The 57,671-nt window shown below is 38.6% G+C and carries 38 protein-coding genes and 2 pseudogenes (1 of these 40 cut by a window edge); 18 read left to right on the forward strand and 22 right to left on the reverse strand.

Going from position 1 to position 57,671, the window contains the following annotated elements; translation table 11 throughout:
- Positions 1-202: 202 nt before the first annotated feature.
- Together RT761_RS05425 and istB (RT761_RS05430) are read left to right on the forward strand one after the other, a co-directional pair.
- A pseudogene (locus RT761_RS05425) lies at positions 203-1,402 on the forward strand (IS256 family transposase).
- A gap of 305 nt (positions 1,403-1,707) precedes the next feature.
- Positions 1,708-2,208: pseudogene (gene istB, locus RT761_RS05430) on the forward strand (IS21-like element helper ATPase IstB); the annotation flags it as partial.
- A gap of 866 nt (positions 2,209-3,074) precedes the next feature.
- Here the strand turns inward: istB (RT761_RS05430) and RT761_RS05435 are convergent.
- Positions 3,075-4,286, reverse strand: coding sequence for an Eco57I restriction-modification methylase domain-containing protein (locus tag RT761_RS05435; protein WP_218113057.1), 1,212 nt, complete (start codon positions 4,284-4,286; stop codon positions 3,075-3,077).
- Between the two features lie 255 nt (positions 4,287-4,541).
- Here RT761_RS05435 and istA point away from each other — a divergent pair, with 255 nt between their 5' ends.
- Together istA and istB (RT761_RS05445) are read left to right on the forward strand one after the other, a co-directional pair.
- Positions 4,542-6,095: an IS21 family transposase gene (gene istA / locus RT761_RS05440; protein ID WP_218110944.1), complete on the forward strand. Its 1,554-nt coding sequence runs from the start codon at positions 4,542-4,544 to the stop codon at positions 6,093-6,095.
- Positions 6,088-6,831 carry an IS21-like element helper ATPase IstB gene (gene istB, locus RT761_RS05445; protein WP_218110943.1) on the forward strand — a complete coding sequence of 248 codons (744 nt, stop codon included), beginning with the start codon at positions 6,088-6,090 and terminating at the stop codon, positions 6,829-6,831. The genes istA and istB (RT761_RS05445) overlap by 8 nt, the downstream gene beginning before the upstream one ends.
- Before the next feature lie 349 nt (positions 6,832-7,180).
- Here istB (RT761_RS05445) and RT761_RS05450 read toward each other — a convergent pair whose 3' ends face one another.
- The 3 genes from RT761_RS05450 to RT761_RS05460 form a co-directional block, all read right to left on the reverse strand.
- Complete coding sequence (locus RT761_RS05450; protein ID WP_218113058.1) at positions 7,181-9,388, reverse strand: DNA methyltransferase; 2,208 nt, start codon at positions 9,386-9,388, stop codon at positions 7,181-7,183.
- A gap of 1 nt (position 9,389) precedes the next feature.
- Positions 9,390-12,578, reverse strand: coding sequence for a helicase-related protein (locus RT761_RS05455; RefSeq protein WP_218113059.1), 3,189 nt, complete (start codon positions 12,576-12,578; stop codon positions 9,390-9,392).
- Between the two features lie 1,565 nt (positions 12,579-14,143).
- The gene (locus RT761_RS05460) at positions 14,144-16,264 is read right to left on the reverse strand and encodes an oxidoreductase (protein WP_218113060.1); all 2,121 of its coding nucleotides are present in this window, start codon (positions 16,262-16,264) and stop codon (positions 14,144-14,146) included.
- Positions 16,265-16,483: 219 nt separating this feature from the next.
- On the opposite strand from RT761_RS05460, the gene RT761_RS05465 reads away from it, so the two are divergent.
- A complete protein-coding gene (locus RT761_RS05465; protein ID WP_218113061.1) occupies positions 16,484-17,722 on the forward strand; it encodes an integrase catalytic domain-containing protein in 1,239 nt (412 codons plus the stop codon).
- Between the two features lie 554 nt (positions 17,723-18,276).
- Positions 18,277-18,564: a nickel-binding protein gene (locus RT761_RS05470; RefSeq protein WP_218113062.1), complete on the forward strand. Its 288-nt coding sequence runs from the start codon at positions 18,277-18,279 to the stop codon at positions 18,562-18,564.
- Positions 18,565-18,886: 322 nt separating this feature from the next.
- Here RT761_RS05470 and RT761_RS05475 read toward each other — a convergent pair whose 3' ends face one another.
- On the reverse strand, positions 18,887-19,111 hold the full coding sequence (locus RT761_RS05475) for a DUF1659 domain-containing protein (RefSeq protein ID WP_218113063.1): 225 nt from the start codon (positions 19,109-19,111) through the stop codon (positions 18,887-18,889).
- A 313-nt stretch (positions 19,112-19,424) separates the two neighbouring features.
- On the opposite strand from RT761_RS05475, the gene RT761_RS05480 reads away from it, so the two are divergent.
- A complete protein-coding gene (locus RT761_RS05480; RefSeq protein WP_218113064.1) occupies positions 19,425-20,174 on the forward strand; it encodes a glycoside hydrolase 64/thaumatin family protein in 750 nt (249 codons plus the stop codon).
- A 182-nt stretch (positions 20,175-20,356) separates the two neighbouring features.
- Complete coding sequence (locus RT761_RS05485; RefSeq protein WP_218113065.1) at positions 20,357-20,905, forward strand: hemerythrin domain-containing protein; 549 nt, start codon at positions 20,357-20,359, stop codon at positions 20,903-20,905.
- A gap of 157 nt (positions 20,906-21,062) precedes the next feature.
- Here the strand turns inward: RT761_RS05485 and RT761_RS05490 are convergent, their stop codons facing one another.
- Positions 21,063-21,653 carry a hypothetical protein gene (locus RT761_RS05490; RefSeq protein ID WP_218113066.1) on the reverse strand — a complete coding sequence of 197 codons (591 nt, stop codon included), beginning with the start codon at positions 21,651-21,653 and terminating at the stop codon, positions 21,063-21,065.
- Between the two features lie 321 nt (positions 21,654-21,974).
- Here RT761_RS05490 and RT761_RS05495 point away from each other — a divergent pair, with 321 nt between their 5' ends.
- Complete coding sequence (locus tag RT761_RS05495; RefSeq protein WP_218113067.1) at positions 21,975-22,439, forward strand: flavodoxin family protein; 465 nt, start codon at positions 21,975-21,977, stop codon at positions 22,437-22,439.
- A 33-nt stretch (positions 22,440-22,472) separates the two neighbouring features.
- Here the strand turns inward: RT761_RS05495 and RT761_RS05500 are convergent, their stop codons facing one another.
- Positions 22,473-23,255, reverse strand: a complete 783-nt coding sequence (locus RT761_RS05500; RefSeq protein WP_218113068.1) for a CPBP family glutamic-type intramembrane protease — start codon at positions 23,253-23,255, stop codon at positions 22,473-22,475.
- Between the two features lie 1,057 nt (positions 23,256-24,312).
- Between RT761_RS05500 and RT761_RS05505 the strand changes: the two genes are divergently transcribed.
- The gene (locus RT761_RS05505; RefSeq protein ID WP_218113069.1) at positions 24,313-24,594 is read left to right on the forward strand and encodes an ankyrin repeat domain-containing protein; all 282 of its coding nucleotides are present in this window, start codon (positions 24,313-24,315) and stop codon (positions 24,592-24,594) included.
- Between the two features lie 199 nt (positions 24,595-24,793).
- Here the strand turns inward: RT761_RS05505 and RT761_RS05510 are convergent, their stop codons facing one another.
- From RT761_RS05510 to RT761_RS05525, 4 genes are all read right to left on the reverse strand, one after another.
- Complete coding sequence (locus RT761_RS05510) at positions 24,794-26,143, reverse strand: alpha/beta hydrolase family protein (protein WP_218113070.1); 1,350 nt, start codon at positions 26,141-26,143, stop codon at positions 24,794-24,796.
- A 1,015-nt stretch (positions 26,144-27,158) separates the two neighbouring features.
- The gene (locus RT761_RS05515; protein WP_218113071.1) at positions 27,159-27,674 is read right to left on the reverse strand and encodes a hypothetical protein; all 516 of its coding nucleotides are present in this window, start codon (positions 27,672-27,674) and stop codon (positions 27,159-27,161) included.
- A 182-nt stretch (positions 27,675-27,856) separates the two neighbouring features.
- The gene (locus tag RT761_RS05520) at positions 27,857-29,695 is read right to left on the reverse strand and encodes a DUF2207 domain-containing protein (RefSeq protein ID WP_218113072.1); all 1,839 of its coding nucleotides are present in this window, start codon (positions 29,693-29,695) and stop codon (positions 27,857-27,859) included.
- A 542-nt stretch (positions 29,696-30,237) separates the two neighbouring features.
- Positions 30,238-31,710 carry an IS1182 family transposase gene (locus RT761_RS05525; protein ID WP_218113073.1) on the reverse strand — a complete coding sequence of 491 codons (1,473 nt, stop codon included), beginning with the start codon at positions 31,708-31,710 and terminating at the stop codon, positions 30,238-30,240.
- Between the two features lie 830 nt (positions 31,711-32,540).
- Here RT761_RS05525 and RT761_RS05530 point away from each other — a divergent pair.
- Positions 32,541-33,683, forward strand: coding sequence for a glycerate kinase family protein (locus RT761_RS05530; RefSeq protein ID WP_218113074.1), 1,143 nt, complete (start codon positions 32,541-32,543; stop codon positions 33,681-33,683).
- Between the two features lie 70 nt (positions 33,684-33,753).
- Here RT761_RS05530 and RT761_RS05535 read toward each other — a convergent pair whose 3' ends face one another.
- The 5 genes from RT761_RS05535 to RT761_RS05555 form a co-directional block, all read right to left on the reverse strand.
- Positions 33,754-35,478: an S-layer homology domain-containing protein gene (locus RT761_RS05535; RefSeq protein ID WP_218113075.1), complete on the reverse strand. Its 1,725-nt coding sequence runs from the start codon at positions 35,476-35,478 to the stop codon at positions 33,754-33,756.
- 748 nt (positions 35,479-36,226) lie between these two features.
- Positions 36,227-37,351 (reverse strand): uroporphyrinogen decarboxylase family protein, encoded by a 1,125-nt coding sequence (locus RT761_RS05540; protein ID WP_218113076.1) that lies wholly within the window; start codon positions 37,349-37,351, stop codon positions 36,227-36,229.
- A 487-nt stretch (positions 37,352-37,838) separates the two neighbouring features.
- Entirely contained in the window at positions 37,839-39,005 is a 1,167-nt protein-coding gene (locus RT761_RS05545) for an IS481 family transposase (protein ID WP_218110800.1), read from the reverse strand.
- A gap of 264 nt (positions 39,006-39,269) precedes the next feature.
- On the reverse strand, positions 39,270-40,700 hold the full coding sequence (locus tag RT761_RS05550; RefSeq protein WP_218113077.1) for a B12-binding domain-containing radical SAM protein: 1,431 nt from the start codon (positions 40,698-40,700) through the stop codon (positions 39,270-39,272).
- Between the two features lie 39 nt (positions 40,701-40,739).
- The gene (locus tag RT761_RS05555; protein ID WP_218113078.1) at positions 40,740-41,315 is read right to left on the reverse strand and encodes a TetR/AcrR family transcriptional regulator; all 576 of its coding nucleotides are present in this window, start codon (positions 41,313-41,315) and stop codon (positions 40,740-40,742) included.
- Between the two features lie 813 nt (positions 41,316-42,128).
- On the opposite strand from RT761_RS05555, the gene RT761_RS05560 reads away from it, so the two are divergent.
- Entirely contained in the window at positions 42,129-42,554 is a 426-nt protein-coding gene (locus tag RT761_RS05560; RefSeq protein ID WP_218113079.1) for a hypothetical protein, read from the forward strand.
- Here the strand turns inward: RT761_RS05560 and RT761_RS05565 are convergent, their stop codons facing one another.
- Positions 42,555-44,855, reverse strand: a complete 2,301-nt coding sequence (locus RT761_RS05565) for a mechanosensitive ion channel domain-containing protein (protein WP_218113080.1) — start codon at positions 44,853-44,855, stop codon at positions 42,555-42,557. It lies immediately after the preceding gene.
- Positions 44,856-45,129: 274 nt separating this feature from the next.
- On the opposite strand from RT761_RS05565, the gene RT761_RS05570 reads away from it, so the two are divergent.
- Positions 45,130-46,353, forward strand: coding sequence for an SIS domain-containing protein (locus RT761_RS05570; RefSeq protein WP_218113081.1), 1,224 nt, complete (start codon positions 45,130-45,132; stop codon positions 46,351-46,353).
- 355 nt (positions 46,354-46,708) lie between these two features.
- Here RT761_RS05570 and RT761_RS05575 read toward each other — a convergent pair whose 3' ends face one another.
- Positions 46,709-48,457: a bifunctional metallophosphatase/5'-nucleotidase gene (locus RT761_RS05575; RefSeq protein ID WP_218113082.1), complete on the reverse strand. Its 1,749-nt coding sequence runs from the start codon at positions 48,455-48,457 to the stop codon at positions 46,709-46,711.
- 100 nt (positions 48,458-48,557) lie between these two features.
- A complete protein-coding gene (locus tag RT761_RS05580) occupies positions 48,558-49,562 on the reverse strand; it encodes a uroporphyrinogen decarboxylase family protein (RefSeq protein ID WP_218113083.1) in 1,005 nt (334 codons plus the stop codon).
- Positions 49,563-49,762: 200 nt separating this feature from the next.
- Here RT761_RS05580 and RT761_RS05585 point away from each other — a divergent pair, with 200 nt between their 5' ends.
- A complete protein-coding gene (locus RT761_RS05585) occupies positions 49,763-50,575 on the forward strand; it encodes a 4Fe-4S binding protein (protein WP_218113084.1) in 813 nt (270 codons plus the stop codon).
- Between the two features lies 1 nt (position 50,576).
- Here RT761_RS05585 and RT761_RS05590 read toward each other — a convergent pair whose 3' ends face one another.
- Complete coding sequence (locus RT761_RS05590; protein ID WP_218113085.1) at positions 50,577-50,960, reverse strand: PadR family transcriptional regulator; 384 nt, start codon at positions 50,958-50,960, stop codon at positions 50,577-50,579.
- Positions 50,961-51,062: 102 nt separating this feature from the next.
- Here RT761_RS05590 and RT761_RS05595 point away from each other — a divergent pair, with 102 nt between their 5' ends.
- Both RT761_RS05595 and RT761_RS05600 read left to right on the forward strand, forming a co-directional pair.
- Complete coding sequence (locus tag RT761_RS05595) at positions 51,063-51,788, forward strand: AzlC family ABC transporter permease (RefSeq protein WP_218113086.1); 726 nt, start codon at positions 51,063-51,065, stop codon at positions 51,786-51,788.
- On the forward strand, positions 51,785-52,093 hold the full coding sequence (locus RT761_RS05600) for an AzlD domain-containing protein (RefSeq protein ID WP_218113087.1): 309 nt from the start codon (positions 51,785-51,787) through the stop codon (positions 52,091-52,093). Before RT761_RS05595 ends, RT761_RS05600 begins: the two co-directional genes overlap by 4 nt.
- A 23-nt stretch (positions 52,094-52,116) precedes the next feature.
- Here the strand turns inward: RT761_RS05600 and RT761_RS05605 are convergent, their stop codons facing one another.
- Complete coding sequence (locus RT761_RS05605) at positions 52,117-52,956, reverse strand: glutaminyl-peptide cyclotransferase (protein ID WP_218113088.1); 840 nt, start codon at positions 52,954-52,956, stop codon at positions 52,117-52,119.
- A gap of 518 nt (positions 52,957-53,474) precedes the next feature.
- On the opposite strand from RT761_RS05605, the gene RT761_RS05610 reads away from it, so the two are divergent.
- Positions 53,475-54,056, forward strand: a complete 582-nt coding sequence (locus RT761_RS05610) for a hypothetical protein (RefSeq protein WP_218113089.1) — start codon at positions 53,475-53,477, stop codon at positions 54,054-54,056.
- Between the two features lie 525 nt (positions 54,057-54,581).
- Here RT761_RS05610 and recD2 read toward each other — a convergent pair.
- Positions 54,582-56,753: an SF1B family DNA helicase RecD2 gene (recD2, locus tag RT761_RS05615; RefSeq protein WP_218113090.1), complete on the reverse strand. Its 2,172-nt coding sequence runs from the start codon at positions 56,751-56,753 to the stop codon at positions 54,582-54,584.
- Positions 56,754-57,149: 396 nt separating this feature from the next.
- On the opposite strand from recD2, the gene RT761_RS05620 reads away from it, so the two are divergent.
- A protein-coding gene (locus RT761_RS05620; protein WP_218113091.1) for a hypothetical protein crosses the window boundary here: on the forward strand, positions 57,150-57,671 show its 5' end (the start). Its footprint extends 921 nt past the window's final position; only the first 522 of its 1,443 coding nucleotides appear in the window; it begins with the start codon at positions 57,150-57,152; the stop codon falls past the right edge of the window.

Genomic DNA, 57,671 nt, shown 5'->3' on the forward strand with positions numbered 1-57,671 from the left:
CTTTAAAGGCGGGGTAATTATAGAGATTTAAGCTGTGCTTGCTTCTTTCTTTTTTACAATTCATTATATTTAACTATAAAGGTCTTTTTAATTCCAAGATAATGTGTACTAAAGTTCGCAATTTCGCACCTTGAAAAAAGCCACCGGAGACTCCAAAATGAAGGTTGTACGAAACAAAAACTTCATCGAGGAGGAATATCCGATGGCTCAAAATAATCATACACCATATCTTTTAAAAATGCTCCTTGCATTCATGACTCAAACCTGATCCTCTCTATGCTAGGCTCGAGTGGTTAACCAATGAACTTATGAAACTAAAACTGAAAACAAAGTAGGGGCTCACCAAGGAGAGCATTGTTCAATCCGAATTACCTATTTCTCTGGAACCCAAGCAAGACGATTTGATGCCCGATTCGGTACGATCTCCCTTCTGGTTCCAAAGCTGAGAAAAGGAGGCTCTATTCCTTTTTTTGTGACCGAAAGGAAACGCTCGGAACAAGCCCTCCTGAAAGGTGGTTCAAGAAGCCTTTATCAATGGTGTTTCCACCCGAAAGATGGAGCGCCTTGCTCAAAGCTTAGGGATTGAGTCCCTCTCTGCTGGTCAAGTATCAGAAATCACCAAAGACCTGAGTGATCAAGTGGAATGGTTCCGTACCCGTCCTTTAGAAAAAGAATATCCAGTCATTTGGGTTGATGCCCTCTACGAGAAAGTTCGCTGTGAAAGACACGTCATCAGCATGGCGGTAGCTCTCGTTCAGGGTCTGACCAGCGAGGGAAATCGAGAGATCCTGGCGGTCGAACCCCTGATAGCTTGAATCAGAAGACACTTATACTCATCTCTTTGAACAGCTTAAAAGACGAGGAGTGGAAACCGTCTGGCTGTGTGCATCCATTGCTCATGCAGGGCTTAAAAATGCCATTCAGAAATCTTTCTGAGGATCAAGTTGGCAACGGTGTAAAGTACACTTTATGCGCAACCTCCTTGTCCATATTCCCCATAAAGAAAAAGAATCTTTTGCTGCGAAACTGAAGCAAATCTGGAATCAACCGAACCAAGAGTGTGCAAAGCAATATGCCCATTTACTCATCCAGGAATACCGAGATCGCTTTCTTCAAGCCATTGCTCTTTTAGAGGAAGGGCTAGAAGACTCGTTACAATTCCTGGCTTTTCCTCACCTTGACCAACGAAAGATCTCTTCGACCAACTCACTCGAGCAAGTTCATAAAGAGATTCGTCGCCGCACCCGAGTGGTAGAGGGATCTTTCCTACCACTGATTCCTATCTCCGGTTGGTCACCAGTTATCTCATTGAGTATACGAAAAGATTTGGATGAAGAGTAAAAAATATATCAACTCTGAGGCGATTACCAAGCAACAAGTAGAGCTTCTAAAGATAGCCTAAGGAAAAAAAGAAAGTCAAAAGAAAAAAAGAGGCTGTGGATAGATGGACAACCCTGTGGGTTGACCACAGATCCACAGCCCGACGACTCATGAATAGTTATTCACTAAAATACCAGAAAGAATTGACCAAATAGAAAGATTGTATTCTTCTCTTTGTTTATTTTCCATATTCATAAAAAGGAGGTGAATCAATCGAGTTATTACTCAAAGAGAGATGACTTTTCATTCAAGTAAGGTCATCTCTGTGTTTAAAAAGAGTCTCCGGTGTTTGCTAAGAGTAAATTGCGAACATTATTTGACACATACCTAACGAGGGCTTCTTTTGTTAAAGAAAAAGAAAACCTCATCTGCTTTGGACCAGTTGGGACTGGTAAGACTCACTGTGCGACAGCAGTGGGTGTGGAAGTCTGTCACCAGGGGAAAAGAGTCCGCTATGAGCGAACCGCTCATCTGGTGAATCAACTGGTTGATGCCAAAGCCCGAGGAACGCTCACTCATTTTTTTAAAAAGCTCTCACGACTTGATCTTTTAATTTGTGATGAATGGGGATATATCCCTTTGGATCGGGAAGGAGTGAAACTCCTCTTTCAAGTCATCTCTGATTGTTATGAGAAAAGGAGCGTGATCATCACTACCAATTTAGAATTCAGCAAATGGAATGGAATTTTCTTTGATGATGTGATCACCAGTGCTATTCTTGACCGGTTGATCCATCATTGTCATCTTGTGGTATTTACTGGAAAGAGTTATCGTTTTAAAACATTCAAGTTTAAATCATTAATCTCAACTGGGGTGCTGGAATTTTAATTTGCCAAATGTTGGATATTTGAGTTGCCAAATACAGTTAGTTATTTAAGCAATATAATTAAATTTATGCTAAATGTATTAATTTGTTATGATTTTAATTTATTTTCTAAAATAATTACCAACTACAAATGAGACTTTGATGATTAAGGAAAAATAATTATGTTTATAATTGCTATATGGTTTTTGTTTAACCATCTTTATTATGTTTATGAATTCATATAACTAATTGGTATGGAGTGGTTAAAAACAATGGACAAGAATACCTTATGAATACTATTTGAGCAATTTGTCATAAGTTTTCACTGGTTTTGAGAGGGATCTCATAAGATGTTACTTAATAATTTTACCAGGTTTTTGAACACACAAAAAATATTTCTCCTTTCTGGGTTCTGTCATGAAATCTTTGAAAGCGAAAACTGGAGCAGATTGTGATTCAACTTTGGCAATCTTTGGTGTCTGGATTTTTCTTCGTGAATAAATTGTTCATTTTTCTTTAAATATAGGTATTTTCTTTTCTAATAATCTTTTCTCTAACAATCAATAATTATATGGATAAATCTTTTTGACTTTTAACGACAGGAATATTTAGTTGGATAATATTGTTCTACAGGACCGATGGTTAGTGTTGCAATTTTTTTCGCTAAATAACTGTTAAAAAGATTTGCTAAACAAATTAATAAGTATTTAAGTTGTATCCATGAAGCGACTCTTAATCTGATTTGCTTAATTCATAATTTTTTTTAACATCCAGATAAGTAGGTATTGGTTATTTATGTTTCACTTTTCTATCAATTATTATGAGAAAAATAAGAATATAAAAAATATGTTTAGAAAAGGTTTCTTTTTGTTAGAATTATAAATTTGATTTAGATTTCCTGAATTATTTTAATCTCATCATTAGATAGATTAAATAAATGAAAAGTTAAGTTGTCTATTTCTCTTTCATAATATATTATATTCGCATCTAATTTTTTTTGCTTTTCAACTAATATTTGATTTACTAGGTTTATAATTTTAACTGATATTTTCGAGTCAAAAAAAGGCATAGGTAGCTTTTCCAGGAAGTTAGTTCTATAACGCAGATAACCACCTCCCATATGCATACCACCAAAAAGAATTTTATACAATTCAGAAAATAATTTTGAATTTAGTAAACCTAAAATATATTTTATATCAATATCATTCGAAATTAATGTTCCAAAATATACTCCTCCTTGTGGAATAAACTTCATTTCATCATAGGTAGCTGTAATAAAAAGTGAATCTTCAGCAATCAATATTTTTGGTTTAAATAATTTCGTGTATCTAACGGAATTTTTAGAAATTACTTTATCAAGGTTGATTTCTGAGATATATGAATCTTCAGTTATAAGTGTCCATCTCTTAAACTGGTATTGTTTAACAATTCCAAAATCTGATTTTATTTTATCTTCGTATTTAGTTGGAATTCTCAACCCCTCTGAAATACTCAGATAATTACCTAAACATGGTTCATTCTTTAATAAACTGAGAAGTATTTTTAATTTTTTTTGATTTATATTAATTGGGACAACAGATTCTGGAAATTGCATAAAGGTATTAATAGATAAGCAATATTTAGAATCATTTGAATTACTAAGGTTTCCAATGGATTGAGCTTCACGAACAATCATATTTAACTTTTGTTGGTTTTTTATAAAAAGGGAAATTATTGGATAATTCGATACATCATCAAATACTTCTAATTTTGATGTGCTTACAATTTCTCCCTGACTAATATTTTTAAAAATTAGATTTCTTAATATTTTTGCAGATGATGCTGCACAATATTTATTTGGGGTTATATAAGACAATATTCCTCTATTTTTTAAAATTTTAAAGCATAATTCAAAGAAAAGATAATATAGATCATATTTGCCGACAGCTGCATTGAAATTTTCCTTAAAATAAGTTTTCTCATCTAAGGGTATATTATCAACCCTTACATATGGTGGATTCCCAATAACTACATCAAAACCACCTTTCTTATGAAATACCTCAGAAAAATATAGTTTCCAAAGGAAAAAGGGTTTTATATTTTTACCAGAAGTGAATTCCAATAACTGCTTTTCTGTTGTTTCCAGGTTAAATCCAAATACCTTATATACTTTTTCTTTTTCTCTAAATATATGTATGTCACGTTCTTTTTCGTTTGGTAATCTGAGTAATATTTTGGGATAGACCCACTCGTATACTCAAAAAGGTCCACCATGAGTATCAAATAGGCCCACCTTGGTCATGGAGAGATCCACCTGACATATAATGAGGAAATACACTGTAAAGTGTAAATCTTCATTAGGAGGCTGATCAAATAAATGATCAAGTATCGAGAAATTCTTCGGCTTCACAGCCAAGGTGTGAGTCAACGTGGCATTGCTGCCAGTTGCCAGTGCTCACGGACCACAATCCGTAATGTGGTTGAACGGGCAGAAAGGCATGAGATTTCATGGCCTTTCGATAAAAACATGTCGGATGCAGATCTTCAGGAACTCCTTTTTCCGGAAAAAAGGAGTCAGTCCAATCGAAAAATACCGGATTGCGAATATGTTCATAAAGAAATGGCCAAAAGTGGTGTCACCTTAAGTTTGTTGTGGCATGAGTACCATGAACAATGCCGCTTCAATGGTGAAATCCCACTCATGTACAGCCAATTCTGTCGGTATTATCATAAGTATGCCAATACCACCAAAGCCACTATGCGCATTAAGCGCAAACCCGGTGAAATGCTGGAAGTGGACTGGGCTGGAAAGACTGGTTTTATTGTTGATAATCTAACCGGTGAACTTATTCCAGCCTATATCTTCGTAGCGAGCCTATCTTGCAGCCAGTATGCCTATGTAGAAGCCTTCCTGTCAATGGATATGGAAAGCTGGGTCAATGCTCATGTTCATGCGTTCAAATACTTTGGTGGAGTGGCCAGAATCCTCGTGCCAGACAATTTAAAAACCAGTGTAGATAAAGCCTCTCGACCAGATCCCAAGATTAATAGAACCTATCAAGAAATGGCCGAGCATTACGGGACAGCAGTCATTCCAGCCCGAGTCAGGCGCCCCAAAGACAAGCCCCATGCCGAAAGTACGGTGGGTATTATTTCCACCTGGATCATTGCCTCTTTGCGAAACCAACAGTTCTTTTCATTACACGAACTGAATAGCGCCATCCGTCTTAAGCTGGAAGAATTCAACCAGAAACCTTTTCAAAAGAAGCCGGGAAGCAGGAAAAGCGCCTTCCTAGAAGAGGAAAAAGCACTGCTTTTGCCTTTGCCTACTTCCCCATACGAGCTTGCCACCTGGTCAACGGCGTCCGTACAGTACGATTATCACATAATTGTGGATAAAAATCACTACTCAGTGCCCTATGAGTACATCCGGCATCAAGTGGAGGTACGTATAACCAGCAAAACTGTTGAAGTTTTTTACCACAATCATCGCATTGCTTCCCATATTCGGATTCGCGGTCAGGAAGGCCAGATTGTCACGGTACCGGATCACATGCCAGAGAAACATAAACAGTACCTGGCTGTAAATGCTGATCATTTTAGGAATTGGGCTGCTTCCATTGGACCTCATGCCGTCATTGTGGTGAATGCTCTTTTGTCAGCATCAAGAGTTGAGAAACAAGGTTACCGTTCTTGTACATCGCTTATGAAACTCGCTGACAAGTATTCTTTATCCCGCTTTGAAGAAGCGTGCCAGCGGGCACTTTGTTACACGCCCAGTCCGAGTTTCAAAATCATCCAGACCATCCTCAAAACCGGTCAGGATAGAATATCAGTCCAATCAGATCGACAAAAAGCGACAAAAGACAATCCCAACATCTACGGATTTGTCCGGGGTGCCGGCTACTATGGAGGAAAAGACAATGATTAATTCTACGACCATGAACAAGCTGCATGACATGCGACTCTCCGCTATGGCGGATGCTTTCAAACGCCAACTGTCTGATGAGAAATATCAGGAGCTATCGTTTGAAGAACGGGTTGGTATTCTTGTTGATGTGGAATGGGCTAAACGCAGAAGCAATAAACTGCTCCATCTCATTAAAAAAGCAGATTTCCGCTATCCTCAGGCTAGCATTGAAGATATTGAATACCATGCCGACAGGAAACTAGATAAGGCACAAATCCTACGGCTATCTGGGTGCGCTTACATCCAGGAGAAACGCAACCTCATCATCATGGGTGCCTCTGGAAACGGGAAATCTTATGTTGCCTGTGCTTTTGGTATGGCGGCTTGTCGCAACTATTATACCGTTAAGTATATCCGACTACCGGATCTTCTGGATGAACTGGCAGTGGCTCGAGGTGAAGGTGTCTATCAGATGGTGATGAAGAAGTACAAAAAGGTTGGCTTACTCATTTTGGATGAATGGCTCTTAACTCCACTTAAAGACACCCAGGCAATGGATCTCCTTGAGATCGTTGAAGCAAGACATCAGAATGCTTCTACTATTTTTTGCACCCAATTTGCTCCACGTGGGTGGCATGAAAAGATCGGCGAAGATACACTAGCAGATGCCATTCTTGATCGTATTGTCCATGATTCCTATACCATCCTTATTGACGGCAAAGTGTCAATGAGGGAACGACATGGGATTAAAAATTGAGCCAGAACTAAGTAATTAAGAGTGTATTTATGTCTGCCGGTTAAAGAGGCTGATGGATAGTACCGACCTCTTGTGGACAACCCTCCGCTTCGTGGACGACCAAAACACGTTGTTCACGCTCTCCACAGCCTCGGCATCTGGTGTTCTATAGAAATCTTAATCTTGTTCCTTCAAACTACCCATCAAAGAGTACTATTCTCAGAACAGTAAAACTCATGATTCGGAAAAGTGGGCTTATAGCTATTGTGGTTCATTTAAACCGTCATATATAGCTATGGAGTTAACGTATGCACCTAGTGGATTTATTTGGTGCACTCGATGGGTCTAAAACATCATACTACTGGGTTTATCATAAGACAATAAACAGTAATCTTGAATAAGTATCTTCTATATTTTTCAATTTTTTAAAATAATCAGATTTTTGAATCTTTAGTTTCAATTCAAATATTTTTATTAACAAATCTTCAATTTCTTTTTTCAAAAATATTTTTCTTGTAATATTAGATTCATTTATGAACTCATATTTTTTAATTTGAAACTGAGTAATAATTTCATCAAATTCATTTTTAAATAATTTATTATTCTTTTCCTTAGATTCATCAAAATTAATCCCCATAAATTCAGAAATTAAACTATTCCCTTGCATAATGCGATAATCCAAATTTGGTAATGGCTTTATGTTTCTAATATTTTCTTCATCCACAACTAATGAGAGCCACAACCTCAATTTTGCTATTTCCACAGCTCCCGGATCAATGTCTACACCATAAAGAGAGTGTTCGATACAATGTCGCTTAAATTCATAAGGAGACCGTTGGTTATCCTTGATGAAATCAGAGAGCACATTTCTAGTTTTGACAATTTCATTCATCATTCCAACCAGAAAGGCACCCGAACCCACTGCTGGATCGCAAACAGTAATATCAGCAAGAGCTTGATCTATTTGAGAAGCATTTTTTCTAATACTTTCAGGGAGAAGATAGGTGTATCTTTCTGTTTCTTTTCCATTTCTTTCAATCCAGGCTTCATTTTCTTTAATTCGCTCACCATAAATAATTAAGGTTTCGATATCTTTTTTTGGGATTTCTGGTTTTTCCCTATGTTCTAAGACTAAATCTAATTGTCCCTTTTTAAATCTGTTTCCAAATAAATCAAGATTTTTATCTCCAAGTTTTTGATAATATGTCTTATCGGGATTTAACTCGGTATATAAATAATTAATCAAGCTTTGTTGACACATATAATGCACAATCTCACGGGGAGTATAATAAACACCATATTGTTTATTAAACTTATTTTCCTCTCCTTTTTTACCACTCTTTAAGGCTTTTTTATAATCTTCAAAGTTATCTGGACGAATCGCATTAAATTTCTCATAAGCTTTTCCAAGTAATTCTGGATCAATAGCTACTTCCTTTTCCAAGGGTTCATCTTCTTTTACAGTAAAATTATAGCGATCGAAAATATCAAGAATACCATCCCCAGTATCTCCTTCTTTGGTAGGATTTGAATTGGAAAAGAGCTCATTGGGTAATAATATATCGGTATGTACCCAATCATATCCACCAATCGGATCAAAAAGTCCGCCATTGAGGAAGGGAATTCGACAATTGAATTTGCTAAAGTAATCATCATAAGAGCTGTGATCGGTTGAGAGAGCTTCGTAAAATAAAGGCTCTAAAATATCATTGAAAAAGTTATGATAATTTGCATGTTTTTTTTCAAACAATTCACGTAAAAAATGCTTGGATCCACTTCCCCAATCATCATCACGACCTACTCCAAACCAACCTTTTTTTTGCAAAAAGTAGAGAAATACAATCTGACCCAAAAGCTTTTTTGAGAAATTTACTGTATCAATATTTTTAGATTCAAAATCAGCCGCTATTTTCGGATCTTTTTTTATAATTTTGTCGAGTTCCTCTTTTGTACGGATGAAAAGTTCGCGATATTTAATAAAGAATTCTCTGGTAACAGTTTCAATATCAAATGCTTTCTCAATTTCATCAAGAGTCGGTGACTGTTCATCGTTCTCCAAAATTCCGATCAGGCGACTTTTAGCAGTGTGGCATTTTTCATTCTCACCCACTAAAAAAGACCATCGGCGGACAGGAGTAAATACCTCCTTGACTTTTGTTTTTCCTGATTCAGTTTGGTGTGTTGTATAATCCATCTTCACTAAGGAAAAGCGCCAATCTTTTTTATCCGGGGGAACAAAGGCGACTAAAGCGGCATCTTTCAGATCGCCTCCTCGGCTTCCATTTAAATACCTCGCTACAAAATTCCGTTGCATGGTTCGAGCACGTTCGAGAGATGTTTCTTTTTGAAGGGTAATGATAAGAATATCAAGCGTTTTTTCGCTATTTTTATATTTTCCAATTCGTTCTAAAGATTTAATATATTGTTTATAAGCATCAGGGATATAATTTCCCTGGTAAATGAAGCGAGCTTCATCAAAAAAGTTCAAAAGATTTTTAATAAATTTGTTAAAAGTGGCTTTATCAAAAGGATTTTCAAACGTATCTTTAATAAGCTGTAAAGCTTGTTTCCTATCCATTTCAATCACCCGTTAAATACATTGAAAGAATAATTTCTCGTTTTCCGATAACAGAAGAATTTTGTTCAGCATAATGACTTTGTAATAAACGTTCTGGAATGATAGTTTGGAGAACAGCTAACACTTTGTAAGGATTCATCAATTCATTGTTTAGTTTTTCTAAAGATTTTAAGGTTTTTTTGATCGTTTGTTTGGGTAATCCCCCTTCCTCAAGCTGAATCATAACATTTTTGAGATATAACTCTTGAATATCGGTTAATTTTTGTGAATTCTTTAAAGTTAATTTGAGGATGCGCAATAAATCACTGGAACTATCGCGACCTCTTCGTTTTTGGGAATTTATTATTTCTTCAGTTGTTGCAAATATAAAAGCCTCTTTGTTTTTATCTAAGAGATCATAAAACTGTTCTGAAAGATTTTTCTTTTTTTCTTCTGGCTTACTTTCAAGTAATTGAGCTGCGGTCATAAAATCCAATTCTTCAGTTTTATCATTAATAGAGCTTATAAAGAATTTTTGTAGTTTTCCTCGACGGAAATAGGTGAGAAGTGAATTAGCATGCGAAAATTTTTGTTTGGCAGTTCTTGCTTTTTTAGGAAGCTGTTTTATTTTTTCAAATAGATCGGGATTATTTTCACGGATATCACGGATAATCTGGAGATATTTCAAATCACTTTCTTCTTCATCCTCACCTTCAATTGTTTTCTTTGATATTAAGCGGTCAAAAAGCTCATGTGATCCAATTGGTTCACCTTCGGTTAATAGTTCGGCATCTCCACCAAGTAAGGTTAAAAATGAATTTATTTTCCCTTCAGCCGCTTCTCTTAATTTTATCTGATCATTTGATTGTTTGGTTGGAAAGAAATTAAAGGTGTAGATTGTATCGTGGGGTGTATCAACACGATTAATTCGTCCCACCCGTTGCATCATCCGGGTTGGATTCCAAGGAATATCATAGTTAATTACTACATTTGCGCGGTGTAGGTTAACTCCTTCGGAAAGCACTTCAGTGGATATAAGTATACGGAAATCATTTTTTTTGTAGCGAGCCCGAGCATCAAAATTTTCAATAACTTTGTCGCGAATAGACTCACCTGAATCACCAGTGTAAAGAAGGACCTTATTGGCATATTCTTGGTTTAAATGAGTATAAAGATAATGGGCAGTTTCTTTGGATTCAGTAAAAATAATAAGATGATTCTTTTTTAGAACTTCATTGTTTGATAATTCAGTTTTGAATTTTTGCAACTTTGGATCACGGGTAATATTTTGCCATAATTTCTCTATTTCCAAGAGAATCTCAAAATCACTTTGCAAATCATTTTTGAATTCTTCTCGAAAATCTTCGCTTTTATATTTATCAGCCTTTCCTTCATCTATTAATTGTTGGATGGCTGCGTCATCATCGTTTTCAAGGAGATCAAAAATTTTATTGATATGTTTTTTGCTAATATACACAGAGCCATTTTCATATTCTTTAATATACATTCTATAAGATTGAATAAATCTTTGTATTGATTTCCGGAAAGCAAAAAAACTACTTTCTAATCTTTTAACCAACAAAATTTTCATAAAACGTCCCATGTTAATTTGCGACTGAGCTTCAAGTTGGTCAATTTTACCTTTAAAGTATAGTAAGGGTGTATATCGTGAATATCGAAAATGATTGGTAATCAATTCGATCGTTTTATTAAAAATTTCATCTTCTTTATCATTAAGTTCATAAAATAAGGGTTCTGGTTTTTTGACTTCAGGAAATTTAAGACCTCGTTCTTGGATGTCCTTTTTAAAATACTTTTCAATTTCGGTTCTCGTGCGCCGAACCATTAGATATTTCAAAACCTTTTCTCGAATTTCTCGAGCATTTGATTTGACTATTTTAATAAATTCTTCATAATTGCCTTTTCGGTCTAAACCTTTCAGTTTTTTATCCAACTGTTGAAAGAAAGATTCTAGATCAGGTAGATTGGGTATTGTACTTTTTTTAGCTTTCTGAAAGAGTTTTAGTAAACTAAGAATGTCTTTTGGAGAATTATTGTATGGAGTAGCAGTAACGAGAATAACTCTTTTCCCCCGGCAGATTTCTGCTAATTTCTCGTAAGAAATGGTACTCTCAGTTCGGAATCGATGAGCCTCGTCTATTATTATATTGGAATATTTTTCCAGATTTCTGCTTAAAAGGTCATCTAATTTTCCAATTGATTCATAATCTGCATGGACCCGAAAGTCAGAGAAAACATTTTTCCAAGAACCAGGATTAGATTCATTCAGCAATACAGGTGGAGCAATGACCAGAGATCGTCCATCCAACTGACCAGCCAGCATGGCAGATATATAGGTTTTTCCTAAACCAACAACATCGGAAATAAAAACTCCACCGTATTCAAGAAGAATTTTTTTAGCATTTAATACTGCTTGTTCCTGATACTCAAGCTTTATAAAATTCTCCGGTAAATAGTGAATAAAAATATCATCAGTTTGACTCAACTCATCTTTAAAATATTCATATAGAAATTTTAAATATAATTCATAAGGGGTTATATTTTGAGTTAACCAGGTTTTTTCTTGAATTGTCTGAGTATATTTTTCACTTACATCTACTGCTTCAGCCCATAATTCTTCAAATTTAGCTTTAGCAAAATCGTAATCACTTCTATTTTTGAGTTCCACATTAAATTCTAAATTATCGATTAACCCAGCTTGAGTAAAATTACTTGAACCGGTAATAACTCGTCCAGTATCTCTATCGCCTTCTTTAAAAGTCATAATATATAATTTGGCATGAATATTCTTTGATGGATAGGCTCTAAGCGCTAATTTGCCGCTTTTAATCCACTCAATAAATTTATTGGTTCCCTCTTCAACGAGATGAGTGTCTTCTGATTCTTCCATTTCACATTGTGCTAATTTTTCTATTTTCTTTTTAGTTTCAGCATGAGAAAAATCTAGGACTTGCTGTTCGGTTTTATTCGCTGTTTCTACCATATCAAGGGTTTCTTGGCAGGTATTAATGCCTATGAGAATTCGTATTTTTTTTGTTGAATCAAGAGAAGGATAGATTGCGTGAAAACCACTTGAATAGAAATAACCAACCAGACAGTCAAAAAAATCTGTGCTTTTAATAAGAACTTTAAATCTCTCTTTTAAGTTTTGATTTGCTTCATTGGTAATAAAAGATAAATCAGTATTCATTTAACCCTTATTCATACTATAGAAAGATGTTTTTCGATTTTTAACATAGGTTTAAGTATAAGATTATATTACTAAATTTTAACAAACTTTGAAAGATAAAAGTATTTAATTTTGGATTTATGAAAAATTCTTTACATTATTTATTTTTTACTTAGTTTTATTTGAAGAAGCCTGGATTGGGAAAGTGGTAAAGATTTAAGATGAGATCCTCACGGCTTCGAAAACCGAAGCCTCAGGATGACACCTTCATTGTCTGATGAGTGCAAAAATTTGGGGTCAGGTCTTGATTCTTGAATTTATAATAAAGGCTGTGGTTTAGAGGAATTAAGAATAAAGCTTAAAGATGAGATCCTCACGCCCTCAAAAAGCGAGGGCTCAGGATGACTGATTAAAGGCACACCCCCCTAACCCCCCTCAATGGGGGAATTTATAAGATGGTGTTTTCAGGATAGAGTATTACTTAAAAAAACCTCACGATCTATTTTTTATTAACCTTTTCTAAAAAAGAGATGGGCGCTGTTAAAAGTAAAAAAAGAAATCATGAGGAATGTTTTAAATCACTCTTAATGAAAATTTTTTAAACCTAATTTTATTAAGCTACATTTAGCTTCCATTATTTCTTTAATTACTCTCAGCACAACTCAGGGATCAGGCCTTGATTCTTGAATTTATAAAAAAGGCTGTGGTTTAGAGAAATTAAGAGTAAAGCTAAAAGATGAGATCCTCACGCCCTTAGGTACTGAGGGTGCGAGGGTGTGCGATGGGGAGAAAAAAGAAAAAACAAAAGGGCTCAGGATGATGGCTTTATTAAATCTCTTGTAGGGGCTTGATTTAACGTGCCCGCTGTTTTTCAAATCCGGTTCAATATTAGATTATTTTTGACCGTTTACAGTATTACCTAGATAAGAATCAACCTCCCCTCTTTAATAAGAAGGGTAAGAGGGGTTTTTTTATTCTGCTCACGATTCACTGCTCACAACTCGCTGTTTTTGGGAATGAGATTGCCACGTCGTCTAACCATAAGATGGTTAGTCTCCTTGCAATAACGGATTTAAATTCCTTCTCCCTTGATGGGAGAAGGTCAGGATGAGGGTGAAAGTTCAGATTGAGATCCAGGTTAGGTGTTTTTTAATTAAGCCTGGATGAGGTGCTCAGGTTCCCCCCTCACCTTAATCCTCTCCCACCAGGGGCGAGGAAAGAAAAGAAAAAGATGAGATCCTCAGGGTCAAAGAATAGGGTCGTTCTTCAAGATTTTATTTGATTCAATTCGGTATATAGCCGATTTAATGTAAAAAAGGGTATACTATTTTCACGCTTAGCATGAACAGGGAAATAGCTCCTCGATAATCTTATTTCTTACATCTCACACTTATAGCAATAAAATAGGAGGGTTAGCATGAAATATAATATTTTGGAATCAGTTCTTGTTTCTTGAATTGTAGTAAAAATTATAGGCTTGGTTTGAGGAAAGCGATCTTGATACTCCTGATTCATCCCAAGAGTTTCCTCTTAAAATTGTATAATAGACTCCTTCGTGAACGGTTAATGAAAATTCAGTCTGACCATCAAGGCTTTAAAATTTGACCAACTACATCAATTGGGAGGTCATTAATTGGATTGCCATTGGGATTAAAGAGGTTATGTTCCTCGATAGTTAAACCGATAGTAGTACCGTCTTTAACTGCCGCATGCAGATTTCGTGGTTTCACCGAGTCCCCTATATTCACTACATCAATCCCGGCTGCTTTAATTTGTTGATATAAGTCGATATTAGGCTTGGTCCAGCAAGTAACCACATGATCATAAGGTATATTTACCTGGTTAGAACTTTTATCGGCTAAAAAAAGTTCGTTTTCCTTTATTTCATTGATTTTGCTGTTGGTATAGATTTTCACCGGATATTTGAAAGGTTTCGAAGTTAAGGCTTCAGCATCAGTTTGTTGAAATCTCTTGAAAAGAACATATTTATGAATAACTTCAATTTTTGAGCCGAATTCTTTCTGATCGGTTATGATAGTCACTTCTTTCCCAATGGAAGCTAAATAAGCAGCGGTATCGGCTGCAGCATAATGGTCACCCCATATGATAATCTTGGTGCCCTTCAATGGTAGGGATTTGCGATCTTGAGGATGAAATTCACAAGCTACTTTCGGACAGGTCATCACTTTCTCAAAAGGGATGACAACCTCTTTTAAACCATGAACTTCTGGTACATATGATTGTGCTCCAGTGGCATTAATGACCAGATCAAAGGAACTGAGCTCTTCAATGCTAGGCGATGTTCTGAGTTGAACTTCAATGCCCAAAACAGCAATCTGGTACCTGATCCAATCGGCATACCATTTCATCTTTTCTTTTCCATTGACCAGACAACAGCCAAGAATCGCTCCACCAAGTTCTCCGCTTTTTTCAAAGAGAGTCACGAAATGACCTCGTTCGTGCGCAACTCGGGCGGCTTCTAAACCAGCTGGTCCTCCACCAACAACGGCAATATGGACAGGAGCAGTGGTTTTTTTCTTTATTTCAAGATGTTGATTATTACAGGAAGGATTGATGGCACAAGTCACTTCTTTTTTGGCTAAAATTGAATCCGACCAACAGCCAGTCAAACAGGATATGCACCGACGAATGGCTCGGGTTTTCCCATATTTCGCTTTGAGCGGCCAATAGGGATCAGCTAATAACTGACGAGAAAGGCCGATCAGGTCAGTTTTTCCTTCAGCTAATATTTGCTCGCAGTATTCTGGATTTCGAAGAGAATGACTGTTAATAACCGGAATTTTGACCTGCTTTTTAATGGCTTCTGAAGCATATATTGTCCAACCTTCAGGATAGTACATCGGATCAAAACCAGCTCCTGGTCTTTCCTGGATACTTTGGCTCAAATCGAGTGCAGCTGCTCCGGCGTTTTCAAATTCCTTCGCAACTTTAACCGATTCAATGAGGTCTCGACCTCCTGGAACCCATTCGTCAACCGAGTAACGAATAAGAACTGGGAAGTTTTTCCCGCATTTCTTTTGAATTGAATCCACAATAGCTAATGGCAAGCGGAGACGATTTTCAAAACTTCCTCCAAAACGGTCATTTCGTTTATTGAAATAAGGGCTTAAGAATTGTGATAAAAGGTAACCATGCGCGGCATGGAGCTCTACCGCATCAAATCCGGCTTGCATTACTCTCCAGGCTGCTTCGGAAAAAAGACCTACCAGGCCTATCACTTCGTCGGTTGATAATGCCTGAACTGTTTTGTTAATCGCAATGGCATCTGCATTAAAAAATGTTGGATTTTGTGACCAGGGAATCAGGCCTTCACAATTATTGGAGGCAATATTATCCTGTTTTGACAGTGAAACCTGTCTCCCCGGATGCTGAAGCTGAACAGCACATTTTGCCCCGTAACGGTGCATTGATTCCGCCAACCATGCCAACCCAGGTATATAATGGTCCTCGTCTACAACCATATTGGATCCCGTTGAACGACAGCTTTTTTCATCAACAGAAGTTCCTCCTACCACGATAAAACCGGTACCGCCTTTTGCTATTGTCGAATAATGATTAATATTTTTTTCACTCACCGAACCGTCGATATGGGATGAACTGGTTATGGTGGGAACGTGACAAATCCGGTTGGGAACCAAAATTTCGCCGATCAAGATGGGTTCAAAAAGGCAATGGAACTTTTCCATAATGAAAGTCCTCCCTAAAGTAGGTACCCCCCCAAGTCTGTTAAGATAAAGATATCGATTTATATAATTTTCATTATTGTGGGGGACTTTCGGTAAAAACTCAAGGCCTCGAATTGAATCACTTAAAATCTTGATGAACTCCTATCGTTGCCTCACCTAAAAATCTTGATATAAACTATTCTACCTCCAGGTGATTTTTTTAAAACAGGAGGTAACAAAATGGAGCTCACCATGAATACCAGAAGGGAAATCATTAAGAAAATGGCACCCGAGTATCAAAAAGCCACTAAGAAAGAAAAAAGAAAAATCTTAAATGAACTCGTCCATCTCACTGGATACACCCGAACGTATGCCTCCTGGCTCCTTTCTCATCATGGACGGAAAGTCTATCTCACCGGACAAGACGGCAAAAAATATCGAATCATTGGGTCCATCACCAAGGTAAAAAGGAACCGAAAAAAAATCTATGATGAGGAAGTCCTTTCTTCTTTAAAAAAGATCTGGCTCATCTTTGACTGTCCCTGTGGGAAAAGACTCGCTCCCTCACTTCCTTGGATGATCGAAAAACTGGAAAAGCATGAGGAACTGGTTCTCTCCCAAGAGGCGAGAAGGAAGCTCCTGGCCATATCTACAGCCACCATTGATCGGCTTCTCCAAAAGGAAAAACGAAAGTTCACCCCCATCTCCCGGTCCTACACCAAACCCGGGACTCTCCTTAAACACCAGATTCCAGTTCGTACCTTTGCCGATTGGGATGAGAAAAGACCAGGATTCTGTGAAATTGATCTGGTTGCCCACGATGGTGGAAACCCCAGTGGGGATTTCTGCCAAACTCTTGATGTGACCGATGTCTTGACAGGCTGGACCGAAACTCAAGCGGTCAAAAACAAAGCTCAGAAATGGGTCTTTGAAGCCTTAGCACAGATCCGAGCACGGCTTCCCTTTCCTCTTTTAGGAATCGATTCCGACAATGGAGGAGAATTCATCAATAACCAACTCATTCGGTACTGTCAAAAAGAACAGATCACCTTCACCCGGTCTCGACCTTCTAAAAAGAATGATAACTGTTATGTCGAACAAAAGAACTGGACTGTGGTGAGAAAAACGGTTGGCTATTGTCGCTATGAGACCGAAGACGAACTCCTCCTTCTCAACCAACTCTATTCCCTTCTTCGTCTCTATACTAACTTCTTCCAACCGGTTACCAAACTGGTTTTCAAAGAGCGAGTGAATAGTAAAGTCAAGAAACACTATGATGAAGCCAAAACTCCACTGATGCGAGTTCTTGACGCCTCATCGATTGATAACTCCCTCAAGCAATCCTTAAAAGACCAATATGAAGAACTCAATCCAGCCGAACTCAAACGACAGATTGTCAAAATACAAAACCAATTGATCGAGATGGTGACCTTGAAAAATGATTCAATTCCTTACCCCAAGGAGGTGAATTTGGTATAGAATTTTAAATGAGGCATCGAATCCATTTCATCAAGATTTTTAGGTGAGGCATCACTGGCCTGATTCTTTAAAATGAGATAAAAAAAACCAAGGCGGAATTTCAAGAGCCCGAGTGAACCCAGTTACCTGGATAACCAACCCCGCTATCCACTTCCCCGTCTCAAATAGCATATCATATTTTTAACGGGGGTGTCTTGTTATCCTCTTTAAATTGTATAATAGACCCCCAAGAATTCCCTCACGGCAGACGAAATACTTCGAGGGTTTGAAGATATTAGTATATTTTTAATTATAGCTATTGCGGTGTAAAAATATTGTAATAAAATAGAATCATACTACTCTACTATTTCTCCAAAACTCATAAAATTATTGTTATTATTGCTTTAAGAAAATTATTAAAGAACTCACTGCCAATCAATTACAAACCAATCGAATTAATGAATTTAAAAATGTCTCTTTATTGTTTTAGGTAAAAGATTGATTGAAAAATCCAACGAATTACACAGAGCTGAAGTCCATATCTATCAATAAGCCATGAAAGGGGGTGATTTCAAATGGCAAAATATCTAATTATTCATGCATTGCCAGCTCCGGTACCAATGGCTCAAGCCGAAGCAGTTGCTAAAACAGCAAAGTCTCATTCGAGCGCAGATGCCTACTGGGTTAGCAGCTGGGTTCAACTGGATGATAAGGGTGATGTGGCAAAAATCTTGTGTGAATGGGATGCAAAAGATGCTGCTGTACTTAAGAATTTGTTAGAAGCAATGAAAAATGCGTTCCCTAATTTTCCTGTCGATGGACCCTACCCGATGAAGAAGGTGGATGGAGAGTCTTACCGATAGTATCGTCTAATATCCCCCCTCCCAATTTTTAACTTCAAGTGCGAATATTTCTATCTCTTATGATTGCGATGTCTGAAACCAACCTCTTCCTGAAAAGTGTCGAGATCGTCTAAACGTATCTGATTTATTGAAATCATCCATCATTGTCATCTTTTGGAGTTTATTAAAAGGAATTTTTGGTTTAAAAATTCAAGTTTATATAACAGATTTAATTTAGAATGCTCGAGTATAATTTGCCAAATGCTGGATATTTAAGCTGCCAAATAATCTAATTATTCAAGAATCAAGACCTAGCCCCCACAGTTTATAAAAAGTTACCTCCTTATTCGGTGAGCAGTTTTCCTTCATTGAGGAAAACATCATAGACCGATTTATCCGATAAGTCAGTTAAAGCCACTGCCACATCCCAGACATCCTGATCAGGAGCTGCTGGTTTGACGTTCCCCCAGGACACCGATGAAGTTTTCATCCTTCCGGTGTCGGGATCCAATCCTTCTTCAAATCGAATCCGGAGCCGATTGGTTTGCTCAACTGCAGTAACCGCCATACCTAAACCTCCTTTTTATTTGAGTTCTTTTTACGAATCACGCGTGTTCTATCTATAGGGAGAAATGGGCGACGGGTAGTATTAGCAAAAAGCGCTGAGGGGGCGATGGGGCGAGGAAAGAAAAAGATGAGAGCCTCGCGGTCAAAGGAATGGGTCGTTCTTCAAAATTTTATTCGATTCGATTTGGTATATAGCCGATTTAACCTAAAAAAAGAGTATACTATTTCCACGCTTAGCATGAACAAGGAAACAGCACCTCGATAGTCTTATTTCTTACATCTCACACTTATGGCAATAAAATTGGAGGGTTAATATGAAATGGAAGTACTTGGTCATTCTTTTTGGATTCTTGGCTTTTATTGTATTCAGTTCATGCCATAATACAGGGAATCAAGATGAGATCGATGATTTTCCTCTGGGCATAGGGGGAAGCGAAACCCGGTCTCTCACCTTAGTTAATAACGCCAGCAAAGACGTGAAGGTGTATCTGGTCTTTATCGGGGGCTTGACCGGCAACAATGGCTGCTATACCGCTGAGGACTTTCAAAGTCAGGGCTGTGATGTGTATCGATCTGATCGGTGCAGCATAACCGTCCCTAAAGGGTCCAGTAAAACCTTGAATCTCGACATGGGCGGTATTAATATCTCCGGCGGTTTGGATAACGAACCGATGGGGTCTTGCCCGACCACAATGTTTGAAATCAATATCTCTGCTCCGGACAATAGCATGCACGATCAATTTGACCTCTCTCTGGTCAATGGTTTTAATTATTCTATGAAAATTAGCTCTTCGACCGGGGTTAGCACGAAATACGTCACTCAGGCGACTGGAAATAGTGATGGACTTGGGGTATTTCCCTTGGGTTGCACCCAATGTGTTTCCCAGGGTTCCAATCCTCCGGCATGGAATAATTGCCCGGGAAATACCTCTTCCTGTGGAGGACAATGTTACCGGCCTGGTGAATGCAAGACAGGTCCCGATGAATTACATCCAAATGTTCCGTGTGTTTTAGAAGTCAAAACCGGTGGGAATTTTACGGTTACTTTTGGGAACCCGTCCTAATTAGTTCAGTGAATCATACGGGAAGGGGATTTTTTTAATTCGGTTTCTTTTTCTTTCATTTTTTTACTTATTATCTACATAATTGGTCTTTTTGATTGAGAGGAAAATAACAGCTATCCTTTACTGAGTTATTGTTAACTATAAATAATAAAAAGAAATTATGATGATAGGAGGGGGTAACAGTGCAGTTTAGGGCTCCATTAATGATTGAACATCGTTTGATTGAGAAAATGATATATATTATAAATAAAATTATAAATCAAGCCGAATCAACCCAAATTATTGATACCAGGACTGTCGATGTTGTTGTCGATTTTATTAAAACCTATGCTGATAAAACTCATCATGGAAAAGAGGAAGATATTCTCTTTAAAGACCTTTCAGAGAAAAAAATGACTGATGAAGATGATAAATTAATGAAGGAACTGATCGAGGAACACCTATTTGGAAGAAGTATAGTCCGAGAACTCGTCGATTCAAAAAACCAGTATGTCAATGGTGATATGACAGCTGAAAAAGTAATGTTAGAAAAACTAAAAACGCTGGCCAATTTTTACCCAGCACATATTAAAAAGGAGGATGATGTCTTTTTCCCAGCTTCCATGAAGTATTTAACCAACCAAGAACAAGAAATAATGCTGAACAAATTTTGGGATTTTGACAAAACGATGATCCATTTAAAATATCAATCGGTGGTTTTAGAATTGAATAAAGCGTTTTCGAATGATTGATTTGAATGTATAAATTGAGCCTTTTATCACAGTCTTTCCCCACCTTAACGAATATATATATTTTAAAGCGAGCAATGACTTGGTCTGGTAGCAGTGAACTTTTGTTTCAATTTAGTATCTGCTATTTGAGAGAATAACCATTTGAAAATCAAGCATATTAGACTAATTGATTACAATATTCGAGAAGTGGTTCTTGGTTCCACACCTGGACTTCGATGTAATTGGCAAAATATTTGGGAAGATTGGTTCCCCATTTTTCTCCCGGAAGACCGTTTGATTGAACCAAATCTTGTATTTCGTCTAAGATGAATACCTTTCCATGAAAATCAGATAAATAATAAGGAGACTCTTTTTGATTCAATAATAAGAAGGAAACCATGCTATCGGGATAGGTAAAGCTTAAATCTTGTTTTTGGAAAAGAGAAAGAGGGACTTGAATTTCTGTCGTTGTAGAAAGTGTTTTGGCGTCGGGAGCTTCGATTAACCACTTAGAGCGTCCATAGATCATATAAATCGGATAGAATTCTCGAGGCTTCCCTCCTTTGGCAATGAATTCCTCTCGAAGCCGAAACTCAATTTGTCGGCGCGTTTTTAAATATTGAGCAGGATTTTCAAACCTTTCCCAAAAAATTGCGCCTTCAATATACAAGTTTTGCATTATTTTGGTTGCATCAGCATCCGAAAGTGCAGACAAACTTTGGAAGGGGATGGTTCCTTTTTTATAAACATGAATAAGATGGTTAATCATAATGGTTACAATCCATTTTTTGATATTTTTACCTTTTAAAAATTAGATAGCTAAAAATGCTTTGTAACAAGCTGGCACTACTCTTTTCAATTTTACACCTATAGAAAGCCTATCATTTTATATGATAGTTTATAATCAAACCAGAATATATTATTTTATTTTAAAAAGATGATGTCAAGAAAGATTTTCGATGTTATTCAACCTTGCTATTATTTATGTTGACTACCCATGAAAGGAAACATACAATTTTGAAAGATTCTATAAAAATCAATACTTAAAAGAATCACATCTATAGTGTAACCATCGAGGAGGGAATAATAATTGAAGATAGGGATTATTGTAGATTCAAAATCCGGGTTTACTTACTCTATTGCCCAAAGGCTTGAGGAAAAACTGTCGGTATTAAGACATGATGTTCAGGTTGAAAGAATAGAACCAATTGATGAGAAGCAGGTTGACATTAAAAAAATTCAGTTAAAATCCTTTCCAAAAATAAATCAATATGAAGCAATTATATTTGGGGCCTGGGTCAGGGGTGGATTCCTTTCTCCAGCTATGGCGGCTTATATGAATCAAATGCCATCACTCCAAGGGAAAAAGATTGCCTGTTTTGTAACCAAAGGCCTTCCCTTTGCCTGGACAGGCGGAAATCAGACTATTAATCGAATGATAAAACTTTGCCAATCCAAGGAAGGAAGGGTTGTTGATACTGGAATGATTATTAGAATGGGACAAAGAAAGAAACAAACCACTGATTTAATTGAGAAATTCGGAAAACTTTTTTAATTCCTTTCTTGGTTTTTTTATTGAGCAAATAAATTAAAATGCAAATAATACATGAAGGACAATATCGGCGCTAAAATGAGCTATCATTGAGCTTTCTAAACCCCGAGTCCAGTATAACCATCCAAAAGCTAAGCCTGCAACTCCATTCAGGACAATTGCTCGGGTGATAACAAAGGAATTGAGAGGAAGACCCATCCCTTTCGTTGCCGGAAGATGACCTAAACCAAAGATAACAGCGGTAATGATATTGGCAATCCAAAGGACACGAATATTGGGTTGCAGGTCTTTATTTTTCGTCATTAAATTGCCTATCCATACCAACAACGACAGCAAGAATAAGCGAAGTAACACTTCTTCAGCAATTCCTCCATAAAAGGAAGCAAGAAATCCCTGCCACGCCGGTGGATGAACGGTTTCTGGAAGCACTAAACCGACTTTTTTCAGATTAAAAATCCAGGTATCTAAACCTATAATAATGAAACCAAAAACAATGCCGATCAAGATCGAAAACCAGGCAATTGGCTTAAAGGGTTTAGTTATTTTTTCTCCACGGGTGATTGCATCTAAAAAGGGTAATCCTAAACCAATTTTATTGGCGATAAGTAAACCAATTCCAATAACCAAACCAAATAGCAGACCATTGGTTAGAAGCTGCATAGCTATGATTTGTCCCATGGTTGCCGGAACATTGAGAAGTTTGATTTGTTCTGACTGGATGGTTAAGGTATAGGGTAAGACGCATACGATGCTTGTTGCCACCATGAACCAAAGGAGAAAAAATAATTTCCAATTAAAATTTTTTATTTTTAAAGCCATATTGAGCTCTCCTAAACAATTTTAATAATGGCGATGAACGATAAGATTCACCGTTATAGTAAAAAATTTATGAAGGTTGATCCCCTCATTTAGTCTTGGTAAGTCTGTATTTAAACGATTCTAAGCTTTTAAGGTTACAATTTCAATTCAATAATAGTACAAAATAATTAATAATCAAGAAGGTTTTTTTAGGTTGTAAAGTTAAGGTAGGCCTTCATGCTGCTTTTGCGACACCAGATGAGGAAGGAAATGATGCCCCCTCACCCTGACCCTCTCCCACGAACGGGCGAGGGAATATTGGCGAAAGACACCGAGGAGGGAGGGAGCGAGGGGGCGCAAGATTTTGGTTCCTTCTCCTTTGATGGGAGAAGGTGAGGATGAGGGTGAAAAGCCCAAGATTCGACATGCCATGGCATGTCGCTACATTAAACGAAGAACGGGCACAATACATTGTGCTCCTCCATTTTTTAATTCTTTTGTGGGGGTTTGATTTATCATGCCCGTGGGTTCTCAGGATAGACCCTCATGCTGCTTAGCAGCACCATATGAGGATGAAAATAGGTATCCCCCTCACCCTGACCCTCTCCCACGAAGGGGCGAGGGAAAAAAATTATATCATTCCTTCTCCCTTTATTTAAAGAGATAGGAATAAAAAAGATTAAAGTCAAGAGATTGCCACGTCGCTTCGTTCCTCGCAATGACGAGTTAGAGTTCCTTCTCCCTTGATGGGAGAAGGTGAGGATGAGGGTGGATTTTTAAACTGCTCACAGTTCACGCTTCACGGTTCACGGTATTTTCAGGATAGATAAAATGAGTTATTTGAAAAAAAAGGAATAAGAAGTATTTTAAATTTGTTTTTAAATATATAAGTAATATACTCTCAATATTTTGAAAAACCCGAAAATTATTTATTGGATAAACACCTCGGCAACTAAACTTCCAAGTATAATTCCGATCGGATCCGTGCATATTTGGCAATATGGCTTAATTAAAACCTCTGACTATTTATGATCGGACTTTGTGAATAATTGATATTTTTTAAAAGGAGGGAGGAAAGATGGATTTTTTTGAAATGTGTAAAACCGGTCATTTAGAAGAAATTCTATCGAAGATTCGGGAAGGAATTGATGTGAATACTAAGGATGAAAACGGCTGGACGCCTCTTATGTATGCTGCCTGGTATAATCAAAATCCGGAAGTCGTTAAAATTCTTCTTGAAGCCGGAGCCGACGCTAAGCTGGTAGATGATTTTGGTAAAAAAGCAATTGATTATGCCAAAAAAAATGATTTCCTATTGGGAACCAGTGTTTATAAACAATTGGAAGAAGCGAGTGGATAGACAATCATTAACTTGATTGTTTGAAATTGTATAAATAATGCAAGGAGGCTGTTTTCAATCATCTCATAATCGAATATATGAGTTTTGTGATTCATTCCAGTTAAAGATTTTTAGGGAAGGCGACTTGCTTTAAAAATCACCTTCCCTGAGTTTGGCAAAAAAATGCTGGAATTTTTATGGGATCAATCGTTATAATTATTTATTGCTCGTCAAATATTTCATCCAGCCAGTCATAAAGGACAGCGTTCGAGAGAGGACTATTGTTCATCTGGCAGTGACTATCAGCTCCGCTCTGTATATCGAAGACATGGAGAGTAGCAGGACCGGCAACATGATCTACGCAATACTGAGCTTGTTTCAGCGGGATTTTACCTTCACCTTCACCTACCATAGCCAGGGTTGGTATGGTAATTTTGTTGACTAATCCAGTAATATTAAATTCTTTTAGATGTTCCAGTAAAGAAAAAATCGATGATTGGCCAAAACGAGTACACATATTCCACAAACTGATTTTATATTTCGGGCTCATTTCTTCATCTGGTATGTAATCAAAGTCTTCAAGTCGGAGGTCTTCTGGTATATTTTCTAATTGAGAAAGTCCACCGGCTATCAAGTACTCATGAATGTCAACTATCGGTGAATTGAGGATTAAGGCTTTGATGCGTTTCTCAGTTATTGCTCCACTGGCAGCAAAATAGCCTCCTAAGCTAATTCCATATAAAGCAAGCTGATTAGGATCAACATCTTTTCTTTTCAAAGCAAAATCGACAACTGCAGTTATTGGCTGACTATAATCTGGAATAAAAGACATATGAGGATGAAAACGAAGAGCACCAACTTGACCGGGTCCGTCGAAAAGCAGTATATTGTATCCTCTTTCTAAGGCAGCCCGTCCAGCGCCAAAAAATATTTCCTCCGAGGTACCGTCATATCCGCTCATAATTAGAATGGTTTTTCGAGCAATTTGGTTGGTATCTTTGTCTGGAGAAAGGAAATAACCAGGGAGAAAGCTATCCTGATAAGGGATTTGGAGTACATCCACTCTCCAATCAAACAAATTTATTCCATCGATAAAACAGGTATGGGCTTTTAAGCCAAATTCTTGACGCTCAGGAAGTCGAGGGTCGGCATAATATTCAGCTGCTCGATAATAATTACTGGCTCTCATTAAAGCGTCCCGGGCACTTACCACGTGACCTTTGGCTAAACGCTCACGGCCATCTTTTTCTACTTGCATTCCTAATTGAGCAAAACTTTTTGGCCAATTACTGGGATCACCATCGGTTATTTCTGAGGCCGCTAAAAGTATTTCCCCTAAAATTCCACCTCCATACCAATCAGTACCAATGGATCGCATCAATTGAAAATCCATTTCTGGATCGGAAAAACCTTTGATTTTCATCGAGCTTCTGGCTAAATTGATCTGGGTAGTCTGATTAACATTTGGTGTTGAATCATTATCTGCATATACTACAGAAGAAGCTATTAAGATTAAACAAAAAATGAGAAATCCGAAGATAAAGTGATTCGATAAACTCAGCAAATGCATGGTGTGTCACCTCGATTGGGAAAGACGTATTTTAATTTTTTCATTATATTTATTATCGGTTTGAAGTTCAAATTTATTAGTTTTTCTGCAGAAGGATAGGGAAGACGGCTTAGGATGAGTGATGAAAGGCACCCTCCCCGCCGTAAACGGCACCCCTCCAAGGAGGGGAATTGTTGAATTCATTCCCCCATTGAGGGGGGATTTAAGGGGGGTGTGCCTTGTCTTTTTTTGTTTATTCTTTTTTCACCAATATTGATATTTTCAGGTTAGACCTTCATGCCAAGTTGTGGCAGCAGATGAGGTTGAAAACAAAAATTCGACATGCCATGGCATGTCGCTACATTAATTAAAGAATGGGCACAATACATTGTGCCCCTATAATTTTATATTCTTTGGTAGGGGCTTGATTTATCATGCCCGGGGGTTTTCAGGTTAGACCTTCATGCCAAGTTGTGGCACCAGATGAGGATGAAAATCCTCTCTAAATCCGTCATTGCGAGGAGGTCAACCGTTTTTTGGTTGAACGACGTGGCAATCTCATCCTCAAAATCATGAATCCTGAATCGAATAAAAAAATTAAGAATTGATGAACTTTGATGGCGAGAAACCCCAAAAAAAAGCTTCCCCCTTTAGTAAAGGGGGTTAGGGGGATTTGAGTTTTTTGAAAACCAATCGAATCCCGAACCTTCTCCCTTTGTCCAAAGGGAGAGGAATAAAAAAGATTGAGCTCGAGAGATTGCCACGACCTCAAAAAACGAGGTCTCGCAATGACGGATTGGGTTGATGAGATCCTCACGCGGGAAAGCACCGCTCAGGATGACACCAGTGGCGTCAGGTGAGATCCTCACGGCTTCTGAATACGAAGCCTCAGAATGATGGATTAAAAAGGCACACCCCCCTCAATGGGGGAATTTCTATAATGGTATATTCGGATGGAGAAGAAGGGAGGAAGAAAAAATCCCGTGCCTCATGCAAGAAGACACGGGATACTGGCTCATTCAGTTAGATTATTTTATTATTCTTCGACATTGAAAGAAAATGAATCCAAGATTTTTTCAAGAATTGGCTGGAACTCCTCGGATGTGCTGCCAAAAATAGTAATATTCATAAATATGCCATCCCCATTGTTGAAGACTTTATCAGCGGCCGCGAAAATTATTGTTTCATCATCCTGGGAGTTTTCCATGGTGACCATTCTAAATTCTGCATCACCTATTGATTTTGATATGTCTTCTACTATTTCGCTATCTTCGGTTTCGGTTTCAATGAACATTTGAAGGAAGGTTGCGACGTTTTCTCCTCGAGCTAAAATCAAAAATTGATCAGGCTTGCTTACGTCTCCGCTGTACCAAGCCGATTCTTTTTCGCTAAAGCCAAGGTTTTCTTCTAATTGTTGCCAATCCGGTGGGAGGGAAAAACTGATACCATGAGCAGTAATGGTTTGCCAGTCCTCTTCAGCCCAAGCGACAGAAATGAAAGCAATACTAACTAAAAATACCGCAACAACTGTTAGCAAGAACAGCCTTTTCAATTTGTATTCCTCCTTTTTTTGAGCATAGCTCTAAACAATGTTTTCTGCTAAACAAGAAAAAACAATGATGAAAAACGCTCAGGTTGATGATCAATTTTTAGGAATTGATAAGCCTTAACCTATTATAAGTCTTAAAAACAAAAATTAATTTATCCTCCTTTCCCAGGATCTGGTTTAATAGGCTAAAAAGCTCCACCTCGACCTCCACCTGATCCTCCTCCTATGCCACCTCCGCCACCAGAAAAACCTCCTCCGCCCCATCCGGAAGAACCCTTAGAGCGGGCTTGAGCTTGGACGATGGTAGCTGAAGCAGTATTTCGGAGCAAATATAGCTGACTGCCAAAGAGAAAAGGTGAAGGATTATAAAACTGGCCATGTTGGCTTTGCGCTTCCCAGATTTCTCGAGGGATAAACTTTTGTAAAGTGCTAATGACCTTTTCTGCGACGCCTAAGGCAGTTCCATAGACAAGATACTTTTCCCATACAATTATTGATTCAGGAGGGTATTCGGAGAGCAAAGAAAAGTCAGAAAGAAAACGACTGAAATTCACCCATTTTTGATAGTATTCTCTTCCTTCTTTCGTCCAACGACCAAAAAAATCTTTTCGGATCATTAAAATAGCTCCACCGAAGAACCACATTATTGCGGAGAGTATGGTCATTCGGGGTAATAAAAATGAGGTTATTCCTTGTGCAGAGATACCTACTACAGCCAAGGAAAAAAGCATCATTATGACTGCAATAAACTTTGCCAAGACATTTCCAGTAGTGCTGAAGTATCGCCGTTGGGCGATTGCATCATGAACGGCATTTTCATATCCTGATAATGACTGGTTAAAATTTCCTGCTTCAGTAGTCGATTTTGAAAGGCGTTTTTGCATATCTTGAAAATCGAAAACGTTATCAGTAGCAAAGCGGGCTAAAAGCTTTAGGAGCAATCCCTCAGAATGGGAAAGATCGCTACCGGGTTCATTTTTTTTGATTTGAATCCCTTGACCATTTTGTATTTCTTTAAAATCAATATAGTCTTTATGGTAAAGGTTCATCATAGCTGATGCTATTCCATCTTTGTCAACCTTGCCAGCTAAATTTTTTACCATAGCGTTGATGAAATCGGGTGGGTCATTGCTGGGGAGTTCCCGCTCATATATCCCCTGGTAAGGAATGGCATGCTCTTTTCCCATAAACCAAAAAATTAGAAAGAACAAAAAACCAAAAATGATGAGAAGGGCTAGCCAGGGTAACCAAGCGGAACGAACTGTTTTAGTGTAAACATTTTCGATTGGTTTTACTTCTTCAATGGTTAAGGTTGGATTATCAGCGGCATAGGGGAGATCGGAAGCGGGATCAGTGAGGAATCGGACCTCGGCAAAGGATTCCGGTGGAAAATGAGGAGTCATAAAGGTATATCGATTTCCACTTTGAATCATTTTTACCGAAGGGTGTTGATAGATGGTGTTGATGTGGACCGAATCAGGAAAATCAAAAATACCGGTAATTTTTCCAACCGGCGCATCCCATTGTCCCCAATATTGTCGGAAAATTTGTGCTATTTGCGGACCATTTTCAAAAATACCTCGTGCTCGGTAAGTAACATGAAGACGAATGAGGGGGGATTGTTTGGGATCCAGCCTTTCATAACTTCCTACGGGAACTAACCATACCCGAGCTTCAAATCCGTTTGATTGTTTACGAAGAAACTCCACTGATTGGGCTTCGATTCCTTCGGTCCAGAGTTGGATATTATCGATTTCGACATATCGCGAAGGAGGGATTTCACGATAGAGGCCTCGAAAGGGTTTTCTCATTTGGTAATCGATAATTTCATGAATTTCAAAGCTCCCATCGGGTAACATCTGGTGGTGAATGGTTGCAGAAGGAATTGAGTAAAGAGAGTTAAAGAACCATTTGAAGTAGGGATTTCCGCCGATAGTTTGGACAATAATGAATAATACAATCAAAACTATAAAACCAATAATCCATTTTGCTATGCCCCATTTTTTGCTTGCGCTGGTGTGCACTATTCTAACCTCGCTTTCGAGGATTTCATTCTAAAAACTCAGATTATAAATAGTTAAGACAATTGGTTGTTTAATTTTATAAACTTCAATTTTTTACATAATTTTTCTTTAAAAAGTAATTCTTTATAGAAAGTGCTTTTAATTCATGGATAATGGTTTTATGTGCATATATTGTAATGAAAACTTTGCTTATATACAACTGAAAATTAATTTTCTATACTAAAAATGTCGGAACGTTCAAAAGATGGTTTGATCCTGAGGTTTCGTGTTTCGAGGGCGTGAGGATCTCATCTGACGCCGCCGACGTCATCCTGAGGCTTCGTTTTCCGAAGCCGTGAGGATCTCATCTTTTTATCGTTTACTTAAAAATATTTTAACAGATGAGATTGCCACGTCGCTACGCTCCTCGCAATCAGGCTGTGTCACATCTGTCACTATCTAGCCGTAATCTTTCGTAGATTCAAAAAATTTCAGATAAAAGTTAAGCTAAGAATAGATCTCGGCTGGTATTAGACTCGATCTTAGCTAATTCTGGTTGGTTTTTATCCGATACCCCCTAAAGAGGTGGGATATTTCCCTCCTATCTCTTTCAAGAGACTCACTAAGGTGGTTACCCCGAGGAGGGTGATCATCCGAACCAGGTTAAAACAGGTCCCAAAGAGTGACGCTTCGGCTTTGACTCCTGGCAGGCCTCTTAAGAGGAAGGCATTCACACCTAAGTTACGTTTGATATGTCCAAAGGGAAGCTCGACTTTGGCTTTTCTTTTTCGGTAAATTGCTTGGGACTCAGGCTCTTTATACTGGGCCTCGAACTTTTCTCTGAGTTCTTCATTCGCCAGTCGGATGACTTTCCTCCCGTGTTGAGAGGAAGTACAAACCCCATAATGGGGACAAGCTAAACAGATTTTCTTGGCTGAGATCAGATAGTGTTTATGACCGTTTTTTTTATTCTTATTAAGATGAGAAAAGGTGAGTGTGTGTCCTTCGGGGCAGATATAGCAATCATGGATCTTATCATAGCTAAACTGGTCTTTGGCAAAAGGAGACGGTATTTTTTCTGAGGCCTGTCTTTGGGAGGGAACGACGACTTTGATCCCTTGCTGGTCAATTTTCGCTAATTCCGTGGTCGAGGCATAACCGGAATCAGCACAGGCGACCTGGCACTTATGCTCTAAGAGTGCATTGGCTTGGTTGATCTGTTGGCTGAACTGATTGAGGTCGTTATTCTCACTGACGACATCAGCGGAGAGAATCAGACCATGCTTTTCATCGACGACGCTTTGGACGCTGTAGCCGGCATGAGTTCCAGCAAGACTATTGATCCGGGTACAGTCCGGATCAGTGGTGTTCAGGGATGTTTGCTTTTTGGTTTCCAGTTCTTTTAAGATACCCTGGACTTTGGTCTTTAAGACGTCTTGGTCTTGTAATTCCTGATCCATTTTGACCAAAGAGCCACACCCCTTTTCAGCCTCATCGACCGTCTCACACTGGTTGAGGATAGTGGCGATGCGTTGATCGATGTTGTTGAGGACTTTTTGAATCTTTTTCTTATCCCAGCTCTTTTTGATGGAGGCATTGGCTTTGAATTTGCTGCCATCAACAAAGAGAGTGTTGCCTTCGATCAGATTGAGCTGGATACACATCTTCGCACACTGTTTTAAGATGTCAGCTAACTGAGAGCGGTTTTTTCTTCTGAATTCAGCAATGGTCTTATGGTCGGGTGTGAGCCCTGAGGTCAGCCAGATAAAGGAGAGGTTATGATGGTTCGCTCGTTCCAATTTTCGGGAACTCCGGATCCCATAGGCATAGCCATAGACCACAAGTTTCAACATCACCTTGGGGTGGTATTGGGGGTTCCCGGCTTGGTGGGGATCCAGGTTCAATCCCAACTTTTCAAGATCGAGTGCTTCGACAAAGGCATCATAGGCTCTGACCGGATCATCGAGAGGAATGTAGTCTTCGATACTCGACGGGAAGAGTTGGAGTTGGTTTCTATTCGCATATCGATATGCCATGATCGGGGTATCCTTTCTTGACTCTCATACTTTTATCTTACCCTTTTATTGTACCATATTATGGGCTAAATGCCTTGTAGAATAAGGATTTTATTGAGTTTTTAGTTATTATTTTTGTTCAAAAAAACCGATAATTGTGACACAGTCTGAATGACGGAGCGGGTGGATGAGATTGCCACGTCGTCTAACCAAAAGACGGTTAACCTCCTCGCAATGACGGAGCGGGTGGATGAGATTCTCACGTCGCACAATACGCTCCTTAGAATGACTGATTGAGTGAATGAGATTGCCACGTCGTTCAACCAAAAACCGGTTGACCTTTTCGCAATGACGGATTTAGAGAGGCTTTTCACCCTCATCCTGACCTTCTCCCATCAAGGGAGAAGGAACTCTGACTCGTCATTGCGAGGAACGAAGTGACGTGGCAATCTCTTGACTTTAATCTTTTTTATTCCTCTCCCTTTGGATAAAGGGAGATTAAGAGGGATTCGATTTTTTTCAGTTTTATCAAATCCCCCCTAACCCCCTTTGCTAAAGGGGGAGATTGATTTCTGGATGAGAAATCTCATCCTCATCTGTTGCCGTGAAAGTGGCATGAGGGTCTATTCTGATAACTTACGGGCATGATAAATCAAGCCCCTACCAAAGAATATAAAATGTTGGAGTACAATGTATCATACCCTTTTAACGTAGCGACATGCCATGGCATGTCGAATCCTGGCTTTTCACCCTCATCCTCACCTTCTCCCATCAAGGGAGAAGGAAATATAGCGATATGTCAACAAAAGCGGTACTATACCGTGTGAGGATCTATCTTATAAGGGGGTATATTGGAATTGAAAATTCTTCTCTGTCCCGATTCGTTTAAAGGAAGCTTATCAAGTCATAAAGTTTGCAATGCAATAAAAAGAGGATTTTTGCGCTGTACTCATAAAGTTGAAATTGTGGAAAAACCAGTAGCCGATGGTGGAGAAGGGACTATTGAAGCGCTCTATTACGGTTTGGGAGGAAGATTGGTAAAAACTGAAATAACCGGTCCGTTATGGGAAAAAGTGAACGCTCAATACCTCATTCTCGATGATCAAAAAACCGCGATAATCGAAATGGCTCAAGCAGCCGGTTTAACTTTGGTTCCAATACAAAAAAGAAATCCTCGATACACGACCACCTTTGGAGTTGGAGAATTGGTAAACAATGCGGTGAAAAATGGTTGTAAAAAAGTGATTTTAGCCATTGGTGGGAGCGCTACCAATGATGGAGGAATGGGCGCTTTAGCTGCTTTAGGAGTGAAGTTTTATGATGAGAATCAAAAATTATTGCCTGGTATGGGAGAAAATTTGCTTAAGGTTCAAACAATAGACACTGAAGGTGCTGAAAAAGCGATGAATGAAGTGGAAATTCTCATTGCCAGCGATGTCAAAAATTCCCTTTTTGGGCCAGAAGGTGCGGCGAGTGTTTATGCTCCCCAAAAGGGAGCAAATGAAGAAGATGTTTTTTTTCTTGATAAGGGTTTGATGCATTTTTCAAAAGTGATTCGAGAAAAAACCGGCAAAGAAGTTGATTCTATTCCAGGTTCTGGAGCAGCAGGAGGGATTGGAGCTGGTTTTTGTGGATTTTTTAATGCGCAAATTACCTCTGGTATTCAGCTTATTATGGAATTACTAAATTTTGAAGAAGAGATCGCAACCAGTGACCTCATCATTAGTGGAGAGGGAAAAATTGATCGTCAAACTCTCTATGGAAAGTTAATTAGCGGTATTTATGAGTTATGTCAAAAGCACAATAAACCACTAATACTTTTAGCCGGGAAGGTAGAAGAGGAAGCGTATTCGATTTATGGAGATAAAGTATTGGCTTTATTTTCCATCGTAAATGGTCCAATAAACGAAGATGAAGCATTTTTGAAAGCTGAATACTTAGTGGAGAATACTTCCTATAATATTGCCAAACTGATCTTTCACAATTTTAGTTAGTGAATGCTTAAGAGATTAAAAAAGCCCTGGACGATTCTTCCAGGGCTTTTTTAATGAATATAATACTGGTTTAGAAGCTGACTGAGATTTCGGCAGTGAACGTCCCAAGATTATCAACAATATTCCCGGTCCAATTATCGTCATATTCATCTTCCCAGGTCCCGATTTCGTAAGACAAGGTCAGATTGGTTTTGTCAGCCATTTCCCAGGCTACTTCAGCCATTGCGCTCCAGGGTTGGACATCAGCAGGAGTGACGCTGTCGTAACGACCTTCAACAGTGAGGGTGGTCTTTTCTTCGATCCATTCATACGCCAAAGCACCCACTGCGGTGATTTCAGCATTGGCTGAATCGTATTGACCTCTCACGCTGAAGTAGGCTTCATTGTTTTCACTATCAAGATCGAGTGGGTAATTCAAGTAAGCACCATAGACCTTGAAGCTACTATCCATCAAGTCATACAAACCGTGAATGATTCCGGTTTCACCCTTGGCCGCTTCAAAGGGCACATAGGTCACAGTTCCTTCTACAGCATTGGTGACCATGTCGCCAGTAGTAATAGCTGCTGCCCAGTCGTAGGACAGATCCAAGGTCCAGCTGTCGTCGCCTTCTTCATCTCCGGAGAGAATGAAGCTGGCACCGACACCAAAGCCCATTTCATCATCAGCAAAGGCGCTGGTGGTCACGGCTGAATCAGCCGGAGTGAACCCATCGACAACGTAGTGACCGTCAACGGTGATGGTGGCATCATCTGAGGCTTTGATTTCAATTTCTCCAGCCACACCATAAGCTCCAGACAGAGCCGCATAGGCACCTTCGACAGAAAGCATGACATCGGAATCATCAAAGTCGGTCCAGACATCAGCACTGACCACCAGATCGCTATCGACGTTATAGAACTCAGTGCCTTCTGGCATCCAGGTGGCCATCACACCAACGTGTTCCCATTCAGCCCGAACCGCATAGAACTCGTTGAGGTCGCCTAAAGCTTTCCACAACACATCGCTATCTTCTGGGGTATAGCTGACATAGAATCCTTCGTAATCGAGGTCATAATCCCGATCATCATCAGGATCATCCGGTTGGTAATCACCGAGCACCAAACCGAGACCAATCATGTTCTGACGAATTTCACCCGCTTGAATGAACCACTCGTCTTTCTGGTAGATCAACCAGAAATTATTGGCCGTGACGTTTGGAGCATCACCATAGCCGAGTGAATTAGCTGCAGTTAAGGTGATTCCAGCAGTGGTGTAGTCATTGATGGTGGCGGCGATGTAGAGATTGGTTTCATCTTCCCAGGTATTATCAGGGTCGGTGGGGGTGGGATAGTAACCTGTAAAGGTGGCAGTGAAATCACCAGTCACTTTCACTGGTTCAGCGTATTTTTCCAGAAGAGCAACTCGGTCTTCCAAGGCTTTGATGGCCTGGCTGTTTTCACCCAGAGCTCTTTTGAGGTCTTCAACGGTGACCCCGAGGTTCTTCAATTCATCAGCGAATTCCTGGATCAGTTTCTCGAGCATGGCAATGTCTTCTTGAGTGGCCAAACCAGCTTCGTCAACATACTGTTCCATATAGGCCAAGCAACGAGCCACAGCTTGAGCAAATTCATACCGGGTCAGAGCCCGATTCCCACCAAAGGTCCCATCGGGATATCCGATGACACAGCCTTTGGCTGCTAGAACTTGGACGGCATCATATGCCCAGTGATTCAAGGGCACATCGACAAAGGGATTGGCCAAAGCTGGAATAGCTAAAGCCAAAACGAGTACAAATGCAATGAGCAGTTTCTTCATGATATTGCCTCCTTGGTAGTTATCTTAGATTGTATTGAGCTGTCTGCCCTTCCAAGGAGGGGTCATTCAAGAGTCTCCATGTTTCCTCTTTCGATCCCTCTTGTTTTTCAGGCTTTCAGCTACTCTCTTCGTCTCCTCTCCTGGGCCTACCAATTCGTTGCACCTCCTTTCATTGCCCTTTGGAGTTTGGGACGAGATCGTCTTATTTAAAGGGGTAAGAGATATGGTTTTTCACTCCTCCGTCATTCAGGCTGTGTCACAATCCCTTTCATACACCAAGAATAGCTTGAAAGTGGAGGATACATTCTATTTATCTTCAGTTTTTGGGTTATCTATTCCCAATATTCCTGTAAAATATTAACATAAGTGGTGGTAAAAAATTTATAGAATAATTATGACACAGTCTGATTGCGAGGAGCATCCTATGCGACGTGGCAATCTCTGCCACCAAATATGTCACTCTAATGAGTCCGGTGTCTTCTCCATGATAACGTGAGAATCTCATCTTTTCAATACTACAATTCAACACATAATAAAAGATGAATCATGAGATTGCCACGACCTCAAAAAACGAGGTCTCGCAATGACGACTAAAAGTTCCTTCTCCCTTGATGGGAGAAGGGAAGGATGAGGGTGAAAGCCCAGAATGAGATCCCAGTTGGTTGCACTCATTAAGATATCTATAAAAAACATACCTGTATTTTCAGGATAATAATTAAAAAAGATGATCCATTCTTCAAAAAGGATTTTATTTACTGATTGTAATATTTTTCGCTTCATCATACATAGTGACAATGTTTTCTGGTGGAACATCCGGCTGAATGTCATGGACAGCAGCGAGAATATAACCATCAGGTCCAAGTTCCTGTATTCTTTTGTGAACCTCTCTTTTTACGTCTTCGATTGATCCATTGGGCATAACCTGAGTGGTATCAATTGCCCCCCAGAACGAGAGTTCTTTCCCAAACTTATCCTTCAGTACTTTTGTATCCATACCTTGGGCAGAAACCTGAATTGGATTGAGAATATCAACACCAATTTCAATCAAATCAGGAATAAAGTTAAAAATACTCCCGCAGGAATGATAAAGAAGCTTGGCGTTTGGAGCTAATTTTTTAAGGTTTTTAAAATATTCTTTATGGTAAGGTTTAATTAAATTACGGTAGGTTTGGGGATTCATAATGACATTTTCGGCGGTCGCTAAATCATCTCCGACAAAAATGATATCGAGATACTCGCCAACTTCCTGCAAGAAAAGAGAGTACCTTTGTAGTTGATAATGATACATTCCTTCCAATTGGGCAGTAGCAAAGTCAGGGTCTATTACTAAATCCATAAGATAGTTTTCAAAACCTCGTAAATACCAACATGGCTCGAAAATACCAGAATCAATCATGTCACCAACCAGGCAAAATTCTCCTTTATCGTGCAATTTTTTGGCTTTTTCTCTTAACCCTTTTAGATCCATACTTTTTTCTGGATTTGGCCAAGAATATTCTTTGAGTTCTTCCAAACTTTTTCCCGCCAAAGGGTGATCAATCATGTCATAATAAAGGCCTTCTTGAGGCATGCGAAAGGTTATTCCAAACTCATTTCGGTAGGTGTTATCATCAATCATTTCTTTTTGAAAAATCGGATGAGGATGAATACCACGAGTATCAATATTTAAAATCTGCAGCACTTCTTCATCGACAAAAACCACTTGAAAATTTTCCATCATAAAACGAGTTTCTTTTTCAATCCCCAAAAGCTTTTTTAAGTTTTCATAGGCTTTTCTGGTTAAGGTGGTGCAATTGGTCGTTCCTAAATCCATAGGGATACGATCGGGAACTTCTTTATTAAGGGAACGCATTACTCTTTCTTTTGAGTTCATATTCATCCCTCCTGAAATAAATATTTAACTTACTATTCCGAAAATACCGGAATAAGAGAAAAATGATTAAGCATAAAAGATGAAGGCACACCCCCCTTAAATCCCCCATCAATGGGGGAATAATTCATCAATTCCCCTCCTTGGAGGGGTGCCGCTTTCGCGGTGGGGAGGGTGTCTTTAATCCGTCATCCTGAGGCTTCGTTTTTTGAAGCCGTGAGGATCTCATCTTTTTAAATTTTTTCACCCTTTTCTAAAGGAGGAAGCCTTTTTATGGGTTTCTTACTTCCAAAGTTCATCAATTTTTATTTTTTTATTCGACTCACGATTCACTGCTCGCAACTCACTGTTCTTCGGAATGAGATTGCCACGTCGCATAGGACGCTACTCGCAATGACGGAGCAGGAAAAAATTCAAATCCCCCCTTCATCCCCCTTGTACGAACGGGGACATAGGTTACACTTTAGTCTAAGGACATAGGTAACACTTTTTAATCATCTTGAATCTCCGTTGATTCAAAAGTAAGGGTCTTTTTATCAATTATACCAATATCATAGGTAGAGAAACTAACTAACCAGGAATGAGTATAGTCTTTGAATCCGAGAAGTTCACCAGCAAAGACTTTACTGATTCTGATCAGACGGTTGCCATAAAGAGAAATCCGTCCTGAGGAATCGACTTTACGAGTGAGCGTATGATGAGGATATTCACAATCACTTAAGGTTTTTGGATAGGGCCGGTCACTTTTGTGGTACCAGGAAGCTGGGGTTTCTTGGTTGATTGCTTCATGGGGTCGTACGGTGTTATAGATGGTTTTAAAGGTTTCAAAGCGGTCTTGTTGGGTGAAAAGATTGGTGGCTGGTTTTTGACAGGCCTCTTCTTTTAAGGTGCGGTGCATCCGTTCATGACGGCTATTTTGTTCTGGATGTCCCGGATCAATGCGCTCTAAGATGATGCCGAGTTTCACTAACCACACCGAGAGTTGAGTGAGTCCAAAGGGAGAGTGAAGAGAAGCAAAGGGACTCCCGTTATCACTGCGGATCACCTGGGGAAGACCATATGTGGAAAAGCACTCTTTGAAGACCGGAAGGGATTCTTGAATGCTGGGAGAGGAAAGAGCTTCACAGGCAAGGAGATACCGGCTATAGTGATCGGTGATGGTTAAAGGATAACAGTATTTCCGATCTTGGGTTCGAAATTGTCCTTTAAAGTCGACACACCAGATCTCATTGGGTTCATGGCTGGTTCGAAGTTGACTGGTTGGCACACTTCTTCTCAATCGACGAGGGTGTGATCTCACCAGTCCATGGCGAGATAAGATGGCACTGATGGTACTGATTGCTGGAAAGACAATATCGGGATACTGTCTTTCCAAGGCGGGCTTGAGCTTTTTAGCTCCCCAACTGGGATGCTTGAATTTGGTATCCAGAATCATTTGCTCGGTCAGGGCATCAGTTTGACCCGCCAGGTGATGAGGACGTCGGGATTGATCTTTAAGTCCATCCAAACCAAAGGCTTGAAAACGATGAATAAACTTATAGGCGGTTTTTCGAGAGATTCCATATTCTCGACACAAATCTGTCACCTTTTCCTTGTTGAGATAACGATAAATCAATTCTTGTCTGAGATCCACTTTGTGTACCTCCGTCCATGGCATAAGGCATTCCTCCTTATGCCAGTAGTATACAAAGTGTTACCTATGTGTCAGGAACTTTCTGTTACCTATGTGTCCGGATCATACCCCTTTGCTAAAGGGGGAGATTCATTTCTATATAAGCAATTTTCATTCTCTTCTGATGCAGTTGTTCGTCATGGATGTCTTTCCTAATTATACCTTGATCAGTAAAAAATATTCTTTATTCTTAGGTAGAACCAGAGTGAAAATAAAAAATCGAGTAGTGTAACAGTTTACTTGTTTTCTTTAGGAAAAGGTTCTTTGCTGCTGAACGGTGCTTTGTTTCTTAGTTAATAAGGGCGTTCTTCTGCGTTGATAATAGGATTCTTTATAAGTATTAATGAAAGGGACATGGGTATTAACAAACTTCCGGATAAAGCCCCAAACATTAGAAATTTGTTTTCCTTGCCGATAAAAATCAATATAAGCGGAAAGAATCATTTTCTGGATTTCTCGGGGTTTTAGATAATCACCAGTGATGACTGAATGAGCGCCATCAAAAAGCTTCCAATCCCAAGTAAAAATTCGGTTTTCCTTCATCATGTTTTGAAAAAACTTCGTTCCGGGAAATGGAGTGAGTACTGAAAATTGAGCGATATCAATATTCAATTTTTTGGCATACTCAATTGTTTTCGTGATAGTTTCTTGAGTATCGTGGATGTTTCCAAGAATAAATGAGCCTAGGACCTTGATTCCGTTGGAATGAAGGACTTTAATGGCTTTTTCTGAAATCTCGGTCGTGATTTTCTTCCCATAATCCTTCAGCGATTGAGGATCGGCACTTTCAAGTCCCAAAAAGACCATTTTCAAACCGGCTGAAGCCATTTTTTTAATGATGGAAACATTATTCATGATAGTGTCCACGCGTGAAAAGCACCACCATTTAATGTTCATCTGATTTTTTTGGATTTTTTCTGCCATGAGCTCAACGCGTTCGGGTTTTAAGGTAAAATTATCATCCATGAAAGCGAAGCCACGATACCCGTAATCGTAATAAAGTTGCTCTAATTCCGCCATAATATTTTCAATGGAACGAGTTCTCCAACGGGTTCCAGCAAAATTAGATGACGCACAAAAAGAACAAGCAAACGGACATCCTCGGCTGGTTACTATATTCATTAATGGTTCGCCTTCAATTTGAGTCATCCAATATTTCCCTAAGGGAAGAAGGTCTCTTGAAGGGAAAGGAATGTCATCTAAATTATCAGGTGGTTGGGGAATGGATGCTTCAAATATGACATTGTCCTTCCGGTAGGAAATACCTGGGAGGTTATGAATATTTTTTTTATCTTCGAGATTCTGCACAAGGTGAGTAAAAGTATATTCCCCTTCGCCCTTAACGATATAGTCAACAATACCCAAGGAAAGGATTTCTTTATCTCTAAAAGTGGCATGATAACCTCCCATGACGGTTATACAACCCCTTTGTTTGGCTATTGTTGCGATATCAAGTGCTTTAAAAATTTTATTGCTCTCACAGGTAATTCCCACTAAATCGCAGTTGGCAAGTTCTTGTTCCAAGCTGGACTTTTTTTCAACTTGTAAATCAAGGATTTTAACCTGATGACGGTTTTTTTGCAAAACCGAAGCTAAGTAACCTAATCCAAGAGGGGGGAGCTTAAGACCCACGGAATTATAAATGCCTGGTGAGGGTGGATTGACTAGCAAGATTTTCATACTATATCTCCCTTTTATATGTTTATTATTTCGTATGTTTTAATGGATAGAGTGAAGTTCAAAGTCGTCAAGTAAATCGAAAAGTTTTTGTTTTATGTTGACTCGAGTTTTATCGTCGACCATCTGGAACCCAAATAACTCAGAAAGCCATAACCCTTCACAGGTTAAACGAATTATGGTAGCTAAAGTTGAAAAATCCAAAGATAGTATCTCTTCTTGGGACTCATTGATAAACTTTCGAACCGGAAGTAAGAATTTTGGATCCATTGTTAAGGCTGCCAATATTGCATATTTGTATTGATTTAAGTGAATTTTTTGGTTAAAACAGACATTGATATAGTTTTTTAACCAATTAATTGATTGGATAGTTCTATCATTTTCTTGACTACTCAATAAAATATCTTTTCTTAAAGAGCTTTTTAGTTCTTTAAGAAATAGTTCTAACATAGCTTGGACCAGAAGCTCTTTGGATGGAAAGTGATATAAAAGTCCACCCTTACTTACATTTGCACGTTGGGCAATGTTTTCTAAGGTAAAATGTGTCATACCTTGCTCTTCAATGAGCTTGCAAGCTGCTTGTAAAATTTTATCCCTTAAATTAACTTCTGAATTCATATCTGATTTCCTTTACAATCTATACCGTCTAGACGGTATAGATTGTACCAGTTTTTGGTTTTTTGGTCAAAAACTGCTTTTGTTGTATCAAACGAGGATGAGAGCCCAGGATACGACATGCCATGGCATGTCGCTACATTAATTGGGCACGATAAAGGTTGAGGGGGCGAATGAAAAAAGAATGAAAGGATAAAAGAAAAAATTACAAGATGAGATCCTCACGGCTTCTAAATACGAAGCCTCAGGATGACGGATTAAAGGCACACCCCCCTTTATCCCCCCTCAATGGGGGAATTTATAAGATGGTATTTTCAGGATAGGACTTCATGTTGCATAATAGCACCAGATAACAATGAAAATATGTAAATACCAATCAATCTCCTCCTTTAGCAAAGGGGGTAAGGGGGATTTGATTTTTTTTCTTGCTCCGTCATTGCAAGGAGCGTCCTATGCGACGTGGCAATCTCATTGAGCCATTCTTTCATCCTGAGGAAGGTAGCGTTTTACCGGACAGGATAAGCATCTCATTTATACCAATTCCACAAATCCACACATAATAAAAGATGACTGAAGAGATTGCCACGACCTCAAAAAACCAGGTCTCGCAATGACGACTCAAAGTTCCTTCTCCCTTGATGGGAGAAGGTGAGGATAAGGGTTGAAGACCAAGACTCGACATGCCATGGCATGTCGCTACATTAATCGGGCACGATAAAGGCTGAGGGGGCGAGGGGGAGAATGGGAGAGGGGGCGAATGAAAAAAGAATGAAAGGATAAAAGAAAAATGATAAAATAAAATTTGGGGGTGAACAAATGAGTAGCATTGGATACTCAAAGTATATTGTAGAGCTCAGAAATGAAATGTTGACTTTGAAAGACTTAAACTATGCCTATAATTCGGTTATTGAAGAAATAATCATAGAAACCAAAAGATTTCTCACGGCTTTAGCCAAGATAGCTTCAGTTGGAGAGAGAAATTTTACCTTTGAATATAATAATATTTCTTTTTCTATTAGCCATGATAATCGTGGTGTTTATACTTGTTCTTATTCTTTTCAGAGTGATGATAAGGATATCGCCCAAATAGTTAAAGATACTCAATGTTCAAGCGATGTTGCTGTACAGATTTATATTCTAAAGAATTCTGAAGAAATTATTAAAAAATGTATCGAAGTGGTGCGAAAAATTTGTTCAGAAATTCATCAACAGGTAGAAGTTCTCTCAAAGTTTGCAAATTAGCTAACTTTCTTGGTTTTCTTCGCGTTTTTCTGGTTCAAATATTTTGAGTTCTATTGGGCTTAAAGAATCGATATGGATATCCTTTTGCGGATAGGAAATTTCAATGTTATTGGCTTGAAAGAGTTCAAGAACTCGGTAGCGAAGTTCACTCTCAACCGCACCCTTAAACCCGTAATTCATGTCAACCCAGAAAAAAGCATTAAATATGAGGGCGCTATCTCCAAAATCACTAAATAACACAAAAGGTGCTGGCTTGGTAAGGATTTTCAAATTTTCCTTCATGGCTTGATAAAGAAGGGCTTCTACGGTCCGAACTGGAGAGGAGTAGCTTACACCAATGGTGATTTTTCCCCGGATCGTTTTATCAATGTTTGTCCAGTTGACTATTATGTTATTCATAAAATAATTGTTTGGGACCAGAATATCGATATTATCGAATGTTTTTAAGCGGGTAAAACGGGATCCAATTTCTTGTACCGAAGCCGTTTTCCCCTCGATTTCTATAATGTCATTCTCTTTTATTGGTTTTTGAAAAACAATGACGAAACCACCTAAGAAGTTGCTAAAAATATTTTGAGATCCGAGCCCGATAGCCACAGCCAAAGCACCACCTAAAAAAGCAAAAGCAGTGAGCGGAATATTAACGGTACGAAGAGCAAAGAGAACAATCATTAACATGAAGAAGTAATTAACCACTCGTTTGATTGCGCTAGCCGTGTTCATTTCTATATCGAATCGTTGAGCAATCTTTTTTTGGAGTGATCGGGTGAAAAATTTGATAAGTAATAGTCCAATAACCACTATTAAAATTGCTAAAATAACCTTACGAACGGTAACTGGATTATCTTCAATAACATATAATTCAATATTCCAAAAAGAATGAAGCCGATCCTTCCAAAAAGAAGTAACTCTTTGGGCGATCTGAATACTGCCTACTGCTGAGTTGATTTCTGCTACTAAACGTTCAAAAATCTGCTGAGCTGACATTAAAAAAGAGAGATATTCAAGATTTTCTCCCATTAATTCTTCTCGAGCACGAAGACTTGATGTAATGTGGTCTTTTAATTGAAAAGGGAGGTCTTGACTTTGATTGCTTAATTCTTTCTGGAGGGCTAAGATCCGATTTTGGGTATTTTCTTGAATTTGCTGCTGTCTGGTAATCAGAGTTTCTAAATTTTTAAGCAGACTGGAAGCTTCTTCCCTTTTTTCTCGAAGTTCAATAGGGTCTTTTTCTTCTTTTTCTGCTAAAAGAGTATTTCGAGTGATCCACGCTTGTTTCAATTGGTTTAAATAAAAAAGCTTTCCTTCTAACATATCCAAAGTTTTTTGATTATAATCTCTCCACGATTCAAGTTCTCGCAATTGAGAATTGAATACCATCAGTTCTTCTTCTCGAGTTGTTTCCTCAATCTGGTTTTGGATATTCAAATATTCCCTATCGTTGGTTAGTTGTTGTGCTCTTATTTTTTCGATTTTTTCCTGAACTGTTAAAGAATGATTTTCTAAATCTTCAATATGTCGATCTATATCAGATTGATCAAATTGAAGATTACTTTTTATCCAGGTGATAAGGCTTTCTGTGGATGCTTTCTTAAGTTGAGTCAGTTCTAATTCAAGTTCTATGTTGTTCAGTTGAGCTTTTTGATAGTTGTAAGTAGCTTGCGAAAGTTGTTCATTTATTAGGGCGATTTCAAGCGACCAGTTTAAATTCGGTTGAGGAGTTGTGGATGAAGTCCCAGAGGTTTGAGCTGAGTCACGAAGATTTCTGATGACTTTTTGACTTTCTTCCAAACGACTTTTTGCTTGAATTAGGTTGCTGCTGGCAATATTTTTTAAAAAATTGACTGATTCTATTTGTTGCTGGATATCATTTATCTGGTCAAGATATTGATCATAAATGCTTAAATTAAAAGGTGGTTTCTGTGATATTTCCAAAGACGGGTCATCAATTTTTTTTTCTTTCATCTTTTGAATTTCAAGAAGAAGAGTTTTGTTTTTTTCCAAGGCGGTTTTGTGCTGTTGATAAGTGATTTGGAGGTCTCTTAATTTATTGGTTTTGATTTGAAGTTCTTCTATGGTTATCCCGTATTTTTGTGCAGTTTCGGTTTGTTCTGAACGGGCTGAAAGATTGATCTGAGGAATTACATCATCTATTTTCTTTTGAAGGCTTTCAATGGTTTCTTCCCAAGCTGTTTCTATGGTTGCGTTGGGAGTAGCAAAAATTTGTGTACCATTTGCAACATTTTCTTTGAAGAAACAAAATAAGGATATTAATATTATAAAGAGAAGTAATTTTTTCATATATGTCTAATCCATTCACATCATAAAGTGGGTTTTGTTTTGTTATTGTACCCTTGAACCGGAAATTCGACAAGTTTTAAATTGACGCCTCATCAAATAAAGGAAGCCATAAAATCAACATTTTCCTCGTTGATAAAATAGATTTTTTTTCAAAACTGGTAGTGGTCCATTTTCCAAAGTAAAAAACTTCTGGTAGGAAATAAGATTGGCATCGTTTACAATGAATGAATGTAATGAATAGAAAAAAACCTAGTGAAAAGGAGACAAAATACAGATGAACCCTTTATCTGCATTCATTTCCCTGGATGATCCCCAAAAAGAAGCTCTGGGTATTCAATATACCCCCCAGGAGATCCATGACCAAGTGGATCTATGGGCTTCCAGTGTTGAAAGAGTCTTCAAATACCGAGAAAGGTTAACTGAGCTTTTTAACTCGGTATCAGAAAAGAAGAAGAATCTTATCTATTTAGCCGGTGCCGGCACCTCGGAATTTGTCGGACATTGTTTGCAAGGGTTATTTCGTCAGAACTTTCCAATTCCGGTTCAAGTGGTTTCAACCGGGAAGTTAGTCACCCATCCTGAGGAGTACTTTGCCCATATCAATCCGCTGATGATCTCCTTTGCCCGATCAGGAGACAGTCCAGAAAGTTGTGGTGCCTATGAGATTGCCAATCAATTCTCCGATTCCATTTGTCATCTGGTGATTACCTGTAATAAAGAGGGTGGCTTAGCCCGAAGAGCACGGCACGATCCCAACAGTCTGGTCATCGATCTTGATGAGAAGACCAATGACCGGGGATTAGCCATGACGGCCTCGTTTAGCAATATGGTGATTGCCGGTCAAGCCTGTTCCCAGATTCATTCCCCTGAAGAGTACACCCAAAAGCTTCCCCAACTGGTGGCGGCTGGAAGAAAAGTGCTGACCATGGCCTCAGAAGTGGTCAAGAAAACCGCTGAAAGTGATTTCCAAAGAGCAGTCTTTTTGGGAAGTGGCAGTCACTATGGAACAGCTATTGAATCCCACCTCAAACTCCAGGAGCTCACCAGCGGACAGATCATGTGTGGGTACAACACCTTCCTTGATGTGCGCCACGGACCAAAAGCGGTCATCAATAAGCAAACTTTGGTCGTCGCTTTTCTTGCTTCTGATCCCTATGTTCGCCGCTATGAACTGGAACTCTTGAAGGAAATCCGACAGCAGGAGTTGGGAAAAACAACCATTCTCATCGGAGAGGGACTGGATGATGAAATCAGTCGATATGGAGATGAGGTGATTGATATCAAGAGTGATTCCCAACCAGCTCTTCCCGACTCTCTGACTCCACCTGTCTTGGTCATGATTGGGCAATTGTTGGGTCTATTCAAATCCCTTCACCTCGGCTTCAAACCCGATTCACCAAGTAAGACTGGAGTTATTCATCGAGTGGTTCAAGGAGTGAAGGTGTACGATCCAAAAATATTTACAGAAAAAGGGATTTTTCAAGAAATCAGAGGATGAGCCTATAGTCAAAAAATAATAAAAAATGTCTTATGAGATTGCCACGACCTCAAAAAACCAGGTCTCGCAATGACGACTAAAAGTTCCTTCTCCCTTGATGGGAGAAGGTAAGGATGAGGGTGAAAAGCATCTCTAAATCCGTCATTGCGAGGAGTTCAACCGATTTTTGGTTGGGCGACGTGGCAATCTCATCTTTTTCAGTTCCACAGTTCCACGATTCCCCAATTCCACAGCCTTTAAAGGATGAGATCCTCACGCCCTCACAAATCGAGGGCTCAGGATGACAGATGAAAGAATTTATTTGATGGTATTTACAGGTTAGATCTATATTCTTTTATTGTCTTCTTGTAACAGATTATTCTTTGATTAAAACTAATTCTTCAGTTGGGTTTTTTAGGGTAGCGCCTTGGATGAACTCAAGAAAAACGTCGGCATCTATTAGGCCGGTATCCTGTTTTTCAGGGATTTTTTCTAATACGCTATTACCATCTCCACCTTGAGCCAGGAAACTATTGGTGACTAATCGGTAGGTTTTATCAAGTTCCAAGGGTTGGTAGCTCCCATCGGATTGCTTGATTTCAATGCGGGAAATCCTGGAGCCTTGAGGAAGGGAAGGATTTAAATGGAAGCGGAAGCCAGCTATATAGGCATAAATGTTGGTATTATAGGCTTTTTTGGATATCGAATGATTAACCATATCCTCTAAAACCTGAGTAAGTTCTTGGCCAGAAAGGTCAGAGAGAACCAGAGTTCCTTGGAAGGGAAGGCAATCGTAAACCATTCCAACAGTAATCTCACCAGCTTCATAATCGGTACGGACCCCTCCGGGATTAAGGAGAGCACCTTGAGCCCCCATGGATGATGTTTTATTCAACATGCTTAAAGCGATGAGAGGGCCAGGGCCTGAGTTGTTGCTGTTTCGTATTAAATCTTCGGCAGATTCGGCGATCACAGTGTTTTTGAGTTCCAATAATCCAGAAGAAAATTGGGTATAGATTTCTTTCATTGAATTTGAAGGGATGAAGATCCCAACCTGACCGCTCTGAATGATGTACCGAAGAATTGATTGATATTTATCTGGAGCATTTTGAGCAGTAATTGGAGTATAGTCATCTTTGGTATTTATAACTCCGTCTTGATTGGTGTCTTGCCATTTTTGTTCAAAAATATTCCCTATCAGGAGAAGCGGTTGGGCGTTATAACTCATTATTGTTCCTTCATCATCAAAGCTCAGTTGGATTCTTCCTAAAACCTTTGCCCATTCCCAAGCTTGAACAATGAGAACTTTTCCTCCATCGGGAGACGTCTCAATGACCGGATATGGGTATTTGGCTTTGTAACCAAAGGCTTTAAAATCACCCATTAAAGTATGTGAATGGCCACCAACAATCAAATCAATCCCCCTTACTGACCGAGCTAATTGAATATCAGCGTCAATACCAATATGGGAAAGAACAATTATTTTATTGATTCCTTGCCTTTGAAGGTCCTTAACGGCTGCTTGAGCTCGAGCTACTGGTGAGAAAAACTGAACGGATTTTCCCGGACTAGAACCAGTTATGACTTCCGGTGTAATTAAACCAATTATTCCAATTCTTTCACCTTGAATTTCATAAACTTGATAAGGAACGAATTTACCTTTTAAATCAGGGTCAGCCTTGGTATCGATATTAGAACACAAAACTGGAAAGGATAACCCATCACGAAATTCTGCTAAAAAAGATGAAGTGCGATCAAATTCATGATTGCCCAGAGTCATTGCGGTTACAGGCATGTGATTCAAGTAGATTTGATCGGTTTGACCATTAAATTTTATAAAATACATAGTTCCTTGCACTGCATCACCAGCATGTAAGAATAGGATGTTTTTATCGGCAGCTGATATCCGATCGAGAGCGGTTTTTAAGAAAATTAATCCGCCCAATTGGACCTGGGTTGGATTTCCATCAATTGGTAGAATTTCGGTTTCGGGATCGAGATGAGAATGGGTATCATTTACATGGATAAGAGTAAAGGTTATGGGTTCGGCAAAGGAAATAGCGTAAATGATCTGGAATAGAGCAATGGTTAAAAGAACAATGAAAAAAGAGGTTTTCCTTTTCACCTCATTTTGCCTCCTTAAATTGATAGATCAATAGATATGAGCAATGAACCATAAGAGAAAACTATGAATTGAAAAACCCCTCAATTCATAGTTATTAAAACTACGATTGGTTATTGAGTACGTCTAACATAGCTATAATATTTTCACAAGGAATATCTTTTGGAAGAGCATGAGAAGGAGAAGCTATATATCCTCCATATTTGCCAATTTCATCTAAAATGTTTTGTACTCCTCTTTTTACTTCATCAACCGTCCCAAAGGGAAGGAGGCTTTGGATTCCAATTCCACCATAGAAGGATAATTTGCCTTGATAATGTTTTTTTATTGCAAAGATATCCATCACTTCTGGTTGGAAGGGGTTGAACACATCAAGACCTATTTCAATGAGGTCGGGAAACAATTCATCAACCTTTCCGCAGCAATGGAGGAAAACCTTTCTCCCTCTGTTTTTAATGGAAGCATACATCTGTCCCATTCGAGGTTTAATAAATTTTCTCCACATGGCGGGTCCCATAATGAGTCCCCGTTGCCAACCCCAATCGTCACCAAAATAAACTCCATCAAATCCAATATCCAGTGCTTTTGATATGACTTTCAGATTATATTGAGTTATCTGGTCCATTAAATCTTCAATGAATTCGGGATTGGTAATCATATCAGTGAGGACATTCTCCATTCCCCGTAAAGACCAGGTCCGTTCGAATAGGGAATAAGACATTTTTAAAATGCAAAATTTATCTTTATTTTTTTCTAAAAAAGCTGGTAATGCTTGAAAGCGTCTGGGATCGTCTGGATCGGGGAATCGATACCCTTTGAAACTCGGTTGGGTAAAGACCGGAATCGGGTTTCCAATATCCGGGTCAATGGTGCGATTCCATACTACGCCCCATTCATCACGGATAAACCCTGGTTTTACTTCTTGAAAAGCATCGGGAGGCAGTGCCTTGGTAAAAGCCAAATGATTGCCGATTTTTTGTTCAAAATTTTGGTCATTCAAGTATTGAATCATTTTTTTACGAGCTGGAACAGTAAAATCTAAGTGGTGAGGAACTTTATCAATGGTATTGAATTCAAGAGCATTCAGCACCCTTTCGCGCTCATTCATGCCATTCCCTCCAAGGTGATGGTATTTGTTTTATCAGTGTAAATGAAAAGAGTGATTTTTTAAAGATTGAGGAGAATAAAATTAATATAAGGAATGGAAACATTTTATTAAATTGAGACAATAAAAGTTGACATCAGAAAAAAATATATATATGATAAATACATATAGTAATGACTCTTTAAGGTTTAGGCGGTGGCAAAATGCCGGTTCAGATGAATCCGTGGATGATTTCAAAAATTGTTTTATGGGTGTTGATAGCCATAGTAAGTACCTCTTTTTTGAGGAAAAATAAAGTTACATCCAAGGTACGTAATTATTTTCTTGTTGGAGGAGTGATAATTTTTGGTTTTATCTACGGAGTTGAGCCCAATCCGGTTAGTTCTTTAAGAAATCTATTAAAAAATGTATTCTTGCAGCAACGACTGTTACCAGCAATATTATTGGTGTTTGTAATTCTTTTGCTGGTTTCCTGGTGGTCAAACAAATCGATTTGTGGTTGGGGATGCCAATTTGGGTTGTTGCAGGACCTTCTTTACCGAGTTCCTTCTCGGAAAAGGAAACCACCCATCCGTCTTTCTCAGATTATAAGGCTTTTCTTTTTTGTGGGGTTGATTCTTGGTTTAGTTGTGTGGAAAATCGACTGGCTCGCTTTTATTGATCCTTTTGGAATTTTCCGCTGGTCTTTTTCTCAGCCGGTTATTTTAGGTATGAGTTTCGTGTCAGCGGTTTTAATCCTTTCGGTTTTTATTTATCGACCTTGGTGTCATTTCTTTTGTCCTTTCGGTTTCATTAGCTGGATAGTTGAACAAAAATCCTTAAATAAACCGGTTATTAATCTTGAAACCTGTAAACAATGTCAACTTTGTGTAAAAGCTTGTCCGGGAAATGCAATGGAGGACATATTGCACAACAAAAGATGGCGGTCAGATTGTTTTGCTTGCGGAGCTTGTATTGAAGCCTGCCGTTTTGATTCGATACATTGGGGGAGGAAATCTTTTTCAAGCAGAAGTTAATTTAGTTTTTAGGTGTTTTTGAGATATCAATTTTCTTATAATGATCGAGGATAGAATCAATAAGCTGCCGGTTTTTTTCCAGCCTTTCCATCCAGAGCTGAAGATATTTTTTGCCGCATTCCGTAATATGATAAACACGTCGAGCCGGTCCAATTTTTTCCACCGACCAATTAGATATTAACAGTTGTTCTTTTTCTAAACGTCTTAAAAAGCGATACAAAGCTCCAACATCAGGTTCTTCCCATCCAGGTATAACATTTCGGATTCTCTCTAAAAGCTCATAACCATAAGAGGGTTTTTCTGTAAGAAAAAGGAGAAGTATTGGTTCCAAAATTCGCTGTACTCCTGGACGACCGCTGGGAAAATTTTGAACAGTATTTGTCATGGTTATCCCTCAAAAAAGAAGTGAATTAACAAAAATCAAAGAAAATCCTCTATAACACTATATTGATATTTCCTGCCTGTTCCCATTATACTCATGCTCATGATGGCAAACAACATTTTTCCAGATAAAACCGAACATTCCAATGAGCTCAATAAAGGCATTCTGGCCTCACTTCCGATTTTTATCGGATACATACCAGTTGCGATAACTTTTGGGCTATTAGCAAAAGCCACCGGTTTAACCTTGTTAGAATCGTTTCTTTTTTCTGCGCTGGTATTTGCCGGTGCCAGTCAATTCATGGCTTTACAATTGATATCTCTGGGGGTAGCTCATTTACAGATTATTGCCATCACCTTTATTATGAATTTTCGTCATTTTTTAATGAGTTCCTATCTATCAACCCTATTCCCAACCCACGAACATCATTGGCTCCCTTTTATTAGCTTTGGTATAACCGATGAATCATTTGCTTATTTTTCAACTCAAAAACAAAATCAGAAAAAACATTTTATTCTTGGTTTGCAGTATTCTGCCTATATAAGTTGGGTTGGGGGAACGGTCATTGGATATTTGTTCGGAGCAATCATTCCACCCATTATTCAAGCCAGTATGGGAATTACTCTTTATGCGCTCTTTATAGCTTTGCTTATTCCTGAAGCAAAAAAATTCTATCCAGCTGCCATAACTGCCGGTATTGGTGGATTCATTCATTCACTCCTCACCTGGTTACAAGTTTTTTCAACTGGTTGGAATATTATTATTGCTATTTTCAGTGCTGCTGTTTTAGGAGCTCTTCTGATGGGTCAAGATGAGGAGGAGGCTCAATGAACGTTATATTATTGATTATAGGTATGATGGTAGTTACCTTTTTCCCTCGTTATCTTCCTTTTGTGACTATATCAAAATGGAACCTACCTGGCTTCGTCAAAAAGTTTCTCAGATTTATCCCTTATGCAGCACTAGGCACTCTGATTCTTCCCGGAGCAGTTATGGCAATTCCTGGTTTTCCTTGGGCGGCAATTGCTGGTATTATTGCGGCTATTCTATTTTCCTGGTTTAGAAAAGAAATTATTCTCACCGTGGTTGTTTCAATTTTTGCCGCCTATCTGGTTCTATATCTCTCGGGTTATTAACTAATTAATTACTCACTCTCAAACTACCTTTCTTCGATTAACAGTATTTCATAGAGATGGGGCCAAAGTTTTCCGGTAACGAAGAAACGATTGTTGGCTTGGTCAAAAGCTATTCCATTGAGTACATTTTTCGATAGATCACTTTGTTCTTCTAACCCGGTTAAATTGATCCATCCTATGACTTCGCCATCATCTGGTTCAACGATGAGAATAAGGTCAGTGTGCCAAACATTGGCATAAACTGTTCCATTGATAAATTCTAATTCGTTCAGTTGATTAATCATTAGACCATTTAAATGGACTTGAACTTCCTTGGTTATCAAAAAGTTTTTTGGGTCTAAAAAACGAAGGGTATCTGATCCATCACTGATAACTAAATTATTATTATCATCATCATGGGTAATTCCCCAACCCTCGTAAGGGAAATCAAAAGAACCGATATGCTCAAAGGTGTCAACATCGTATAAAAAGCCAAGATGAGATTTCCAGGTGAGTTGAATTAGAAGGTTATTAAAAAGGGTAAGACCTTCAGCAAAATGAATTTCATCGATCTTTTTTTCCAATAAAACCTTTCCAGACCTCAGGTCAATTTTTCTTAAGCTTGATTCGCCGTATAATCCGGTACTTTCGTATAAAAAGCCTTCATGAAATATCAAGCCTTGGGTAAATGCCTGGGGGTCATGGGGATAGGTAGCTATAACCTGGTAGGTGTATTTTGTTAAGCTTTGATTTTTGGAAAGGTGATTGAGAAGCCATTCTTGGTTTTGAACCAAGCTATGTGCTGAAACAGAGAAGATCAGCAGGAAAAATACCAAGAAAAGTATTGATATAGGTTCTAAAACCAAGAGAAGATGTTTCTTCATAATTCATAATATTATCATTATTTGTAAAAGAATTCAGAGTTCCTTCTCCCTGGATGGGAGAAGGTGAGGATGAGGGTGAAAGGCCCAAGATTCGACATGCCATGGCATGTCGCTACATTAATCGGGCACGATAAAGGCTGAGGGGGGGCGAGGGGGAATATTGGCGAAAAGCGCTGAGGGCGCGAGATTCTCATCCTTAAAGGTATTTACAAAGAAAAAGATTAAAAGATGAGACCCTCACGGCTTCAAAAAACGAATCCTCAGGATGACGAATGAAAAGCACCCTCCCCGCCGTAAACGGCACTCCTCCAAGGAGGGGAATTGTTGAATATATTCCCCCATTGAGGGGGGATTTAAGGGGGGTGTGCCTTGTCTTTTTTTGTTTATTCTTTTTTCACCAATATTGGTATTTTCAGGACAGGTAATATAGTCATAATGGCTATAAAAATAGGACCATTTTCCTATAGAAAACGATTTGGAATTTTTATAGAGTTATTCTATATTGGAGGATGGAGATATTGTTTAAAAAATTGTTTTTTTTATTACTTAAAGGGACAATATTGCTTATGATCCTTTTGTTGTCTGGCTGTTGTATTTTTCCGGACCAAAGTAAAATGGAAAAAAATATTCCTTGCATAGGTTTGGTTATGATTCCATCATCTTTGGATAACCATGATGGTTCAAAGGTTAAACCCTTTGCAGCTGCCAGCGTTATTCTTTTTGGAAGTGAAGGCGATATCATTTCGACTGGAACCAACCAAGAAGGGATGTGGGTAGCTTATAATTTAAAGAGCCCTTATTACCTTCTGGAAGCCGAAAAAGAAGGGGTTATTATAAAAAAAGTTTTTCCATTTCAATTATTAGGGGAAAGCAGTGTAAATGTTGGAGAAGCCAATGCCTATAGTTCCTGTCAGGTTATGGTCTATGAAATAGCCAATCAATATTATGAGAACGCATTGTACTTTCGAGAAGTTCCGGATTTAGTGATTCCGGAGAACTTGATTAAGGCGGTAGAAAAGGTTTATCGAGAGGATCGGAATCCTTTTGATGATCCATTCATTGTAAGTATGGTTGAAGATTTAGTTCTGCATCAATTTTAATATTAACCCTCGTGCCATAAGCTGCACTAGATGAGGATGAAGATGAGTTGCCCCCTCACCCTGACCCTCTCCCACGAAGGGGCGAGGGAAAAAAGAGCAAAAGAATTCATATATCCTTCTCCCTTGATGGGAGAAGTTGAGGATGAGGGTGAAAGTCCAAGATTCGACATGCCATGGCATGTCGCTACGTTAATCGGGCACGATAAAGGCTGAGGGGGCGAATGAAAAAAAATTTAAGGATAAAAGAAAAAATTACAGGATGAGATCCTCACGGCTTCAAAAAACGAAGCCTCAGGATGACAGCAATATTTAATTTGTCATTCTGAGGAGCGTATTATGCGACGTGAGAATCCCATCTTTCATTCCTATTTCTTTTTTTTATTTTCTAAAAATTACTCTATAAAGATATAAAGACACCCTCCCCGCCGTAAACGGCACCCCTCCAAGGAGAGGAATTGTTGAATATATTCCCCCATTGAGGGGGGGATTCATTAAAGATATTTTCAGGATTGGATACAAGTTCAATTATTTGTTTAAGTTAAAAGAGTCTTGAAGTCGGGTTTTTAATCGGGTGTACCTTTTAAGCGGTTGGTTATTACGAACAGCAATTGCAATTGCTTTTTTGCTGCCTACCAAAACCACCAATTTTTTACCACGGGTTATTGCCGTATAGAGAAGATTCCTTTGTAACATCATATAATGCTGGGTAAGTAATGGAATGACAATGGCCGGATATTCACTCCCCTGAGATTTATGAATGGAAATTGCATAGGACAGAACGATTTCGTCAAGTTCGGAGAATTCGTAATTTACTTCTTTCCCGTCGAAATTAATAGTCGCTTCCTGGATTTCACGATCAATTTTGGTTATTTTACCAATATCCCCATTATATATGTCTTTATCGTAATTATTTCGGATTTGCATCACCTTGTCCCCTATTCGAAAACTATTTCCACCTCGGTTGATTTCGGCTTTGGAGGAGGGATTCAGACTTTTTTGTAATTCAATATTGAGGTTAGCTGCCCCTATTAAACCACGGTGCATAGGCGAAAGGACTTGAATATGCTCTAAGGGATGGAATCCAAAAGTCTTTGGGATTTTCTGACAACAGAGATTCAGAATAGTTTGCAAAGCCTTTTCCGGTTCATCGCAGGGGAAGAAATAGAAGTCCTGAGGTTTACCAGGCGAGAAGTCAAGGAAAGGAAATTGACCATGATTAATACGGTGAGCATTCAAAATAATTAAACTATCTTGCGCTTGTCGAAAAATTTTTGTGAGCCGCACGGTCGGGATCACTTCAGATTCAATCAAATCTCGTAGTAAATTCCCCGCTCCTACTGAAGGAAGTTGGTCAACGTCTCCAACTAAAATGAGAGTGGCATTTGGAGGTATCGCTTTGAGAAAATGATACATTAAAATTGTGTCGATCATCGAGGTTTCATCAATAATAAGCACATCAGCATTCAAAGGATTTTCATGATTTTTCTTAAACTGGTTATCTTTGGGTGAATATTCCAATAGCCGATGAAGAGTTTTCGCTTCAAATCCAGTTGCTTCAGTCATTCGCTTGGCTGCTCGACCGGTAGGTGCAGCTAAAAGTATTTGATAACCTAATTTTTTATACAGGCAAATTATGGCTTTAATCAGAGTGGTTTTTCCGGTACCCGGTCCCCCGGTTATGACCAGTACCTTTTCAGCTAATGCAGCGTGTAAGGCCTGCTGTTGACTTTCATCTAAGTTAATACCCAATTCTTTAGATACAATTTGATGGGTTTTCCCCAACCCAAACAATGGGATAGTTTTGGGAAACTCAATGAGTGCTTTTAACCTGTCTACGATTCCGGTTTCGGCAACATGGAATGGAGTAAGATAGACTCCTTCTTCTTGATCGGATATTTCTTCAATAAATACTGAATCTTGGCAAGATAAACTTAAAAGGGCTTTTTTTGCTTCATTTTCCTCGACATCAAGGATTTCATGACCTTTTGATAAAAGAGCCGAGGTCGGAACGTAAACATGACCATTTTCAGCAAATTTGTTTAGGGTGTAAAGTATACCGGCTTCAATTCGTGCCGGAGCGTCCTTAGGGAGACCTAATTTTTGTGCAATTCGATCAGCGGTGATAAAACCGATTCCGAAAATATCAGTTGCTAATCGATAGGGATTCTCTTGAACGGTTTTAATCGAGTTCTGTCCATATTGTTTATATATTTTTACTGCATAAGAAGGACTTACTCCATGTTCTTGAAGAAAAATCATCACATTTCGGATATCCTTTTGATCGTCCCAAGCTTTTTTGATCATTGCTATTCGTTTGGTTCCAATCCCTTCAACTTCATGCAATTTTTGAATATCCTTTTCAATGATATCCAATGTTTCGGTTCCAAACTTATTAACCAGCCTTTTCGCCATGACGGGACCAATGCCCTTAATGAGACCGGAACCTAAATATTTTTCTACACCTTTTACTGATGCCGGGACAACTGATTCATAAGATTGAATGAGGAATTGTTCACCATATTTCGGATGATTTTTCCATTCTCCTTGAAGTTTTAAAATCTCTCCAGGGGTTATGGATAATAAATTACCAACAATAGTAATGAGTTCCCGGTTTCCAGGAACTTTCATCCGGGCTATGGTATAGCCGTTTTCTTCATTATGGAATGTTATTCTTTCAACTTGTCCTTGAATTTCCATATAAAACCATTTTTCCATTTTATTTTATGGTCATCATTATAATGCATTGCTTAAAAGTAGAGAGAATTGGTTTGTAAGTATTAGATCGGGTAATAAATAAAAAATATTGAATTATGTAATTTTGGAATGGGGGATTCGATATTGATTAGACGCTGGTGGTTTTATTAATAAAAGGATTGAAAAACTGATTTTTTTTGCTTAGGAAGAACTCTGAATAATATCATTTTTATGTTCATTACTCACCTCTTGAACAGATACAAGGATCAATAATGAATAAGTAATCCCTCAAAAAGTTTAAAAATATTTTAAAAAAAAGGAAATAAAACTATGATACATTAGTTATATTAGTATATTAATAATGAATAGTTGTAACCCTATTGAAAGGGGGTTCATAAAATGAATAAAAAGACTTTTATGACTACCGTTGCAGTTATAGTGGTACTGGCTTTTGTTGTTACCGGTTGTTTGCCGACCGGTAACAGTTTCCAAAAATCTACAACTCAAGATTTTGTCAACGGTCGAGCAGTTTTACCGAAAGTATGTTTTATCGACGGTGAAATAAATCCGGATATTTTAGATGGAGTAGCTTTTCCTTTGGCAACTTCTTTATTATATGGTGGAAATAGTGGTGTTTTAAATCAACAAGGTGAAACAGATAAAAGTGGAAGATTTGTTTTAACAAAAGGAAATGAAAATAGTTATGTTCTTTATGTGATTCGGGAGTATCCAAACCTAGGAACGAATAATTTTGTTGTTGTGAAAAAGGGAATAAACCAGTCCATATTAATGGGAGATGATGTGGGAGAAGTGAATTATTATACAACAGCTCAAGTTATTATTTGGGAACAGGTAAATGATTTACTCGTAGAATCCTTTAATCCATTTGATGCTCGAAATCTTCCATGGAGCTTTAATGCT

This window comes from Atribacter laminatus (genome assembly GCF_015775515.1).
Lineage (GTDB): Bacteria > Atribacterota > Atribacteria > Atribacterales > Atribacteraceae > Atribacter > Atribacter laminatus.

Bases quoted from the DNA above. Each gene is read 5' to 3' on its own strand.
- RT761_RS05525 (WP_218113073.1), bottom strand. From the start codon at position 31,710: ATGGCATATCGATATGCGAATAGAAACCAACTCCAACTCTTCCCGTCG.
- istB (WP_218110943.1), top strand. From the start codon at position 6,088: ATGATTAATTCTACGACCATGAACAAGCTGCATGACATGCGACTCTCC.
- RT761_RS05585 (WP_218113084.1), top strand. From the start codon at position 49,763: ATGCCGGTTCAGATGAATCCGTGGATGATTTCAAAAATTGTTTTATGG.
- RT761_RS05455 (WP_218113059.1), bottom strand. From the start codon at position 12,578: ATGAATACTGATTTATCTTTTATTACCAATGAAGCAAATCAAAACTTA.
- RT761_RS05565 (WP_218113080.1), bottom strand. From the start codon at position 44,855: ATGAAAAAATTACTTCTCTTTATAATATTAATATCCTTATTTTGTTTC.
- RT761_RS05470 (WP_218113062.1), top strand. From the start codon at position 18,277: ATGGCAAAATATCTAATTATTCATGCATTGCCAGCTCCGGTACCAATG.
- RT761_RS05500 (WP_218113068.1), bottom strand. From the start codon at position 23,255: ATGGCTTTAAAAATAAAAAATTTTAATTGGAAATTATTTTTTCTCCTT.
- RT761_RS05545 (WP_218110800.1), bottom strand. From the start codon at position 39,005: ATGCCATGGACGGAGGTACACAAAGTGGATCTCAGACAAGAATTGATT.
- RT761_RS05465 (WP_218113061.1), top strand. From the start codon at position 16,484: ATGGAGCTCACCATGAATACCAGAAGGGAAATCATTAAGAAAATGGCA.
- RT761_RS05460 (WP_218113060.1), bottom strand. From the start codon at position 16,264: ATGGAAAAGTTCCATTGCCTTTTTGAACCCATCTTGATCGGCGAAATT.
- RT761_RS05505 (WP_218113069.1), top strand. From the start codon at position 24,313: ATGGATTTTTTTGAAATGTGTAAAACCGGTCATTTAGAAGAAATTCTA.
- RT761_RS05450 (WP_218113058.1), bottom strand. From the start codon at position 9,388: ATGGATAGGAAACAAGCTTTACAGCTTATTAAAGATACGTTTGAAAAT.
- RT761_RS05580 (WP_218113083.1), bottom strand. From the start codon at position 49,562: ATGAATGAGCGCGAAAGGGTGCTGAATGCTCTTGAATTCAATACCATT.
- recD2 (WP_218113090.1), bottom strand. From the start codon at position 56,753: ATGGAAATTCAAGGACAAGTTGAAAGAATAACATTCCATAATGAAGAA.
- RT761_RS05480 (WP_218113064.1), top strand. From the start codon at position 19,425: ATGAAATGGAAGTACTTGGTCATTCTTTTTGGATTCTTGGCTTTTATT.
- RT761_RS05535 (WP_218113075.1), bottom strand. From the start codon at position 35,478: ATGAAGAAACTGCTCATTGCATTTGTACTCGTTTTGGCTTTAGCTATT.
- RT761_RS05560 (WP_218113079.1), top strand. From the start codon at position 42,129: ATGAGTAGCATTGGATACTCAAAGTATATTGTAGAGCTCAGAAATGAA.
- istA (WP_218110944.1), top strand. From the start codon at position 4,542: ATGATCAAGTATCGAGAAATTCTTCGGCTTCACAGCCAAGGTGTGAGT.
- RT761_RS05475 (WP_218113063.1), bottom strand. From the start codon at position 19,111: ATGGCGGTTACTGCAGTTGAGCAAACCAATCGGCTCCGGATTCGATTT.
- RT761_RS05490 (WP_218113066.1), bottom strand. From the start codon at position 21,653: ATGATTAACCATCTTATTCATGTTTATAAAAAAGGAACCATCCCCTTC.
- RT761_RS05600 (WP_218113087.1), top strand. From the start codon at position 51,785: ATGAACGTTATATTATTGATTATAGGTATGATGGTAGTTACCTTTTTC.
- RT761_RS05570 (WP_218113081.1), top strand. From the start codon at position 45,130: ATGAACCCTTTATCTGCATTCATTTCCCTGGATGATCCCCAAAAAGAA.
- RT761_RS05590 (WP_218113085.1), bottom strand. From the start codon at position 50,960: ATGACAAATACTGTTCAAAATTTTCCCAGCGGTCGTCCAGGAGTACAG.
- RT761_RS05510 (WP_218113070.1), bottom strand. From the start codon at position 26,143: ATGCATTTGCTGAGTTTATCGAATCACTTTATCTTCGGATTTCTCATT.
- RT761_RS05550 (WP_218113077.1), bottom strand. From the start codon at position 40,700: ATGAAAATCTTGCTAGTCAATCCACCCTCACCAGGCATTTATAATTCC.
- RT761_RS05555 (WP_218113078.1), bottom strand. From the start codon at position 41,315: ATGAATTCAGAAGTTAATTTAAGGGATAAAATTTTACAAGCAGCTTGC.
- RT761_RS05605 (WP_218113088.1), bottom strand. From the start codon at position 52,956: ATGAAGAAACATCTTCTCTTGGTTTTAGAACCTATATCAATACTTTTC.
- RT761_RS05595 (WP_218113086.1), top strand. From the start codon at position 51,063: ATGGCAAACAACATTTTTCCAGATAAAACCGAACATTCCAATGAGCTC.
- RT761_RS05540 (WP_218113076.1), bottom strand. From the start codon at position 37,351: ATGAACTCAAAAGAAAGAGTAATGCGTTCCCTTAATAAAGAAGTTCCC.